The organism is Shimia gijangensis, from assembly GCF_900142085.1.
Taxonomy (GTDB): Bacteria; Pseudomonadota; Alphaproteobacteria; order Rhodobacterales; family Rhodobacteraceae; genus Shimia; species Shimia gijangensis.
In genome coordinates this window covers 171681-212833 of the sequence record NZ_FQZQ01000005.1, presented here as the reverse complement: position 1 = coordinate 212833, position 41153 = coordinate 171681, and the positions used below count along the sequence as shown (strand labels likewise).

Annotated in this window: 39 protein-coding genes, 1 tRNA gene and 1 riboswitch (1 of these 41 only partly in view); of the genes, 24 read left to right on the top strand and 16 right to left on the bottom strand. The window is 55.9% G+C overall.

Annotated elements, in window-relative coordinates:
* Positions 1–679 precede the first annotated feature (679 nt).
* Positions 680–1096, top strand: a complete 417-nt coding sequence (locus BUC32_RS06650; RefSeq protein WP_073250880.1) for an Hsp20/alpha crystallin family protein — start codon at positions 680–682, stop codon at positions 1094–1096.
* A 525-nt stretch (positions 1097–1621) separates the two neighbouring features.
* Here BUC32_RS06650 and BUC32_RS06645 read toward each other — a convergent pair.
* A tRNA-Cys gene (locus BUC32_RS06645) sits at positions 1622–1695 on the bottom strand.
* A 145-nt stretch (positions 1696–1840) separates the two neighbouring features.
* Here BUC32_RS06645 and BUC32_RS06640 point away from each other — a divergent pair.
* The 3 genes from BUC32_RS06640 (at position 1841) to BUC32_RS06630 (ending at position 5327) form a co-directional block, all read left to right on the top strand.
* Positions 1841–2494, top strand: coding sequence for a protein-L-isoaspartate O-methyltransferase family protein (locus BUC32_RS06640; RefSeq protein WP_073250878.1), 654 nt, complete (start codon positions 1841–1843; stop codon positions 2492–2494).
* Between the two features lie 51 nt (positions 2495–2545).
* Entirely contained in the window at positions 2546–3964 is a 1419-nt protein-coding gene (locus BUC32_RS06635) for a TolC family outer membrane protein (RefSeq protein WP_073250876.1), read from the top strand.
* Positions 3965–4037: 73 nt separating this feature from the next.
* The gene (locus BUC32_RS06630; RefSeq protein WP_073250875.1) at positions 4038–5327 is read left to right on the top strand and encodes a hypothetical protein; all 1290 of its coding nucleotides are present in this window, start codon (positions 4038–4040) and stop codon (positions 5325–5327) included.
* 85 nt (positions 5328–5412) lie between these two features.
* Here BUC32_RS06630 and BUC32_RS06625 read toward each other — a convergent pair whose 3' ends face one another.
* Entirely contained in the window at positions 5413–5733 is a 321-nt protein-coding gene (locus tag BUC32_RS06625; protein ID WP_073250873.1) for a DUF6280 family protein, read from the bottom strand.
* A 216-nt stretch (positions 5734–5949) separates the two neighbouring features.
* On the opposite strand from BUC32_RS06625, the gene efp reads away from it, so the two are divergent.
* Complete coding sequence (gene efp, locus BUC32_RS06620; RefSeq protein WP_073250919.1) at positions 5950–6513, top strand: elongation factor P; 564 nt, start codon at positions 5950–5952, stop codon at positions 6511–6513.
* 96 nt (positions 6514–6609) lie between these two features.
* On the opposite strand, the gene ygfZ is transcribed toward efp, so the two are convergent.
* Positions 6610–7350: a CAF17-like 4Fe-4S cluster assembly/insertion protein YgfZ gene (ygfZ, locus tag BUC32_RS06615; RefSeq protein WP_073250871.1), complete on the bottom strand. Its 741-nt coding sequence runs from the start codon at positions 7348–7350 to the stop codon at positions 6610–6612.
* A gap of 72 nt (positions 7351–7422) precedes the next feature.
* Here ygfZ and BUC32_RS06610 point away from each other — a divergent pair, with 72 nt between their 5' ends.
* The gene (locus BUC32_RS06610; RefSeq protein ID WP_073250869.1) at positions 7423–8103 is read left to right on the top strand and encodes a TIGR04283 family arsenosugar biosynthesis glycosyltransferase; all 681 of its coding nucleotides are present in this window, start codon (positions 7423–7425) and stop codon (positions 8101–8103) included.
* Between the two features lie 4 nt (positions 8104–8107).
* Here the strand turns inward: BUC32_RS06610 and BUC32_RS06605 are convergent, their stop codons facing one another.
* On the bottom strand, positions 8108–10003 hold the full coding sequence (locus BUC32_RS06605) for an ABC transporter ATP-binding protein (protein ID WP_083599266.1): 1896 nt from the start codon (positions 10001–10003) through the stop codon (positions 8108–8110).
* 192 nt (positions 10004–10195) lie between these two features.
* On the opposite strand from BUC32_RS06605, the gene BUC32_RS06600 reads away from it, so the two are divergent.
* The gene (locus tag BUC32_RS06600) at positions 10196–11392 is read left to right on the top strand and encodes a pyridoxal-phosphate-dependent aminotransferase family protein (protein WP_073250867.1); all 1197 of its coding nucleotides are present in this window, start codon (positions 10196–10198) and stop codon (positions 11390–11392) included.
* Here the strand turns inward: BUC32_RS06600 and BUC32_RS06595 are convergent.
* Positions 11389–11571, bottom strand: coding sequence for a hypothetical protein (locus BUC32_RS06595; RefSeq protein WP_073250865.1), 183 nt, complete (start codon positions 11569–11571; stop codon positions 11389–11391). The two genes, BUC32_RS06600 and BUC32_RS06595, sit on opposite strands and share 4 nt — an antisense overlap.
* Before the next feature lie 73 nt (positions 11572–11644).
* On the bottom strand, positions 11645–12748 hold the full coding sequence (locus BUC32_RS06590; RefSeq protein ID WP_073250863.1) for a pyridoxal phosphate-dependent aminotransferase: 1104 nt from the start codon (positions 12746–12748) through the stop codon (positions 11645–11647).
* 101 nt (positions 12749–12849) lie between these two features.
* On the opposite strand from BUC32_RS06590, the gene BUC32_RS06585 reads away from it, so the two are divergent.
* On the top strand, positions 12850–13014 hold the full coding sequence (locus tag BUC32_RS06585) for a Tat pathway signal protein (RefSeq protein WP_073250861.1): 165 nt from the start codon (positions 12850–12852) through the stop codon (positions 13012–13014).
* A 68-nt stretch (positions 13015–13082) separates the two neighbouring features.
* On the top strand, positions 13083–13877 hold the full coding sequence (locus tag BUC32_RS06580; RefSeq protein ID WP_073250859.1) for a crotonase/enoyl-CoA hydratase family protein: 795 nt from the start codon (positions 13083–13085) through the stop codon (positions 13875–13877).
* Here the strand turns inward: BUC32_RS06580 and BUC32_RS06575 are convergent.
* The 3 genes from BUC32_RS06575 to BUC32_RS06565 form a co-directional block, all read right to left on the bottom strand.
* Entirely contained in the window at positions 13874–14200 is a 327-nt protein-coding gene (locus tag BUC32_RS06575; protein ID WP_073250857.1) for a DnaJ family domain-containing protein, read from the bottom strand. The two genes, BUC32_RS06580 and BUC32_RS06575, sit on opposite strands and share 4 nt — an antisense overlap.
* Positions 14201–14318: 118 nt before the next feature.
* A complete protein-coding gene (locus BUC32_RS06570; RefSeq protein ID WP_073250854.1) occupies positions 14319–17477 on the bottom strand; it encodes a valine--tRNA ligase in 3159 nt (1052 codons plus the stop codon).
* Positions 17478–17564: 87 nt separating this feature from the next.
* A complete protein-coding gene (locus tag BUC32_RS06565) occupies positions 17565–18344 on the bottom strand; it encodes a LytTR family DNA-binding domain-containing protein (protein WP_175556905.1) in 780 nt (259 codons plus the stop codon).
* 94 nt (positions 18345–18438) lie between these two features.
* Here BUC32_RS06565 and BUC32_RS06560 point away from each other — a divergent pair, with 94 nt between their 5' ends.
* Positions 18439–18912, top strand: coding sequence for a hypothetical protein (locus tag BUC32_RS06560; RefSeq protein WP_073250851.1), 474 nt, complete (start codon positions 18439–18441; stop codon positions 18910–18912).
* A gap of 5 nt (positions 18913–18917) precedes the next feature.
* On the opposite strand, the gene BUC32_RS06555 is transcribed toward BUC32_RS06560, so the two are convergent.
* Complete coding sequence (locus BUC32_RS06555) at positions 18918–19805, bottom strand: phytanoyl-CoA dioxygenase family protein (protein WP_073250849.1); 888 nt, start codon at positions 19803–19805, stop codon at positions 18918–18920.
* A gap of 111 nt (positions 19806–19916) precedes the next feature.
* Here BUC32_RS06555 and BUC32_RS06550 point away from each other — a divergent pair, with 111 nt between their 5' ends.
* Complete coding sequence (locus BUC32_RS06550; protein WP_073250847.1) at positions 19917–20810, top strand: LysR substrate-binding domain-containing protein; 894 nt, start codon at positions 19917–19919, stop codon at positions 20808–20810.
* Between the two features lie 78 nt (positions 20811–20888).
* On the opposite strand, the gene BUC32_RS06545 is transcribed toward BUC32_RS06550, so the two are convergent.
* Positions 20889–21824 (bottom strand): MBL fold metallo-hydrolase, encoded by a 936-nt coding sequence (locus BUC32_RS06545; protein WP_073250845.1) that lies wholly within the window; start codon positions 21822–21824, stop codon positions 20889–20891.
* A gap of 204 nt (positions 21825–22028) precedes the next feature.
* Here BUC32_RS06545 and gltX point away from each other — a divergent pair, with 204 nt between their 5' ends.
* Positions 22029–23354 carry a glutamate--tRNA ligase gene (gene gltX, locus BUC32_RS06540; protein WP_073250843.1) on the top strand — a complete coding sequence of 442 codons (1326 nt, stop codon included), beginning with the start codon at positions 22029–22031 and terminating at the stop codon, positions 23352–23354.
* 57 nt (positions 23355–23411) lie between these two features.
* Here gltX and BUC32_RS06535 read toward each other — a convergent pair whose 3' ends face one another.
* Both BUC32_RS06535 and BUC32_RS06530 read right to left on the bottom strand, forming a co-directional pair.
* Entirely contained in the window at positions 23412–24065 is a 654-nt protein-coding gene (locus tag BUC32_RS06535; protein ID WP_073250915.1) for a DUF924 family protein, read from the bottom strand.
* 130 nt (positions 24066–24195) lie between these two features.
* Positions 24196–24810 carry a gamma-glutamylcyclotransferase family protein gene (locus tag BUC32_RS06530; RefSeq protein ID WP_073250840.1) on the bottom strand — a complete coding sequence of 205 codons (615 nt, stop codon included), beginning with the start codon at positions 24808–24810 and terminating at the stop codon, positions 24196–24198.
* 95 nt (positions 24811–24905) lie between these two features.
* Here BUC32_RS06530 and BUC32_RS06525 point away from each other — a divergent pair, with 95 nt between their 5' ends.
* The 6 genes from BUC32_RS06525 to preA all read left to right on the top strand — a co-directional run bounded on the left by BUC32_RS06525 (position 24906) and on the right by preA (position 32964).
* Complete coding sequence (locus tag BUC32_RS06525) at positions 24906–25358, top strand: RrF2 family transcriptional regulator (RefSeq protein WP_073250838.1); 453 nt, start codon at positions 24906–24908, stop codon at positions 25356–25358.
* A gap of 45 nt (positions 25359–25403) precedes the next feature.
* A riboswitch (glycine riboswitch) is annotated at positions 25404–25491 on the top strand.
* Positions 25492–25654: 163 nt separating this feature from the next.
* Positions 25655–26779: a glycine cleavage system aminomethyltransferase GcvT gene (gcvT, locus tag BUC32_RS06520; RefSeq protein WP_073250836.1), complete on the top strand. Its 1125-nt coding sequence runs from the start codon at positions 25655–25657 to the stop codon at positions 26777–26779.
* Positions 26780–26799: 20 nt separating this feature from the next.
* Entirely contained in the window at positions 26800–27159 is a 360-nt protein-coding gene (gene gcvH / locus BUC32_RS06515) for a glycine cleavage system protein GcvH (RefSeq protein ID WP_073250834.1), read from the top strand.
* A gap of 123 nt (positions 27160–27282) precedes the next feature.
* Positions 27283–30108 carry an aminomethyl-transferring glycine dehydrogenase gene (gene gcvP / locus BUC32_RS06510; protein ID WP_073250832.1) on the top strand — a complete coding sequence of 942 codons (2826 nt, stop codon included), beginning with the start codon at positions 27283–27285 and terminating at the stop codon, positions 30106–30108.
* Positions 30109–30319: 211 nt separating this feature from the next.
* Positions 30320–31642, top strand: coding sequence for an NAD(P)-dependent oxidoreductase (locus BUC32_RS06505; RefSeq protein WP_073250830.1), 1323 nt, complete (start codon positions 30320–30322; stop codon positions 31640–31642).
* Between the two features lie 17 nt (positions 31643–31659).
* Positions 31660–32964 carry an NAD-dependent dihydropyrimidine dehydrogenase subunit PreA gene (gene preA / locus BUC32_RS06500; protein WP_073250828.1) on the top strand — a complete coding sequence of 435 codons (1305 nt, stop codon included), beginning with the start codon at positions 31660–31662 and terminating at the stop codon, positions 32962–32964.
* Between the two features lie 64 nt (positions 32965–33028).
* Here the strand turns inward: preA and BUC32_RS06495 are convergent, their stop codons facing one another.
* The 3 genes from BUC32_RS06495 to BUC32_RS06485 all read right to left on the bottom strand — a co-directional run bounded on the left by BUC32_RS06495 (position 33029) and on the right by BUC32_RS06485 (position 35521).
* Positions 33029–34198, bottom strand: coding sequence for an MFS transporter (locus tag BUC32_RS06495; protein ID WP_073250826.1), 1170 nt, complete (start codon positions 34196–34198; stop codon positions 33029–33031).
* 2 nt (positions 34199–34200) lie between these two features.
* Entirely contained in the window at positions 34201–34824 is a 624-nt protein-coding gene (locus tag BUC32_RS06490) for a TetR family transcriptional regulator C-terminal domain-containing protein (RefSeq protein WP_073250824.1), read from the bottom strand.
* A gap of 61 nt (positions 34825–34885) precedes the next feature.
* Entirely contained in the window at positions 34886–35521 is a 636-nt protein-coding gene (locus BUC32_RS06485) for a TetR/AcrR family transcriptional regulator (protein ID WP_073250822.1), read from the bottom strand.
* Positions 35522–35654: 133 nt separating this feature from the next.
* Here BUC32_RS06485 and BUC32_RS06480 point away from each other — a divergent pair, with 133 nt between their 5' ends.
* The 6 genes from BUC32_RS06480 to BUC32_RS06455 all read left to right on the top strand — a co-directional run.
* Positions 35655–36905, top strand: coding sequence for a Zn-dependent hydrolase (locus BUC32_RS06480; protein WP_073250820.1), 1251 nt, complete (start codon positions 35655–35657; stop codon positions 36903–36905).
* A gap of 45 nt (positions 36906–36950) precedes the next feature.
* The gene (locus BUC32_RS06475) at positions 36951–37373 is read left to right on the top strand and encodes a hypothetical protein (RefSeq protein WP_139280658.1); all 423 of its coding nucleotides are present in this window, start codon (positions 36951–36953) and stop codon (positions 37371–37373) included.
* On the top strand, positions 37370–38833 hold the full coding sequence (gene hydA / locus BUC32_RS06470; protein WP_073250817.1) for a dihydropyrimidinase: 1464 nt from the start codon (positions 37370–37372) through the stop codon (positions 38831–38833). Before BUC32_RS06475 ends, hydA begins: the two co-directional genes overlap by 4 nt.
* Before the next feature lie 70 nt (positions 38834–38903).
* The gene (locus BUC32_RS06465) at positions 38904–39689 is read left to right on the top strand and encodes an ABC transporter ATP-binding protein (protein WP_073250815.1); all 786 of its coding nucleotides are present in this window, start codon (positions 38904–38906) and stop codon (positions 39687–39689) included.
* On the top strand, positions 39689–40576 hold the full coding sequence (locus BUC32_RS06460) for an ABC transporter permease (RefSeq protein ID WP_139280657.1): 888 nt from the start codon (positions 39689–39691) through the stop codon (positions 40574–40576). Before BUC32_RS06465 ends, BUC32_RS06460 begins: the two co-directional genes overlap by 1 nt.
* A protein-coding gene (locus BUC32_RS06455; protein WP_073250811.1) for an ABC transporter permease crosses the window boundary here: on the top strand, positions 40573–41153 show its 5' portion. It continues 265 nt past the right edge of the window; only the first 581 of its 846 coding nucleotides appear in the window; its start codon is at positions 40573–40575; its stop codon lies off the right edge, out of view. The genes BUC32_RS06460 and BUC32_RS06455 overlap by 4 nt, the downstream gene beginning before the upstream one ends.

Genomic DNA, 41153 nt, shown 5'->3' with positions numbered 1-41153 from the left:
AGCGCTGCTGACATAAAACATCCTCCCAATCAGGATGAATCACAAATCAAACCAAATGGGAATCCCATGATTCAGCTTTCAAGCTCGCCGCTTTAGCGGATGAAGAGTCCCGCATGGCAGCCATCGGTGCAGTGTGCAGAGAAGGTCTTCTTCAAGCCCAAAAGGTCATCCACATTTTAGGATAGCCTGCCAGTGGCGCGTCTTGCCAGCATTGAAAATGAACAAGTATAATCCCAGCTTCATTGGCCAACTGTAGGGCCGAAACGAACAGATCGAAAGGAGGACCGAGGTCATGTTCGGCCAAATAAAGATCGTCGAGGTTGATCCTGACACCGAGATTGAATGCCCTGAGACCAAGCGAGTATTGGTGGTTACTGACAGTCAGGCAGTAGAAGTCGCGGGAACGTTGTATATTACGCCTATGCACGTTGCTGCGTTCAATTCGATTGCGAACAAAAGAGAACCACACAACTCTTAGGTGGGAAAGGTCATATCTGTCCTTCGCTTCCTGCTCGGTGAACGACTTGAAAGAGCCCGGGGCAGTTCGATAAAATTTGGCTTGGAATACGCACTTACAAGGCCGGACAGATCTGTTTGGCAAAAGTTGATCAGCGTCAAAGATATTCAAAAGGGAATGACATATTCTTGCAGTCGAATATTTAGCAAAAGGAGTTAGGATATGGTTGAAAAATCTCACACTAGTGGCTTTTGGCCGTCTCTCTATGATCCCTTCCGTCAAATGAGTGAGCGGGTAGCGGAATGGTTAGCGCCAGCTTCCGAAGCGGCCGGGAATGACGACGCGTACCGGATTGCAGTAGAGTTGCCCGGAGTGGAGGAAGATGACATCCACCTGAGCGTCGAAGATGGTGTTGTTTTGCTTAAGGGTGAGAAGCGGACCGAGCGCGAGGAGAAGGGAGAAACTTGGTTTTTCTCCGAACGGCAATACGGCTCCTTCAGCCGCTCCTTTCGTTTGCCCCCGGACGCGCAGGGCGAAAAGGTGGACGCCCAACTAAAAGACGGTGTTTTGACCATCACCATCCCAAAGGTGGCACCTAAGAAACAGGAAACCGCCAAGGTGGAAATCCGCAAGGGTTAGCGAACAGGAAGAATAGTCCAAACAAAATCGTGACCTACGGGCCGGCCTTTTTCATTTAGGTCGGTCCATCGCACTTTAACGGTTGCTAGGTCCCGCAGACTGTAAATTCGTGTGCTCTTAGATTTCGCACGCGCAGCGAAAGTCCGGATCGACGGGCCGCACCGCAGCGGCGGGTGGTAGCGATCAATGGCCGCAAAGGGCCGAAATCACTATAAGGGCTGATCGGACGTTTGATCTACAGTGCGCAGCAATGCAGGTCACAATTGTTGGCATGCTACTTCGTGCCGTTCAAAACGAAAGCTTGAGTTTGGAAGCTGTTGGAGGTTCTTGCTGTACGACTTCTTTTCGAATCTCGTGTTCAAACAAAGTCTTGCAAAGCACTGTGTTTGCGCCAGCATCGCAAAACACTGTGTTCAACACAGTGATTCAACCCAGCAAAAAACACAGCAGCACAACGTCAAAAGTGTGTATCAGGTGTGTATGATGATTTTGAGCTGAAAAACTAAGCTAAGTGCTTGTTTTTATTGGAGGCGAGTACCGGAATCGAACCGGTGTACACGGATTTGCAATCCGCTGCGTCACCACTCCGCCAACTCGCCATCCGTGGTGTTGGCAGGGCTTAGCCGATCTGTCGCAGGGCTGCAATAGGGGAAGCAGCGGAAAAGCGCGATTGCAGACGTTGCCGAGGCGCTGGTTCTGTGGCAAGACAGTCCTCAACCCCGAGTCCGAACGAATGAGTTTAGAATGACTGACTATTCAACCCTTCGCACAACCATGGTCGACACCCAGGTGCGTCCCTCGGATGTGACCAAGTTTACTGTGATCGAATCGATGCTGACTATTCCTCGCGAAGCCTATGTGCCTCGCGACAAACGGGATGCGGCTTATGTGGGCGAACATGTGACCCTGGAGGCTGGGCGTGTGATTCTGGATCCACGTACCTTGGCAAAGATGCTGGATGCGGTGGATATTCAGAAAGACGAACTGGTGTTGGATATTGGCTGTGGTCTTGGCTATTCCGCAGCCGTGATTGCCCGCATGGCCGAAGCTGTTGTCGCCGTCGAGGATGATGCGGACCGTGTCACCGAGGCGCAGACAATTCTTTCTGAAAACGGCGCTGACAACGTGATCATGCACGAAGGCCCTTTGGCCGAAGGTGCCGCTGATCACGGCCCTTATGATGTTATCACCATTCAGGGTGCCGTAGGGGTCTTGCCGGAAAAATTGTCGTCCCAGTTGAAAGACGGCGGGCGCATCGTATGTCTTAGTGTCGAAGGCGCTTTGGGGACCGTGAGAATCGGCTATATGATCGACGGCGAGCTGAACTGGAGATTTGCCTTTAACGGCGGCGCTCCGATTCTTCCCGGCTTTGAAAAGCGTAGCGCCTTTTCGTTGTAAGGTAAGTACCGGCCAGTTGCTGGGCCAACTTGGTGTGAGGGAGAAATCTAGATGGCTCTGCGAATGTTGAAATCCTTACGGTCAGGTGCCTTGGCCCTTTCGCTGTCGTTTGCAATGCCTGTTGCCGCAGTCGCGGAAAACTTGGCGGATGCCATGGCCAGCGCCTATGAACACAGCGGTCTCTTAGAGCAAAATCGTGCTTTGTTGCGGGCGGCAGACGAAGGTGTGGCTCAGACCTATGCATCGCTAAGGCCCATTTTGAATTGGTACGGGTCCATCAGCAATTCATTTGGCACAAGTGCGTCGCTGGCCAGCGCTGGCTTGGGCACAACCATTGATACCAGCACCGCCAGTATTGGAATCACTCTTCAAATTCTGCTGTATGACAACGGGCAGTCGCGCAACCTGATTGCCGCCGCAAAAGAAACGGTATTGTCGACGCGACAATCTTTGATCGTCGTCGAGCAAAGTGTCCTGCTGGATGCCGTTCAGGCGTTTATGAATGTTGTTCGTGACACCCAAATTGTCGAACTGCGTCAAAACAATCTGCGCTTGGTCGAACGCGAGTTACAAGCTGCCAAGGATCGATTTGAAGTGGGGGAAGTCACCCGAACGGATGTGGCGCAAGCAGAAGCGAGTCTGGCCGGCGGGCGCGCGGATTTGGCGCGTGCGCAAGGTGATCTCATGCAATCGCAAGAGTTCTACTCAGCGGCGATCGGCCACCGTCCTGGGCGTCTTGTGGCGCCACGCACGCTTCCTCGTGGCCCAACTTCTATGGAAAATGCCAAAGCCGTGGCGATCCGGTCGCATCCATCGATGACCCGCGCTAAATATGATATCTCGACGGCCGAGTACAATGTAGACGCGGCAGAATCCGCGCTGGGCCCGAGGGTTACATTGGACGGCAACTATGCTGTGCAAGAAGATCTAAATCATAGTTACTACAACCACGCTGGCACCATTGGCCTTACTCTTGGTGGCCCGATTTATCGCGGTGGGCAACTAAGTTCGATTCTGCGTCAGGCAATGGCACAGCGAGACGCTCAGCGCGCCAATTTGCATGTTGTGCGCCATACAACCCGACAGAACGCAGGTAATGCCTGGGCCGCGTTGGCGTCAGCCAAAGCCCAGCTCTCAGCAACCGGGCGTCAGGTCGAAGCTGCCCGAATCGCATTTGAAGGTGTCCGCGAAGAAGCGAAGCTGGGCGCGCGGACCACATTGGATGTTCTGATCGCAGAGCAGGCGCTGCTTGATGCCGAAGCCAGCCGGATTACAGCGCAGACGTCGCAGTTTACGGCCGCCTTTGCATTGTTGGCCTCAATGGGGCTTTTGACCACCGAGCACCTGAATTTGAAGGTCGAACGATATGATCCGTTGGCCTACTACGATGCGGTCAAAGATGCGCCGGCGCTGCTCAGTGAACGCGGCAAAAAACTGGACAAGGTTTTGCGTGCACTCGGTAAAGAGTGACAATTTTCGCTATCTGTTGTGCGAAATTTCCCGAACGGGTAGACTCTGGGCGAGGCTGGAGTAGTATTTTATCATGTCTGATCCTGTGACCAATGTAGAAATTGAAGATGTTTTGACATCAATCCGACGGCTGGTTTCTGAAAACAGCCGTGCGGGGCATGTGAATCCTGTGCCTGTCGAGCAACCTGATGCCGAGCCCGCACACGAGCCTGCTGATCGTTTGATGCTGACACCCGCGTTGCGCGTATCCGAAGTCAAAGATGAGTCTGAGTTGGACGAGGCACATTTTGATGAAGATGTTGAAGAAGCCGCAGAAGAAAACTCCGAATCCTGGCAACATGACGACGCCTCCTTTGAAGGTACAGCTGAAGACGAAGCTGACCACGAAGTAGAGGACAACGAGACCCACTATCAGGCGGACACTTCCGTCGAGGAAACATGGGAAGACACAGACGAGCGTGAAGATATGTTATCTGCCGAGGCCGTCGTTTTCTTTGATGACGATTCTGGCGATCCTGATGAGGCTACTGAGGTTGAGAGCATTGAAGCGGTGGAGGCTGTTGAAGACTCTGCCGAAGAGGCCTTGGAAGATTTTGACGATGACGAGGGTATAGCCCTGTCTGACGCACAGGTACTCGATTCCCGCATTGTTCAGTGGGGGCACATCGGAGCGGTGGACCAGCCCCCTTACGAGCCGGACGCCGCTGGCGACAGCGACTATGCCGGTACCGATGTAAGCGCTTTGAGTTGGGGGGCGTCTGCAACGTCAGATGACGACGAAACGCCTCTCACCCTTGAGGCCGAGATTGAGCCTCTTGAAGAGTTCGACGCGCCGTTTATCGAGATCAGTGAAGAAGACACGCCTGAGTTTGAGGAAAACCTTGAGCTTTCAGCCGCTGAAGACGAAGAGACAATGTGGGAGAGCGACAGCTCTGCTGCGATTGAAGAGAGCGCAGTTGCCGAAGACTTGCCCGAGGACGGTCATACGGAAGAGGCGGAACAAGTTATCCCGATGTTTATTCCGGGCAGCTTTCGACATGCAACTGATGTAAATCTGCATGACCGGGGTGATCGCGAGATGGACGTCGGTGCGACCGACTTGCCCGGCGAGCACTCTGTTCAAGGCGACACAGAGACCAATGATTTTACAGAAGAATCCTTTGAAGAGGCGATTGCCCCCGAAATGGAAGGCTTTGACCCTGATGATACGGCGTTTCTAGACGAGGCGATGATGCGCGATCTTGTCGGGGAAATTGTTCGCCAGGAATTGCAGGGTGCTTTGGGTGAACGCATCACACGAAATGTGCGCAAACTTGTACGACGTGAAATTCATCGTGCGCTGGCCGCCCACGAGCTAGAATAAGGGCCGGTTCGCCGGACTTTGATTGAAAACGAAAAGGCGCGCCATTGCGGCGCGCCTTTTTCACGTTTGGATCGGGCTTAACCGTTCAGGCAGCTTCAGCCTGTTGTGCAGCATTGCGTCGTTCGCTTTCTTCGCGAGACAGCGCAACAGAGGTGCGCACACCTTTGCCGACAAAATCCATCAGCCCCTCGACAACACGTTCGTTGGGGTCAATTCCAGCACAGCTCAGCACTTCGCGGCCATCGCGCGAACGGGCCCAGCGGGCAATTTGTTCCGGCCCATTGCCGTATTTTTTATCATCGGCAATAGCGTCATCCAAGGCAGCCAGCACCACTGCAGCAAAAAGCTTGCGAGCGCGGTTGCCCTGTTCGTTATTAAAAGCCGTTCCATCAACGAAATCTCGCATCTCGTCGTCCTTGTATTATTGCTCTTGTCTTTTCGGCGTGGCGCCCGTTATGACGCCTAAAAGATGATTCGGATAGGGCGTAAATGCATAGCATCTATGCAAAATGCGCATATCTTTCTGCAGTTGCAGCACGAAATAGGCGATCTTGCCACCCGTCAATGGGCCAGATATAGGGTTGCTCAATCTCATATCAACCTTTTGTCAGGGTTTTGTCACATGTCAAAAATCAACGGAAACGAAATTCGCCCCGGCAATGTGCTGGAGCATAACGGGGGCCTTTGGGCTGCCGTCAAAGTCGACCACGTCAAGCCAGGCAAGGGCGGCGCTTTTGCTCAGGTCGAAATGCGCAATCTGCGCAATGGGTCAAAGCTGAACGAACGCTTTCGCAGTGCCGATAAAGTTGAGCGTGTGCGTCTGGAGCAAAAGGATCAGCAGTTCCTTTATGAAGACGACGGCATGTTGATCTTTATGGACACCGAAACCTATGAGCAGATTCAACTTCCGTCCGAACTTTTGGGGGATCGCCGCCCATTTCTGCAGGACGGCATGACCATTGTCGTTGAATTCCACGAAAGCGAAGCGCTGAATGCAACGGTGCCGCAAAAAGTGACCTGCAAAATTGTTGAAACCGAGCCCGTGGTCAAAGGTCAAACTGCTGCAAACTCATTCAAGCCAGCGTTGCTGGACAATGGTGTACGCGTGATGGTGCCGCCATTTGTGGGGCAGGACGAAGACATCGTGGTCAACACAGAGTCCATGGAGTATTCTGAGCGCGCCTGAAGGTTGCGAAACTGTTGAAAGGGCTTGCCGTTTGGCGGGCCCTTTTTTCTTGAGGGGTTCTGCCACTAGCCCCGGGATATTCTCCCATTTGGAAGCCTAAGGCGCCCAGACAATTTCGGCATCGTCAGCCGACATGTCTTTCCCGGCCCGATCAAAACGCAAATAGGCAATTCCGCGGCCTTCGGCTTGGGTGAACAAGGTGCCCACCTCTCGTCCGTCCCGCAAAATGGCAGTGCCAACCGGGGCATTACCGGACACCGCAACGGTCACGAGACCTTTGCGTAGCTCAGTTTTGTGTTTCATCCGGGCGGTGACTTCTTGTCCAACATAGCACCCTTTGCGGAAATCCACGCCGTGCAAGGTCTCAAATCCCGCTTCAAGGATGTAACTGTCCGGGGTGAGTTCAATGCTGGTTTCAGGGATGCAATGCAACACACGTAGCGCGTCCCAATCCGTGGTGTCATTGTCTTGCGGCGCCTCACGATAGGCGCGCCAACCCAAATCCGCGTGCCGCGGGTCGATCATGCCGTCTTCAGGCACGGCATCGACGCCACGGTGCATGTGCAGGGGGCTGGGAGTGATTGTGACATCTGCACGCAATTTATACATGCCAAGCCGTGCAACGAGGCCCGGCGCTATGTCTGCGGCGACGTCCATCAGGATGACGTCCCGGTGGCGGGAAAGAAAGAAGTCGGCCAGATACTTGCCCTGAGGCGTCAAAATAGCGGCATAGACCATCCCGTTGGCAAGGCCCGCTATGTCATTGGTGATCAAACCTTGCAGGAAATGCGCAGCATCAGCGCCGGATATTTCGAAAAGACTACGTGCCTGGGTCATGTCTTGGTCCTGTTCCTGTCTCTGACAGTCATATAGACAGTAAAGGACCATGCAACAGGGCTGAGGTGAGAAATGCGTGCGCCGATGTCGGTTGTGATCCCAACATTGAATGCCGAAGCCGCGCTTGCGGTCTGCCTGCCAGGCCTGTTTGAAGGCGTTCAGGCCGGCATGATCCGGGAACTTATTGTGGTGGATGGTGGATCAGATGACGGAACGGTTGTTTTGGCCCAGGACGCCGGGGCTACAGTGATCGAAACCAAGCCATCGCGTGGCGCGCAATTGCGCAGAGGATGCGATGTTGCCAAAGGCGAATGGCTGCTGGTGTTGCACGCGGATTCATGTCTGCAAGATGGATGGACAAACATCGTTCAAGCGCATCTTGGGCAACACCGGGCAGGATTTTTTAAGCTGAGATTTGAGGGAGGCGGTGTGATGGCTGCAATGGTTTCCGGATGGGCCAACTTAAGGTCGAGGGTGTTTGGATTGCCCTTTGGAGATCAGGGATTGCTGATCTCGCGAAAGCTTTATGAGGACGTTGGCGGATACCCTGAATTTGCAGTGATGGAAGACGTGGCGATGGCGCGGGCGCTTTCTGGGTGCCTTGTTGCCTTAGATTGCCGGATCACCACCAGCGCCGAGAGGTATCACGAGCAGGGTTGGTTGCGACGAGGGGCGCGCAATATGTTGCTGCAGCTGAGGTTTCTCGCCGGGGCGTCACCTGAAAAGTTGGCGCGGGTCTACCGCAAACGGTGAACGATTAAATCCGGGGCAGGCGTTTCAACAAGCGACCTAGGAAAGTGCGTTTGGGTTTCATGAGTTTGCCATTTGCCGCCACAACCGCACCCTCAAGAGCGCGCTTTTCAGCCGTTTCGCCTTTGGCGCTAAACTGCAATCTGTGCAATTCAGCATAGATCCCGTCGCGGCCCAGAAGCTCGTCGTGGCGCCCTTGATCGACAACCTTGCCCTTATCCATGACAACGATCCTGTCGGCCTCTCGCACGGTGCTTAGCCGGTGGGCAATGACCAGGGTTGTGCGTCCCTTAGACAGTTTTTCTAGGGCTTCCTGCACAACGGTCTCCGATTGCGCGTCAAGCGCGCTGGTGGCCTCGTCTAACAACAGAATGGGCGTATCGCGCAGCAACGCACGGGCAATCACCACACGCTGACGCTGTCCCCCAGACAGGTTGGTGCCGCGAGGGCCAACTTGAGTATCCAGACCGTCGGGTAGTTTATCGACAAAGTCTGACACATGCGCGGCATCCATGATTTCTTTCAGACGTTCCGGGCTGATGTCTTCTCGCCCCAGCAGAATGTTTTCCCGCAGGCTTTCATCGAACAGCAACGCCTCTTGCGAGACCACCGAAAACAAGTCGCGCAGGTCTTCGAGTGCCATTTGTTGAACGGCGACGCCATTGATCGTGACCTTACCGGACTGCGGGTCGACAAGACGGGTCAACAGGTTGAACACAGTTGACTTACCAGCACCCGAGGCGCCGACAATGGCGGTGGTTTCTCCGGCTTTGGCGACAAAGGACGCACCGCGCAAAACCTTTGCATCACCATAAGACAGCTTTACGTCTTGCAGTTTGACTTCGGGCACGCCTTTGGGCGAGGCCTTGGGTTTGGGAGGAGATTTCAGAGTCGGTTCGGCCTCAACGATTTCCTTAATACGTTCGATGGCCGATGCAGCTACCTGCCAGACACCACTGAGCGCTCCAAGTCGGCGCAATGGTTCAAAGGCAATCGACAGAGCCGTGAAAAAGCTCATGAACTGACCAATGGTTTTCTCCCCAGAGATGATCTCGCCCCCGCCATAGACCAGAACGGCCAGAAACCCGAGCCCGGCCATGATATCGACCAGCCCAGTTAACGATGCAGAGCCAATCCGCACCCGCACTTCGGTGCGCACCAACTGATCTGCCAGAGATCGAAATTTTGAAGATTGGTAGTCTTCTAAACGGTTGAGTTTCACCGGAATAATACCATGAAACACTTCGTCCAGGCGGGTGGAAACACCGGCGCCAATATCGCGGGCTTCGCGGGCGCGTCGGCGTACAAAGCGTTGCGCGACAAGCGACGGCAGGACCAAAACGGGAATGCCTATGAAGGCCACCACAGTCCACCGCCAATCGACATTGATCGCTACTGCCAAAAGAGCAATCAGGGCAAAGGTATCACGCCCGGCACCGGTAATCATTGCGGTCCACATGCCATTGATAGACTGCACATCGGATTGAACGCGTTGGATCAGATATCCCGGCGGATGTGTCTGGTGATAGGCACTGTCTTGCTGCATGAGGCGATCCAGCATGCGTACCCGCAAATCTGCCGAAGAATTTTGCTGAATATAAGTCAGCGTTACTTTTTGTACGACGCTTGTGACACCCCGAATTATGAAGATCGCCAGTATGGTTATGCCGACTGTCCACAAGGCGGTATCGCTGCCCGCACTGAACACATCGTCGAACATCGGTTGCATCATATAGCTGACGGCACCCAGCATGGACCCTTCCACAGCCATAAAGACGATGGCCAGAAGGAGGTACCATTTATATTTTCCCAGGAAATTCTGCCAAAGCCAAAGAAAGAGGCCGTTATTATCCGGCGAAGACTTGGATGCGCTGTCGCTCACGATTTGGGACACCTTTTCCATTTTGCCCAAGGCTCGGGCGTGGTTGCCAGCAAGGATACCGGTAGCGGCAACTGTATGCATTTTGACTGCGGAATGTCCAGTTTTCCGCCGCGAAAGCCTGAGCCTGGGAAACGGAATTTTTTGCGGCTTTGACAATGATTGACGACGGCCTGAATGCGAGTAGTGTTTGGCATAAGAACGAGGAAAAATTCTATGCGGTTGTCCAACGGTCGTCCTTATCTGGCAATTCCCGGCCCGTCGGTCATTCCCGAGGCCGTTTTGCGCGCCATGCATCGGTCTTCGCCAAACATTTACGAAGGTGAGCTGATCGAGATGACCCACGGTCTGATCCCGGACCTTAAAGCTTTGGCAGGCACACAGCATCAGGCCACAATCTATATAGGTAATGGGCATGCGGTGTGGGAAGCATCCCTGTCTAATGTGATTGCACCGGGAGACAGGGTTCTTGTGCCCGCAACCGGGCGGTTTGCGACAGGTTGGGCCGAAGTGGCCGAAGGGTTGGGTGCCGAAGTTCAGCTGATTGATTTTGGTCTGCGCAGCCCGATGGACTTTGACCGAATTACTGACACTCTCAGAGCAGATTCTGATCACCGCATCAAGGCCGTGTTAGGGGTGCATGTGGACACCTCTACCTCGATCAAAACAGATATGGGGCAACTGCGTGCGGCGTTGGACGCAGCCGGGCATCCGGCGCTGTTGATGGCCGACTGTATCGCTTCTTTGGGGTGTGACCCGTTTCACATGGACGCCATGGGCGTTGATGTGATGATTGCAGCTTCGCAAAAAGGCGTCATGGTGCCGCCCGGATTGGGTTTTGTGTTTTTTAATGACAAAGCCGCCAACGTCCGCGCGAACATGCCTCGCGTCAGTCGCTATTGGGATTGGGTACCGCGCGCCAACCCGGATCTTTACTATCAGTTCTTTGCGGGTACGGCCCCAACCCACCATCTTTATGGGCTTCGCGTCGCGCTGGATATGATTGCCGAAGAAGGGCTCAACAACGTATTTGCCCGCCACGAACGATTGGCACAGGCGATTTGGGCTGCGGTTATTGCCTGGGGCAAGGGTGGACCAGTTGAGCTGAATGTGCGCGACGCTGTCCACCGCAGCAATGCGGTAACCGCGCTTCGGATCGGCGCACCGCATGGCACCAATCTGCGGCGCTGGACGCAGGACAATGCCGGGGTCACGCTGGGTATCGGGTTGGGGATGTCGACCAGGGACGACCCCAATGGCGATGGATTTTTCCGGTTCGGCCACATGGGGCACGTGAATGCGCATATGGTGCTCGGATTGCTGAGCACGGTTCAGGCCGGCATGCAGGCGTGTCATATTCCTTTTGGACCGGGCGCACTGGATGCCGCAACCAAAGTGATTTCTGGCCCCTAGTGTGGCCGTGTTCGGGCCTCAAGCTGCGAGATTGCTCGGTTGATGACCCAGACCGCCAACAATGCGGCGGCGAAACCAAATACCACCCAAATCAAAGTCAGCAATCCAAAAAGGTTGACCCACGCCATAACAAGTGCCGGTGTCGTATAGTTTTCAACAGACTTAATCGGGCGAGCCATAGCGATCCTTTCAGCTCAAAAGAATAGAGCGCTGGAGCCGATTGTCAGGTGAAAGCTTTGAGAGGCTCCTTAATCAGCCGAGATCCGCCAAAACTTTGGGCATCTCATCGGCTAGAATTTGCAAGAACTCTGACGGTCCACAGCTGACCCTGATACAGCGGTTTTGGGGGGCAACAAATGGCATGCGCACAAATACGCCACGTTGTACCAAACCATCCAGAACGGCCTTGGCATAGGCGCCGTCGCGCCCACAGTCGATGGCCACGAAATTGGTGGCCGAAGGCAGGGTGGTGAGCCCATTGGCATGCGCGATCCCATCTATTTCTGCCCGCGCCTGAACAACTTTTTCGTTGGTGTCCGCCAGCCAGTTCGCATCAGCCAAAGCTGCAAGGGCTGCCGTCTGGGCCGCGCGGTTCATGCCAAAATGGTTACGGATTTTTTCAAAGTTTCGGATCAGATCGCGCGCACCCAGCGCATATCCAACCCGCGCACCCGCCATGCCATAGGCCTTAGAAAAGGTACGCATACGGATCAGACGCGGGTCTTCGATGTCGACCTCTGCAGCTGTGCCTTCTGGTGCAAATTCAACATAGGCCTCATCCAGAACCAACAACGTGTCTTCTGGCAGGTTGTCCAGAGCCGCAACTATGCTGTCGCCGGAAACCCAGGTGCCCATCGGATTGTCCGGATTGGCGAAATAGACCAGTTTGGCATCCACATCGGCGGCTTTGCGCATGAGGGCGTCTAGGTCCTCGTGATCGTTCTTGTACGGCACCATATGCAGCACCCCGCCAAAACCTGCCACGTGGTAGTTGAAGGTCGGGTAGGCACCTTGAGAGGTAACAACGGTATCGCCGGGTTCAATCACCAAACGAGCAAGATAGCCCAACAGACCGTCAATGCCTTCGCCCACGACGATGTTCTGTGGCGGGATTTCGTGAAACTCTGCCAGCGCGTGGCGCAGATCATAGCTTTCCGGGTCGCCATACATCCAGATCCCGTCCGAGGCGTCTTGCATGGCAGCAATGGCTTTGGGGGACGGACCAAAGATGTTCTCATTGGCTCCCAGGCGTGCGCGAAAGTCCTTGCCCATGGCGCGTTCCTGCGCTTCGGGGCCTACAAATGGCACGGTTGCGGGCAGGGTCTGGGCGAGGGCGGTAAAGCGAGTGTTTGTCATAAGGGGAAATTGGCTGAATAGGGCTAAAACGGCAAGGGTTGAATTTTCTCAATAAAGTTATACTTGAGAATCGTTCTCAATGCTTCAGAAAGGGGAACATTATGGTCACAATGTCACGCAGAGGATTTATTGCGGCAACTCTGGCAACCGGCGTGGCCCGGTCCGTACCAACAATCGTTACGCGCACAAGCGGACGTCGTATTCTCACATTGGTCTATGACAAATCGCTTGGCATGATGCGGGCGGTTGAGCGACTTGTGCCCTGACGTCAGGGTTTACGCAGACGTCGGGTTTGACGACACTGTGCGTAATCTGACCCACAGGAGATTGCCTAATGGCTCGTGTATCCGTAGAAATTGCCGATCACATTGCGACTGTCACTTTGACCCGCGGTGATAAAATGAACGCTCTGGACCCTGCCATGATTGATGCGATCATCGAAGCTGGCGAAGGATTGATCGACAATTCGGATGTGCGCGTCGTTGTTTTGCAAGGCGAAGGCAAGGCGTTTTGCGCAGGGCTCGACGTGATGAGCTTTGCCGCCATGGCAGGCAGTGATCCCGAAGAAATTGCCATGCCGCGCACCCATGGTGACAGCAATCGGTTTCAACAAGTCGCCATGGTCTGGCAGAAAATTCCGGTTCCGGTGATCGCAGCGCTGAAAGGCGTGGCCTTTGGTGGCGGATTCCAGATCGCCATGGGCGCCGATATCCGCATTGCGGCGCCGGACACCAAAATGGCGATCATGGAAATGAAATGGGGTTTGATTCCCGATATGGGCGGTATGGCGATCCTGCCCATGCTGGCGCGCTCAGATGTCATTCGCAAGCTGACTTACACGGCCACACAGATTACGGCTGTGCAGGCTGAGGTATGGGGATTGGTAACCGAATTGGCCGATGATCCCGAGGCAGCCGCTATGGAGCTGGCACGTGAAATCGCAGGCAAAAGCCCCTCTGCTATTCGCACAGCCAAGCGGCTGATCGGCTATGCCGAGGCCAACGCAGGTCAGGTTGCCGATGTCTTGCTGGAAGAAAGCCGCGAACAGGTCACGCTGATTGGCAAGGCCCATCAAATGGAAGTGATCGCTGCCAATTTGCAAAAACGCCCGCCTGTCTTCAAAGACTAGCCCAAGAATTTGCGATAAGCTTCTCGTTCCATTTCATAACGCATTTGCAAGTCTGCAAGTTTGGCCATCAGTTGCTTGCGCTCTGTCTCATCCGTGCAGGATTGATAAACCTTGCGAGATTTATCTAACTGATATTTAAGGGAAAATTCGCGTAGAAGCACACCTGCCTGCGCCATGATCCTTTGGCCAGCTGCTGTGGCTGGATCCTCCAATGCATGGCGCTGGGGAAGGGGGCTCCCCGCGCCCTCAAGATTTGAAAGCTGGCCTTCGGCCTCGGCTTTTTTGATCTGTCTTTCCAGAAGGTTTTTGAAAGAACGTCGCATAAGGCAAGTGTATCGAAGGAAAGCCACCTTGCCGAGTAAAGCCCGACAAGGTGCACCTATTTGGGTGGCAAAGAAAAAGGGCGCCAGTGAGGCGCCCTAATCTGTTTGGAATTTGGAATTAGCCGATTTCCGCAAGTCGCTCTAATGCGGCTTTGAGCTTAGCTTCTTCTTCTTCCCGGGCAGCAAGATTTCCACGAGCTTCTTCAACCACTTCGTCCGGGGCGGAGGCCACGAATTTGGGGTTGTTGAGGCGCCCGCGCAGGCCGCCGAGTTCTTTGGCGAGTTTGCCTAAGGTCTTTTCAAGACGGGATTTTTCGGCGTCCACGTCGATGATGTCGGCCAGTGGCAGGCCGAAAGTTCCACCATCCACAGCCACGGTGGCGCAGCCTTTGGGAAATTCAGTGACCTCGGTCAGGCTGTCGAGGCGTGCGAGCTTCATGATGAGGGCCTCATTTCGGGCCCACGCACCTTTGCCAGTGTCATCCAATTCGCTGACCAAAACAGGAACTTTCAGACCCGCAGGCACATGCATTTGCTGACGGGCAGAACGGATGTTTTCGATCACTGAAATCACCCAATTCATTTCTCGGTCGGCATTTTCATCAACAAGATCAGCAACTTGAATGGTTGGCCAGTCCTGATGCACAAGCATGTTGTCGCGCTTTGCGGTTTCGCCCCAAAGCTCTTCGGTGATGAAGGGCATAATCGGGTGCAACAGGGTCAGACATTGATCCAGAACCCAACCCATAGTCGCGCGGGTTTCGGCTTTGATGGCCTCATCTTCGCTGCCAAATAAGGGCTTGGAGAACTCAACGTACCAGTCACAAACCTGACCCCAAACAAAGGCATAAAGAGCGTTTGCGGCGTCGTTAAAGCGGTAGGCTTCAAGGGCGGCATCAACTTCTTCGCGCACCTTGGCGGTTTCACCGATGATCCACTTGTTGACTGTGGCTTTTGCGGGGTTTTGTCCGTTTTGTACAAAACTCTGAGCCCCGTTTGACCGTTTTGTACCATCGTAAACGCCGTTCATTTCGGCAAAACGCACGGCGTTCCAGATTTTGGTGCCAAAGTTTCGATAGCCCGCGATGCGCTGCATATCGAGTTTCAGCACGCCGCCCAAAGCTGCCATCGCAGCAGATGAAAACCGCAGCGCGTCGGCACCGTATTCGTCAATGATGTCGAGCGGGTCCATGACGTTGCCGGTGGATTTCGACATCTTCTTGCCCTTGGCGTCGCGCACGAGGCCATGCAGATAGACGGTGTCGAACGGAATTTCATCGACCACGGCCAGCTGCATCATCATCATGCGCGCGACCCAGAAGAACAGGATGTCCTGCCCGGTCACAAGGTCCGAGGTTGGGAAGTATTTCTTCAGCGCGTCAGTGTCCTCGGGCCAGCCAAGCGTGCCGATGGGCCAGAGACCTGAGGAGAACCAAGTGTCCAGCACATCAGGGTCGCGCCAGACCGGATACACCAATTTGGTCGGGTCCTGAGACACTTCATACGCAGCCAGAGACGCCGCAAACTGGCGAACCGCTTCGTTGCGGTCGGCCACTTCAATCACGGTCGCATGGTTCAGCGGCGTTGGCAGGCGCGCTTCGTCATCTGCAAACTGTGTTTTCACATCGTCAAAAGACGCCGCACAGTGGTGGGTCTCGTCGCCAATCACTAGCTGCTGGTCTGACAGCAGGCGCCCCATTTCCACGAGATCAAGTACGCCGTCACCTTCATCGTCATAAACGCCATCAGCCTTAAGGTTGAGACCATACCAAACCGGTATCTGATGTCCCCACCACAGCTGGCGAGAGATACACCACGGTTCGATGTTTTCCAGCCAGTGAAAATATACCTTCTCGCCGCTTTCGGGCAGGATTTTCACGGTGCCATCACGCACCGCATCCAGCGCCGGGCCAACGATTTTGTCCGCATCAACAAACCACTGGTCTGTCAACATCGGTTCGATCACCACCTTAGAGCGGTCGCCAAAGGGCTGCATGACGGGTTTGTTTTCGACAAAAGGCACGGAAACATCGATCTCGTTGCCGTCTTCGTCCTTTTGGGTCTGGGTGGTCATGACCGCCAGACCTTCGGAGCTGATCTGGTCAACAACCAGTTTACGTGCCTCGAACCGGTCCAGCCCGCGCAAATCATCAGGGATCAGGTTCACAGCGTCGGCTTCGTTCTCAGACAGGGTCCGCTCGCCTTTGGCGACAGACATGGCGAGGCTGGCTGCGTGGGCGTAGTCTTCGCCATCGCTGCGCATGTGGCCCCTGGTGTCCATCAGGCGGTACATCGGAATGCCGCCACGCTTGGCAACCTGATAGTCGTTGAAGTCGTGCGCGCCGGTGATTTTCACCGCACCCGAGCCAAAATCCTTGTCCGGGTACTCATCCGTGATGATCGGGATCAGGCGGCGATGTTCTTTCGGGCCCACCGGGATTTCGCACAACTTGCCAACGATCGGCGCGTAACGCTCGTCTGATGGGTGCACAGCCACCGCGCCATCACCCAGCATGGTTTCAGGGCGGGTGGTGGCGATCGAGATATAGTCACGGGTCTCTTGAAGCGTGATGTTCCCGTCTTCGTCCTTCTCGACGTATTCATAGGTGGCCCCCCCTGCGAGAGGGTATTTGAAGTGCCACATGTGGCCTGCGACTTCGATGTTTTCGACCTCAAGATCGGAAATCGCGGTTTCAAAATGCGGGTCCCAGTTCACCAGACGCTTGCCGCGATAGATGAAGCCTTTGTTGTACATGTCGACAAAAACTTTGAGCACTGCGTCGTGGAAATTGCCGCCTGCCACATCTTCGGGCGCACCGGGCGCGCCTGACATGGTGAACGCTTCGCGCGACCAGTCGCAGGACGCACCTAGGCGTTTGAGCTGATTGACAATGGTGCCGCCGCTTTCGGCTTTCCATTCCCAGACTTTCTCAAGGAATTTTTCGCGGCCCAGTTCATTGCGCGAAGGCTGTTGGGTTTCGGCCAGCTTGCGTTCTACCACCATCTGCGTGGCGATGCCTGCGTGGTCGGTGCCGGGTTGCCAAAGCGTGTCAAAGCCCTGCATCCGCTTCCAGCGCATCAGGATGTCCTGCAGTGTGTTGTTGAACGCGTGTCCCATGTGCAAAACGCCTGTCACATTGGGCGGGGGGATCATGATGCAATAGGTGCTGGCACCGGGTTTTGCGTTTGCGCCTGCGGTAAAGCAGCCTGCTTTTTCCCAAGCCGCGTAGAGGCGGCTTTCGGCCTTGGCTGCATCAAAGGTTTTTTCCATCGCCATGCGTTCGATCCTGAGTGTATTCGTGGTTTCGGGATCATCTATCGAATGGGGGGACAAAGGGAAAGGCGGAGGGGCGAGAATTTGGGTTTATTGTGCGGATTTGGGGGCCGGTGGGGTCATATCGCGCGCTGCAGCGGTGAAACTGCGTGAAACTGTCAGAGTGCGCCCATCGCTGAGATGGGCCAACACCTTGCCGTTTTCCCGCGTCAGCCCCTGAAAGGCACGGGCCGCAATCCAGTGCGACCTGTGGATTTGCTGACCGGGATAATCGCGCAATTCCGTCAAAGCATCGGCAAAGCGCATATGGATCAACTCGCGCCCTTTTTCGGTGGTCACTTCGACATAGTGATCTTGCGAGGTGAGCGAAATCAGCTCGGTGCCCAGTTGAGGCGGCAGGCGTTTAAGGAACGTCATGTAGGTTGGAATGCGCAGTGGCGCGTTCAGACGGGGGCGGATGTAAATGATCATCGCCCCGCCGATAATCAGGCAGACCAGCAGTACATAAAGGAGTATTTTTAGCTGCCAAATACCCCCTGGTTTAGGGCGCAAAAAGGCTTCTATTGCCATGACCGAGAGGGCTGTTGGAATGGCAGCCAAAGCAATGGCCATCGCAAAGTTCAAGGCCGGCGCGTTGACGTGAATGAACCCCGGGCGGCGCAGCAACAACAAGGAAGCGCTGACAAAAACCCAACCGGCCGCCAAGCACAGCGCCCAATAGGCGGCTCTTAGGAAAAACGGCATTTCAAATGTGCCGAAAGGGCCCAAAGTCGTGAATATGCCAGTGGCCATAACATATGCGGCCGCTTGCTCGGGCACATGCCAAACAGGGCGGTCGTGCAATTGGGGTTCTTCTTTTTTGTCGTTCACGAAGTCTGGGCCTCTGTCCACGAAAACACTGTTGTTCTGGCGCGACATCGCCTTGATGGCAAGGGTGACGTTATCGCAATTGAAGAGAGATCGGATGGTGTTTTCTATTCTCGCAGGCGCCCCTGTTTGGGTGTGGCCTGTATTGATGTGCCTCGTGTGGCTCGGACTGAAGGCCACCAAAGAGCGCACAGTGTCGACCTGGCCGATTTACATCATGCCAATGGTCGGGGTTTTGTCTCTGAATGCGGTCAGAGGATTGGACGGCGGAGGCGGCATCTGGGTTGCCTTTGTCTTTGCCTATCTGGTTGGCATGAGGCTAGGGCGCCGGTTTCAGCCGGGTGTAGTCCTGTCCAAATCACAAGGTCAGGTCACACTGTCCGGGGAATGGGCTACGTTCCTCGTGCTGATGGTGGTGTTCTGGATGAATTTTGCCGGGGGCATTGCACAGGCAATTGCGCCCGAGGTTTACACGTCCTTTGGCTTTCACGCTGTCTTTGCGGTGATTGCCGGGTTAGCGGCTGGGTCTTTTGCGGGACGGGCGATCGGTGTCTATCGCGCGTGCGGGTGAACGAGCTACTTGTTTCGCGCGGCGTACAGACCTTTTTCGGCGGCGCCCGCCATTGTGACTTTGGCCTGATGGGCGCGGATTTCGTCATGTCGGGCCAGATCGTCGGGTGTAAACCAGTCGGTGGCGGGTTGATAATGGATGAAATTGCCTTTGGTGTCCGATCCGCGCACCGGGATGGCGTAGTCACCGCCGCCGTGTTCCTGAGCCACATCCGGGGTGAGGTAGCGGATCACGGCTGCAATCCGGCGGTCATCGGAAACGTTTGGCCCGGACCCATGAACCGTGAGCCCATGATGCAAAGACATCTGACCGGGATGCAGTTCGATGGCGACCTTGTCCTCGTCAGCAATATCAACGGCGACCTCCTGACCACGCGACAAAAGGTTGTTGGCGTCGTCACGGTCTTCGTGGGGCAGGATCGCCTGTTTATGACTACCTGCAACAAAATCCATACAGCCCGAAGCCGGTGTCGCAGGCGACAAAGGCACCCATGCGGTCAGCAGGCCGTCAATCGCCCCCATGCCCCAATACGTGAGGTCCTGATGCATGGCGACCAGGGCCTTGGTGTGCGGTTCCTTTACAAAGAACTCCACGCCGTAAATCAGGATGTCCGGGCCCAAAATGGCCTCAACCGCATCCAGAATGGCCGGGTGTGTACCGATTTGCGAGGCCAGCGGCATCACACATTGCGCGTTGATCCGTTTGTAAATGTTAAGAGGCAGCGGCAAGTCTGCGGTCAGCCAGTCGGCTTCCATCTGTTCGAACTCGGTGCGCCAGCGTGCGGCGAGTGCTTGCGGGATCACCGGAAGTGGAAACAAAAAGCCATCGTTCCAATACTGGGCGATCTGCGTGGCCGTTGGCCGACCATTTTCAAGAGGAAGTGAGGGGATCATGCGCGTGGTCCTGTGTGTTCGCGTGGCGTGCCGCAGAGGTTAGCCGAAATGCGCCTGAGGCCAGCACGCGAACTCTTGCAGGGAAGGCTAAGTTTTACTTATTCTGCAACTATGAAAAGTCGCATTCCTTCCCTGAACTGGCTGCGTGTGTTCGAGGCCGCCGCTCGCACCGAAAGCTTTGCGCGCGCGGCAGCACAGCTCAATATGTCACCCGCTGCAGTCAGTCAGCAGATCAAAGCGCTGGAAGACCGTCTGGGGACGCCGCTGTTTGAGCGTCGCGCGCAGGCCGTGGCGCTGACCGAAGCCGGGCGGGCCTATTTGCCGCCGGTACAACAATCTTTGATGACCTTGGAAAGCGCGACAGAAGCCTTGTTTGGCCAAAGCCGCGCGCAGGGGCTTTATGTACAATCGGTCCTGATCTTTGCGCATGGGATCTTGGCGCGTGGCCTTGCGGAATTTGAAAAGACCCATCCCGGCACTTCGGTGTTCCTGTCCACGGGCAATTCGGCGACTGATTTTCATCAGGGGTTCAGTGACCTGAAGATCATCTTTGGCAACCCGCATTCCTTTGGCGCAGAAAGCGATAAGGTGCTGGAAGAGCGTTTGTTTCCCGTGGCTTTGCCGGGCTGCGCCGAGGTGATCCTGCAGCCTTCGGACCTTTTGGATCATCCTTTGATTGAGGTCAGCACGCATCGATCCGGGTGGACGCAGTTTCTGGACGAAGCGCGGGTACAGCGGGGCAAACGGCGCATGGTTTATGCCGACAGTACGGTTATGGCCATGGCGATGGCGCGGGAAGGGCAGGGTGTGGCGCTGGCCCGAGCCCCTGCAAGTGACGCGACAATGCGCGGGTCTGGTTTGGTGCCCTGTTTGCCCGGAATGAGCGTCGCAGGATCAGAAGCCTATCATCTGGTCTATGACGATCGCGCGGCCTTGCGTCCGCCCGCGCGCCGGTTCCGGGAGTGGCTGTTGGATTGGGTGGCGCATGAAGGATGGGCGGGGTAGGGGCGCTGCCCCTCGCGTTGCTTTTGCAAGCAAAAACAAAGCTCACCCCGGGATATCTATAGGCCAAAAGAGGGCCGATCAGAGCATCAGTTGATAGCTTGCGGGTACATAGTGATAGCCATCGCCATGTGTGGCGACATAGCCCACGGCGGGCCACGGCATATGATAGCCGACGAAGGGGGTTTTGTCGGCGGCCAGCATATCCAGCATCTTTTTGCGGGTTGCGGCGGCGGCTGATTTGTCCATGTCAAACTTGACCTCCCAATCGGGATGCGCCAGCGACCAGACATAGTGGTTGGCAAAATCGGCAGCGATCATCAGCTGTTTTCCCTGGCTTTCCAGCCGATAGCCCATGTGGCCGGGTGTATGGCCAAAGGCCGCCGTGGCCGTGATGCCCGGGGCGACACTTGCGCCGTCGTCCAGCATTTCGAAACGCTCTATGTTCGGTCGCACCTTGGCTTCAAACGCCTTGTTTTTGCCCTCGGTTCCCTTCCAGAAGTTCATCTCGGCCGACCCGGTCACGTGGCGTGCATTGGCAAACGTCACGCCTGCGTCACCCGCCACACCGCCGATGTGATCGCCGTGCATGTGGGTGATGACCACCGTATCGATTTGATCGGGGCTGTAGTCTGCGGCCTGCAAGGCGCCGGTCATGGCATCGGGGTTCAGTCCGGTGTCAAACAGAACCAGCTCGCTGCCGGTGTTAACCACGGTTGGTGTGAAAAAGAACTGCGCCTTGTCGGTCGGGATATTGGCGGCCTGGGAGGCGGCGGCAAAGTCTTCGGCGCTGGCATTCATGCCAAAGATGTTTTGCGGGCCTTCCACGGTGCGGGTGCCCACCAGCAAGGTTGTCACTTCGAAACCACCCAGCTTCATGCGGTTGAACCGGGTGGCACCGATCCCCATCATGTCGGCCGCCGCCAAAGCCGGAGAGGCGCTGGCCATCACAAAAGGGGTTGCCGCGGCCCCCAGCAAAAGATTGCGGCGATTGATATGGGGTGTTTTCAGGGACATGAGGGGGCTCCTTTTGCTGCGGCGTATCTGACCAGATAGGACGCATCGGCTGAAAGCAATTTTACTCACCTTGTTGTGAAGGCCCCCAAACAGAGGGCGCGGCAGGCCGACAACAGAGTTGCCCGGCAAATATGCGCCAATTCGCCTGCTTTTCTGGACAAGCGCGCGATTGTGTGGGATGGCAGGCCGCAACAGGAGACTCCTATGACCACGACTCGTTTTGCGCCCTCTCCCACGGGCTTTATCCATGTTGGCAACCTTCGCACCGCGTTGATGAACTATCTCATCGCGCGCAAGGCTGGCGGCACTTTTATTCTGCGGATCGACGACACCGATCCTGAGCGTTCCAAGCAGGAATATGTGGATGCGATCCAGCAGGATCTGGAATGGCTGGGCCTGACGTGGGACCGGATGGAGCGTCAGTCGGACCGTCTGGATCGTTATGAAGAAGCGGCGCAACAGCTGCGTGACAATGGCCGTCTGTATGAATGCTTTGAGACCCCGACCGAGTTGGACCTGAAGCGCAAAAAGCAGCTTAATATGGGCAACCCGCCGGTCTATGACCGCGCGGCGCTGAACCTGTCGGAGGCCGAAAAAGAGGCACTGCGGGCCGACCGTGGCAATGGTCACTGGCGGTTCAAGCTGGACCAGAAGCGCATTGAATGGACGGATGGTATCCTGGGGGATTTGTCGCTTGATGCCGCGTCGGTTTCGGACCCGGTGCTGATCCGTGGCGATGGGCAGTTTCTCTATACGCCTGCGTCCGTGTGTGATGATATCGACTTTGGCGTCACCCATGTTGTGCGTGGATCAGACCATGTGACCAATACGGCCACACAGATTCAAATCATCGAAGCTTTGGGCGGCACGGTGCCGACCTTTGCGCACCACTCATTGCTGACCGGACCACAAGGCGAAGCATTGTCGAAACGTCTGGGCACCCTGTCGTTGCGCGATCTGCGCGAAGCCGGGGTTGAGCCGATGGCGTTGCTGTCGTTGATGGCTGGTTTGGGGTCAAGCGACGCAGTTGAGTTGCGCGGTTCGGTTGCAGAGGTTGCTGAACACTTTGAACTCAGCCATTTCGGCTCGGCTCCGACCAAGTTTGATGAGCAGGATCTGTACCCCCTGACCGCGCGCATACTGCACGAATTGCCGCTTGCGGATGTGGCGGATGATGTCGCTGCCGCTGGCGTGCCTGCGGCGTTGGCGGAACAGTTCTGGAACGTCACCCGTGAAAACATCACCACCCGCAAAGATCTTGCCAAATGGTGGGACCTTTTCGCCAACGGTGCTGATCCGGTGATCGACGACGAAGACAAAGAGTTTGTCGCCGAAGCCATGGCCCTGTTGCCCGAAGGGCCGTTTGACGGGGATACCTGGGGAATCTGGACCAAAGCCGTGAAAGAGGCCACTGGTCGCAAAGGGCGTGGTCTGTTCATGCCGCTGCGCAAAGCGTTGACCGGCCAAAGCCAGGGGCCGGACATGTCGGCCGTTTTGCCGCTGTTGCAAGTCATCAAAGCACGCAGCTAAAGCATGTGCACCTAAATCGTTTCCGTGGGATTGGGACTGGTGGAGCCGTTGCTCCACCTAAGTCGATGCACTGATATCCTCAATGCTGCGAACGTGCGGGAAATCACCCGTTGCGATGTAGGCTTCTTCTTCGGGGGTCGAAGGGCGGCCCAAAATCGGGTTGCGGTGTGGGTGTCGGCCAAATCGTTTGAGGACTTCAAAGACAGTGTTGTGCTGATCCTTGAAGCCTGAACGCATTTGTTCCAAAGGCCCGGTGAGACGTTTTGCAATCCGGTCTACGACGCTGCAAAGCATCTCCATACGTTGCAGGTGATCTGGCCCTTCACAATGTGAAATGGAAATCACAAAAAAGGCCTGCTCCCATGGCTCAAGCTGCTCAAAATCTCCGTTTTTCAGTCCTTCTATGGCCAACCGGGCAGCTTTGATATCCTGGGCAAATGCAGCAGGCGTATCGCGCCAGAGAGACCGGGGAAATTGATCCAGCGCGATCAAGAGCGCCAGCCGGCCCTTTGCAGTTTTCGCCCAATGATCCAGCTGACCTGTGGCCGCCGCAAGAGTGAGGTCTGAAAAGTCAGCAACAATCCTGGCATCCATTCCGCCTTGCATGCGCTCGTCCCAAAACGCGCCATGAGTCTCGAGGCTGTTTTGGTGTCCGTTATCCGGAAACCAAAGGTCGAGAACGTCTTGTGGTTCGAATGAGGTGGTTGGCATGGCGTAGTTTCCCGTGTGGCGCATCTTTTGCACAGAGTACTCGGGACAGTCGTTTTACCAAATGAAAATATTACAACGGTGGGAGAGTGCTTAAGGGCGGGCAATAGACAACAGCCAAGCCCGCACCGAACTACTTCTGTTCGGTTGGATTGCCTAGCCAGGCCTTTGGATCATTTGCGGGTACGTTCAGAAACTCGACATTGATACGCATCAGATTGTCATCCACCAGTTGCCTTTCGTCACTGCTCAGGCGTTGGTGACGCGGGTAGATCGGATTTTCGCGGTCGTTCAGCACTGGAGCGGACCAGCCGCTGGTTGTCGCGAAGAAATCCGCAACACCGGCTTCTCCGAATTGCCGTAGGTACCCCTGAACCACCACGTCTATATAAGACAAAAGAACGGGGTGTTCTTCGGTCGGAAGCCCGTGTTTGCCATGCGGCACCGTATAGACGGCAACGGAAATTGGATCATCCTTGGGGTGGTTGATCTGGTCGCACACTGGCAATCGGTCATAGGCACGTTCGCGGTAATCCAACGCCGCCCAGTCGTCATTTGGCACATGTGCGATCAGCCCGTCGATCTCGGCCGAGGGATCAGGCACGGCTGTCAGATAAGCCACCGGGCGCAGATTTGTATGCCGCCAGATTCGCCGCCAGCCGCGCAACCGGGCCGGGTGTGCATCCTCAAAATCATGGGTTTTTTGGTTCACCAGGCTGCCATAGCCAAAGAAATAAGGTCTTTTCATGCCCCTACACTGCAATTTGATTGATCCATGTCAATTATTAACGTCATGCTAGTCTCCATAGTGTTGTGATTGTCTCGTGAGTATGGGAACCGGACGTGCGTATAACCAAACGAACTAATATTGCGATTAGGGTGCTGATGTTTTGCACCGCGCATCGCGGACGTCTTGTGACTAAATCGGAGATTGCCGAAGTCTGTAAGGCGTCGGAAAACCACCTTGCGCAAGTCATTAATCAACTGGGCCAGATGGGCGTGATCAACACGCAACGTGGTCGCAATGGTGGGTTGGAACTGGCCCGCGATCCCAAAGACATCGAGATTGGCCAGATTTTTCGCGTTATGGAAGCACCTGTGCCCGTAGCAGAATGTTTTGCCGATGCAGACAGTTCCTGTCCTTTGGTCGAGGCTTGCCGGTTGCGGGATGCGTTACAAGAAGCGGTCGAGTCCTTTTATCACCGGCTGGATGGCGTCACTTTGGATGCGCTGGTCTGTGACAACCCGGCTTTGACCAGTATTCTGGCACCTGAGCCCTGCTTGCGGGCCACCTGATCCAAAGCCTCTTGTCAGCGAGAATTCAGCACACTACGGTATACGGCAAGTGAGTCGGGAGAACCGGAGCTATCCGGTGCCGAAGGAGCAACCGCCCCGGAAACTCTCAGGCCTCAGGGACCGACGCACTTAACAAGGAACTCTGGAGAGAGGCGCAAATATTGCGTCCGCCGAAGGGATAACGATCTCAGGCGAAAGGACAGAGGGGGCATCGCCCGCGCGAGCAAATCGCGCGTCAGAGTGATGCCGGACGTATTCTCAGAATTGAGCGTTCCGGAAAGTTAGGAGCGAAGTTTATGGGTGAGCTGTTGCGCACGCCACTGTTCGATCTGCACGTGGAGCTGGGGGCCAAGATGGTGCCATTTGCGGGCTATGAGATGTCGGTACAATATCCGCTGGGTGTGATGAAAGAACATCTGCATACCCGCGCCTCGGCCGGATTGTTTGATGTCAGCCACATGGGGCAGGTGATCCTGCGCGGTGAAAGCTATGAGGCCGTGGCCACGGCATTTGAAACTTTGGTGCCGATGGATGTTCTGGGCCTTGGGGCCGAGCGTCAGCGCTATGGGCTGTTCACCAATGACGCTGGTGGGATCGATGACGACCTGATGTTTGCCAATCGTGGGGATCATTTGTTTGTTGTGGTCAATGCCGCCTGCAAAGACGCAGATATTGCCCGTATGAAAACCGCACTTGAGCCCGACGTCTCGGTAGAGGTGATCGAGGATCGCGCGCTGGTGGCGTTGCAGGGGCCTGCGGCAGAAACCGCCCTGGCGCGGCTCAACCCTGTGGTCGCAGAAATGAGTTTCATGGATGTCGCCACGGTCACTTTGAATGGGGCGGAATGCTGGGTGTCAAGGTCGGGATACACCGGCGAAGATGGATACGAGATCTCCGTTCCCGCTGCCGAAGCCGATGCCTTGTGCCGGGCCTTGCTGGGTATGGATGAAGTTGAGGCCATTGGCCTGGGCGCGCGCGACAGTCTGCGTCTTGAAGGCGGCCTTTGCCTATATGGCAATGACATTGATGCCACCACGTCACCGATTGAAGCGGGTTTGATCTGGGCCATTCAAAAGGTGCGCCGTGCAGGCGGTGATCGGGCCGGGGGATTTCCGGGCGCGTCCCGCGTTTTCGGCGATCTGGCCGAAGGTGTGGCACGCAAACGGGTTGGGCTGGCGCCGCAGGGGCGTGCTCCAATGCGGGCTGGCACGCAATTGTTTGCGGCAGCCGAAGGTGGCGACCCAATTGGCGAAGTTACGTCGGGCGGGTTTGGCCCCACGTTGGAGGGGCCAGTGGCCATGGGATATGTCGGCAGCGCGCAAGCCGCTGTCGGGACGGAAGTATTTGGCGAGGTGCGGGGCAAACGGTTGCCCGTTATGGTGGCCAAGATGCCGCTGGTACCGGCCAATTTCAAACGATGATCTAACAGGAGATACAAGACATGAAATTCACTGAAGAGCACGAATGGCTGCGCGTTGAAGATGACCTCGTTGTGGTGGGTATCACTGCACATGCGTCAGAGCAGCTTGGCGATGTGGTGTTTATCGAACTGCCAGAGGCTGGCACTGAAGTGACCAAAGACGAAGAGGTTTGCGTGATTGAATCGGTCAAAGCGGCCTCGGACATTCTGGCGCCGATTGACGGCGAGATTGTCGAAGTGAACGAGCCGCTGGTCGAAGATCCGGGCAAGGTCAACGAAGACCCGACAGGCGATGCGTGGTTCTTCAAGATCAAAGCTGCTGATCCGTCTCAGATGGACGATTACATGGACGAAGCCGCCTATAACAAGTTTATCGGCTGATCCGCGACCTTTTGGGGGCCGTCGGATGGCGGCCCTCCGGAGGACGCGTTTTTGAAATATTGAAGCCCGAAGGGCGGGGTGCGACCAAAGCGGCGCGCCAGATAATCACTGTTGGAGTATGACATGCCATTCAAGCCGACCGAATACCTGCCATATGATTTTGCAAACCGTCGCCACATCGGGCCGTCGCCTGAAGAAATGGCTGAGATGCTGGAGGTCGTTGACGCCTCTGATCTGGACGCGTTGATCGAAGACACCGTGCCGAAAAGCATTCGTCAGGCCGCGCCGCTGGAGTTTGGCAAGCCGATGTCCGAGCGTGAGTTGTTACACTATATGCGCGTTACGGGTGCGAAAAATAAAGTTCTGAACAGCCTGATTGGTCAAGGTTATCACGGGACGGTCACACCGCCCGCGATCCAGCGCAATATTCTGGAAAACCCGGCCTGGTACACAGCCTATACGCCCTATCAGCCCGAGATTTCGCAAGGTCGCCTTGAAGCGCTGCTAAACTTTCAGACCATGGTGTCTGACCTGACCGGGCTGGAAATTGCCAACGCGTCCTTGCTGGACGAAGCCACGGCCTGCGCCGAAGCCATGACCATGGCCGAGCGGGTGTCGAAATCCAAATCCAAGGCGTTTTTTGTGGATCGCGATTGTCATCCACAAAACATCGAAGTGATCCAGACCCGTGCCAAACCTTTGGGCATTGAGGTGATTGTCGGCAATCCCGACAAGATGGACGCCAGCGCGGTGTTTGGGGCCTTGTTCCAATATCCCGGCACCTATGGCCACGTGCGCGATTTCACCGATCACATCGCCGCGCTGCATGAGAACAAAGCCATTGGTATTGTCTCGGCAGATCCACTGGCGTTGACAGTGTTGAAAGAACCCGGCGCGATGGGGGCCGATATCGCGGTGGGCAGTACTCAGCGGTTTGGTGTGCCGATCGGATACGGTGGGCCACACGCGGCTTATATGGCGACCAAAGACGCCTATAAGCGCAATATGCCGGGGCGTATTGTAGGTGTGTCCATCGACTCGCGTGGCAACAAGGCCTATCGCCTTTCGCTGCAAACCCGCGAGCAGCATATCCGCCGCGAGAAAGCCACCTCCAACGTCTGCACGGCGCAGGCTTTGCTGGCGGTTATGGCCTCGATGTATGCGGTGTTTCACGGGCCCAAAGGTTTGCAAGCCATCGCTCAACGCATTCATCGCAAAACTGTGCGAATGGCCCGAGGACTGGAAGAAGCCGGGTTCAAAGTGGATCCCAAGGTGTTTTTCGACACCATAACGGTTGATGTTGGGCCACTTCAGGCCGCGGTGATCAAATCTGCACTGGATGAAGGCATTAACCTGCGTATCGTCGGAGAGCATCGTGTTGGCATCACGCTTGATGAAGCGACACGTCCGAAAGTGGTTGAAAAAGTTTGGCGCGCTTTTGGCATCGAACGCAAAGACAATGATTTCAAGCCCGAGTACCGTGTGCCCGAAGGTATGCACCGCAAGAGCGATTACCTCACGCACCCGATTTTCCACATGAACCGGGCGGAAACCGAGATGATGCGCTATATGCGGCGTTTGTCGGACCGTGATCTGGCGTTGGATCGCGCGATGATCCCGCTTGGGTCCTGCACAATGAAGCTGAATTCGGCGGCGGAAATGATGCCGCTCAGCTCACGCGATTTTTCGCGGTTGCATCCGTTCTGCCCCAAAGATCAGGCGGAAGGCTATTCAGTATTGCTCAGTGATCTGTCGGACAAACTGTGTCAGATCACCGGCTATGATGATTTCTCGATGCAGCCCAATTCCGGCGCGCAGGGCGAATACGCAGGTCTTCTGACCATTTCGGATTACCATGCCGCGCGCGGCGAAGGGCATCGCAACGTCTGTCTGATCCCAACCAGCGCACATGGCACCAACCCGGCTTCTGCGCAGATGGTGGGATGGAAAGTTGTGCCGGTAAAATCGGCGGAGAATGGCGATATCGACCTTGAGGACTTCCGCGCCAAGGCCGAGAAATACGCAGATGATCTGGCAGGCTGCATGATCACCTATCCGTCAACCCACGGTGTGTTCGAAGAAACGGTGATTGATGTCTGCAAGATCACCCACGAGCGCGGTGGTCAGGTCTATATCGATGGTGCCAACATGAACGCCATGGTGGGCCTGTCGCGTCCGGGCGATCTTGGCGGTGATGTCAGTCACCTCAACCTGCACAAAACCTTTGCCATCCCGCATGGCGGGGGTGGCCCCGGCATGGGACCGATTGGTGTCAAAGCCCATCTGGTGCCGCATCTGCCGGAAAAAGCCGGTGCCGTGAGTGCCGCGCCATTCGGGTCGCCTTCGGTTTTGACCATCAGCTGGGCATATATCCTGCTGATGGGCGGCGAGGGGCTGACCCAAGCCACACGGGCGGCGATCCTGAATGCCAACTATATCGCCAAGCGTCTCGAAGGGGCCTATGACGTGCTGTACAAGGGGCCAACGGGTCGGGTGGCGCATGAATGCATCATCGACACGCGCCCCTTTGAAGAAAGCGCTAACGTCACGGTTGAGGATATCGCCAAGCGCCTGATGGACAGTGGTTTCCACGCGCCCACCATGAGCTGGCCTGTAGCGGGCACGCTGATGATTGAGCCGACTGAGTCCGAGACCAAGGCCGAGCTGGATCGGTTCTGTGATGCAATGCTGTCGATCCGCGCCGAAATTCGCGACATCGAAGAAGGTCGCATCGACGGTGAAAACAACCCGCTGAAAAATGCACCGCACACCACCGAGGATCTGGTTGGCAAATGGGACAGACCCTATAGCCGCGAACAGGGTTGCTTCCCTCCCGGCGCCTTCCGAGTCGACAAATACTGGCCTCCGGTCAACCGGGTGGACAACGCGTATGGGGATCGCAATCTGATTTGCACCTGTCCACCGATGGAAGATTACATCGAAGAATGAACAACTAGGAAAGGCGCCCATTGGGCGCCTTTTTCTATCCAGATACGCGTCTGGGAATTGTACGGGCAATCGAAAAGCACGAGATCAGATTTGATTTCAAGGTATTGGGAGTTTGCGGATAATCTGCCTGTTGTTTTAAAAATTTTACCAGTTGATAAAAAAATTAAGATGTGTCAGCCTGTCAGAAAGAAACTGACAACAGAGAGACATCATGACCAACTCTCCTTTTAGCGAAGGTATCGTGGCGGGGCGGCTGGCGACAGCTGATCTGGCTGACAACTTTGCCGACTTGCATCCACGCCTGGACGATCACGAGGCTTTGGTGGCGGCGGACCGCTGTTACTTTTGCCATGATGCGCCTTGTATGGACGCCTGCCCAACGGATATCGATATTCCGTTGTTCATTCGCCAGATTTCAACCGGTACACCTGAAGCGGCGGCAACCACAATCTTTAGCCAGAATATTCTGGGTGGCATGTGCGCGCGGGTTTGCCCGACGGAAACGCTGTGTGAAGAGGTTTGCGTGCGCGAAGCCGCCGAAGGCAAACCGGTCGAGATTGGCCGTTTGCAACGTTATGCGACAGACGTTTTGATGGAACGCGGTGTGCATCCGTTTGTGCGGGCGCCGGAAACTGGCAAAAAGATTGCGGTCGTCGGCGCTGGGCCTGCGGGCCTGTCTTGTGCGCATCGTCTGGCCATGAGCGGCCACGACGTGACCGTGTTTGACGGAAAGGCCAAGGCTGGCGGGTTGAACGAATTTGGCATTGCATCCTACAAGTCTGTGGATGGGTTTGCGGCGCGCGAAGTCGATTGGCTGTTGCAGATTGGCGGCATCACCATTGAGACCGGAAAGACGCTTGGCAATGACGTGACACTGGATGGTCTGAGAGCAGAATATGATGCTGTTTTCCTCGGGGTTGGTCTCGGTGGTGTCAATGCCATGGGGGTTGATGGAGAAGACAAAGACGGCGTTTTGGACGCTGTCGATTTCATCTCGGACCTGCGTCAGGCTTCGGATTTAAGCGACGTGGCGATTGGCCGGGATGTAGTGGTGATTGGAGGCGGTATGACCGCCGTGGACGCTGCGGTTCAGGCCAAGCTGCTGGGGGCTTTGAACGTCAGCCTGGTGTATCGCCGGGGCACAGAGCGGATGAATGCCAGCGTGTTTGAACAGAACCTTGCCACATCCAAAGGGGTGCGCATCATCACCAATGCCTCGCCCAAAGCGATGATCGGCAATGGAGCGGTGCGTGAGATCGAGTTTGAATACACCGACAATGATCTCAAACCGACCGGACAGACCGTTCGTCTGGCCGCGGATCAGGTGTTCAAAGCGATTGGTCAAAGTCTGGACGGCAATGATCTGCCTGACCTTGAGGGCGGTAAGATTGCTGTCGACGACACGGGCCGCACGAGCATTGGCGGTGTCTGGGCCGGGGGCGATTGTGCGACGGGTGGAGACGACCTTACCGTGACCGCCGTTGCCGAGGGCCGTGACGCGGCCGAAGATATTCACGCCACATTGTCGGCGTAAGAAAGGGAGACACGCAAATGGCTGATCTCACAAGTGATTTCATTGGGATCAAATCCCCAAACCCGTTCTGGCTGGCCTCAGCGCCGCCGACGGACAAAGAATACAACGTGCGCCGCGCCTTTGAGGCGGGCTGGGGCGGAGTGGTCTGGAAGACGCTCGGCGAAGAAGGTCCGCCTGTCGTCAACGTCAATGGCCCGCGCTATGGCGCGATCCACGGGGCAGACCGGCGTTTGTTGGGACTCAACAATATTGAGCTGATCACCGATCGTCCGCTTGAGGTAAACCTTGAGGAAATGACGCGGGTGAAGCGGGATTATCCGGACCACGCTGTGATCGCGTCTGTGATGGTGCCTTGCGAAGAGGATGCCTGGAAAAAGATTCTGCCGATGATTGCAGAGACAGGATGCGATGGGTTTGAACTCAACTTTGGCTGCCCGCATGGCATGGCCGAACGCGGCATGGGGTCCGCTGTGGGGCAGGTGCCGGAATATATCGAAATGGTGGCGCGCTGGTGCAAAGAGGCGACTGATTTGCCGGTGATTGTCAAACTGACCCCGAATATCACCAACGTGCTTTACCCTGCCGAAGCGGCCTTGCGCGGTGGCGCGGATGCGGTGTCCCTGATCAATACGATCAACTCGATCACTTCGGTCAATCTGGACGCGATGAGCCCCGAGCCGATGATTGATGGCAAGGGCACCCATGGCGGATATTGCGGTCCGGCCGTGAAACCAATTGCGATGAACATGGTGGCGGAAATCGCCCGCAATCCGGAAACGGCCAAGCTGCCGATCTCTGGTATTGGGGGCATCACCACGTGGCGCGATGCGGCTGAGTTTATGGCGCTGGGTGCAGGCAACGTACAGGTCTGTACCGCCGTCATGACCTATGGCTTTAAAATCGTTCAGGAAATGATCACCGGCCTCAGCCAGTGGATGGATGAAAAAGGCTATGAAAGCACGGCAGACTTTGTCGGCATGGCGACGCCAAATGTGACCGATTGGCAGTACCTGAACCTCAATCACATCACCAAGGCCGTCATCAACGAAGACGATTGCATCAAATGCGGCCGTTGTTATGCGGCTTGCGAAGACACCAGTCACCAGGCCATCGAGATGTCCGAGGATCGCGTGTTCACAGTGAAAGACGACGAATGCGTCGCCTGTAACCTTTGTGTCAATGTGTGCCCGGTTGAGGGCTGCATCACCATGCGCACGCTGGAACCTGGCGAGTTGGACGAACGCACCGGCCAGCCTGTGTCTGCGGACTATGGCAACTGGACCGCGCACCCCAACAACCCATCGGCGCAGGCTGCCGAATAGCGGTTTCGTTGATCTTCAAAACTTAATGCATCAGGCCCTCGGAATGACCGGGGGCCTTTTCATTTCAGGACTTTGGTGGCCGCAGGACCGTGGCCAGCATGATCGTGCCCAAGGCCAAAACACCTAGCAGTCCAAAGGACATGCGCAGGCTTGTGGTTGCCGCCAGAAACCCAATGGTCGGCGGCCCCAGAAGCATACCGCCATAGCTAAGTGTCGCCACGCGCGCGATGGCTTGGGCCTGTGGCAGCTCGGGATCATTGGCGGCGCGTGAAAAGGCCAGCGGTACAACCAGACCATAGCCACGGCCGAGAAATCCAAGCCCAATCAGCGTTGCCTGCGGTGTGGCCAGTCCAACAATCAACAAAACGCCGATCAAAGCCACCGCCCCGCTGGTTTGGGTTGCACGAATTGGCCCAAGGGCGCGTGTCAAAGCGGCGCCGGACAGGCGCACACAAACCATGGCAGCGGAGAAAACCGCGTATCCAGCCGCTGCGAGGCCCTCGGTCGCCCCCGCGGCATCTCTGAGATAGATCGCGCTCCAGTCTGCCATGGCCCCTTCGCCAAGGGTCGAGCACAGGGCCAACAATCCTACCAAAAGCAGAGGGCCCTTGGGCAGTGGAAACAAGGGTCCGCCGTGGTCCTGACCAGTTTGGGATTGCCAGGGGATGTTGGCCAGCCAAAGGGTCAGACTTGTTAAGATGACGCCCACAATACCGAACTGAGCCAAGGGGAGCCAATCCATAGCAATCGCACCTACACCGCTTAGGGCGCCCATACCTGCGCCAAAGCTCCAGACAGCGTGAAATACCGGCATCAAAGCTTTGCCCGACGCCCGATCGGATTCGGCAGCCCAGGCGTTCATCGATACGTCCATCGCGCCATGTGTTGCCCCGAACAGAAACAATGCGACCGCAATCGTCGCTATGCCCGGCGAGAAAGCAATTAGAATGAGCGCGGCGCAATTGGCGAACCCCAACAACCGTGTCACAAGGGCCGCACCGTGTTTGTCGGTCATCCGGCCGGCAATTGGAAAAGACAGAATTGCACCTGCAGCAAGCAGCAACAACAGCAGACCAAGTGTTGCGTGATCCAACTGCAGAGCATCGGTGAATGCGGGAATGCGCGATGCCCACATGCCAAACAGAGCCCCGTTCAGCGTGAACATTGCAGCCACGGCGGTTGCGGAAGATGGGTGCCCGCTTTTAGCGGCGGCCCCTGAATCTTTCGTCTTCATTTTCAGGGTGTCAGCAGTTTTCGGAACATCGTAATCAGGAATACACCCGCTCCGTCCAAAACACCTTTTTCCGGGGCCATCAGAACCCGTACCTGTGCGTCAAAGTCGGCGTAGTGCTGCGTTGTCGACCAGATTGAAAAAATCAGATGACGTGGATCGGACGGAGATAATTTGCCGTCGTCCATCCAACGCTGAATAAGAGCGCATTTTTCATCAAAAAGGGGCTTCAGCCCGCTTTCAAGGTGCGGGCCCATGCGCGGTGCACCCTGTAGAATTTCATTGGCAAACAGCCGGCCTTCACGTGGAAATTCTCGGGTCATTTCCACTTTGCGGCTGACGTAACCCAGAATTTCATCCAAGGGCTCACCATTGGGATCAAGCTGTTCCAGCGGCTCAAGCCAGCTTTCCATCAGTTGATTCAACAAAGTGACGTGAATGTCTTCCTTGCCATCGAAATAATAGAGGATATTGGGCTTGGACAGGCCGGATTGCTCGGCAATTTGATCCAGCGTCGCCCCTCGGTAACCATTGCGGGAAAACACGTCGAGCGCTGCATCCAGTATCCGCAATCGATTGCGCTGTTGAATGCGGCTGGGTTTTTTCTGGGTTTGTGCGATGCTCGCCATTTGACCGTCTTGCCGTTTGTTGGAAACAAGACCTTACGGGGTCAATTGGTGCAGGTCCAGACTAGCCAGTAGCGCCAATGCCGCGCAGGATGATTTGCTTGACCGAGGTCTTGGCCTCTTCCCATTGTGCATCACTGAGCGGCATGCCGTTGTTGAGCGTGTCAATCTGGTGACCAAAGTCGGCATAATGCTGCGTCGTGGCCCAAAGCATATAGAGGAGATGGCGTGGGTCGATGGCGTCCATGCGTCCCTCTTCGATCCAGCGTTCGATGACCGCGATACGGCCTTGGGTCCATTCGGCCAGTGTGGTTTCAAGATAGTCCTGAATGACCGGCGCGCGATGCATCACCTCGCTGGCCCAGACCTTGGATCCCGCAGGGTGGTGACGCGAGATTTCCATCTTGGCGTCAATATAGGCCCCGATTCCCTCTTCGGGGCCATCTGCGGCGTCAAAGACATCAGCGGCCTGTAACCAGATCTGAAAGATGTTCTGAACGACCTGCCTGTACAAGGCTTCTTTGGTGGGGAAATAATAGTGCAGATTGGCTTTGGGAAGGCCCGCAACATCGGCAATCAACTGCATCGTAGCCCCGCCAAACCCCGCTTCTGCAAAGACTTTTTCGGCTGCCGCCAAAATAAGCTTTTCATTCTCTTGGCGGCGTTCTTTTTTGCTGTTGGGGCGTGCGGCGTATGGCATGCAGTTTCGGGTCCGAGAATTTTCTTGACCGATTGGTCAGGTTGTGGTGCTCTGATCTTGACCATACGGTCAGGAAGCGCGCGATTGCAAGAGGCCTCAAGGTCCGACGCGTGAAACGGCAAGGGAGAGAACAATGGCGGCACCCGGTGAAAACCTGAAAATCAACAGCGACCGTTTGTGGGACAGTTTGATGGAGATGGCCAAGATTGGCCCCGGTGTTGCTGGCGGCAACAATCGCCAGACCGTGACGGACGAAGATGGTGAAGGACGTGCGTTGTTCCAAACATGGTGCGAGGCCGTGGGCTGTACCATGGGGCTTGATACGATGGGCAACATGTTTGCCGAATACCCCGGCACCGACCCCGACGCACTGCCAGTTTATGTGGGCTCTCATTTGGACACGCAGCCAACCGGTGGCAAGTATGACGGTGTCCTTGGCGTTCTGGGCGGCTTGGAAATTCTGCGCACGATGAAGGATCTTGGGATCAAGACCAAGCACCCGATTGTGGTGACCAACTGGACCAACGAAGAAGGCACGCGCTATGCGCCGGCGATGTTGTCGTCAGGTGTGTTTGCGGGCATTCACACGCAGGACTGGGCCTATGATCGCGAAGACGCCGAAGGGATGAAATTTGGCGATGAGTTAAAGCGCATCGGCTGGTGCGGCGATGAAGAGGTTGGCGCGCGTAAGATGCATGCCATGTTCGAGTTGCACATTGAACAGGGCCCCATTCTGGAGGCCGAAGGCAAAGATATTGGCGTGGTCACGCACGGGCAGGGTCTGTCGTGGACCCAAGTCACCATCGAAGGCAAAGATTCTCATACCGGCTCAACCCCGATGCCTATGCGTAAAAATGCAGGCCTTGGTATGGCGCGGGTTCTGGAAGCCGTGGATGAAATCGCATGGAGCCATGCGCCACATGCTGTGGGCGCTGCGGGGCATATCGATGTCTATCCAAATTCCCGCAATGTGATCCCCGGCAAAGTGGTTTTCACGGTGGATTTCCGTTCGCCAAACCTGTCTGTGATCGAAGACATGGAGGCGCGGTTGCGCGTCGAAGGTCAGAAAGTCGCGGATGACATGGGTCTGAGCATTGCATTTGAAAAAGTCGGCGGGTTTGACCCCGTAGAATTTGATGAAGGCTGTGTGACGGCTGTGCGCAATGCCGCTGAGCGTCTCGGATATTCCCACCGCGACCTGATTTCAGGTGCCGGGCATGATGCCTGCTGGATCAACCAAGTGGCCCCGACGGCAATGGTGATGTGTCCTTGCGTAGATGGATTGTCTCACAATGAGGCCGAAGATATTTCACGCGAGTGGGCCGCTGCAGGCACAGATGTGTTGATGCATGCGGTGCTGGAAACGGCGGAGATTGTGGAGTGAACATACGAAACACCATAGATGGCTGGTGCAGAGAGCTTGGTATTTATGAATAGCCTCGCAGAAAGGTTCTCGGTCTACTTTGTCTTGGGCGTGTTTGGCCTTACGGCTTATGTTCTGTGGGCCAGGGCCGACAACGAGCTGCATTTTTTCGTTCTGAAAGTCTATGAGACGATGACCGAAAACTGGTTCCTGATCTTTACGGCGGTTGGGGCCTTTCTGCTGTACTATATCAACACGTTTATCGTGTTTGTGTTTACCTCGGTCGGTTACATTTTTTATCTGGCTTGGCCGAATATAGAACAAGATCAATTGCTTGGGCGTATATCCAATCATTTGGGTGAAGTGACAGTTGAAAGTGTGGCGCTGTCTGATGATGCGTTTCGAGTCTACGCGATGTTGGTCATGATTGCGTTTTGGGACGTTTTCAACATGGCCTTTGCACGGGTTAAAGAGGGGAGAATTCAATGACAACTAAGGTAATCAAAGGCGGCACCGTTTGTACGGCTGATCGCACATGGAAAGCGGATGTCCTGATCGAGGGCGAAGTCATCAAGCAGATCGGCGAGGACCTTAAGGGCGATGAATACATTGATGCCGAAGGCGCCTATGTGATCCCCGGCGGGATTGACCCGCATACCCATCTGGAAATGCCGTTCATGGGCACGACCGCCGCCGAGACGTTTGAGAGCGGCACCTGGGCTGCGGCGGTGGGTGGCACCACGATGGTGGTGGATTTTTGTCTGCCGGGCGAAGATGGCTCGATTAAGAACGCGATCAACGAATGGCACCGGAAATCTGCGCCGCAGATTTGCTCGGACGTTGGCTATCACATGGCGATCACCGGCTGGAACGAGAACGTGTTCACCGAAATGAAAGATGCCGTCGACATGGGCGTCAATTCGTTCAAGCATTTCATGGCCTACAAAGGCGCCTTGATGATTGAGGACGACGAGATGTTTGCCTCGTTCAAGCGCTGTAAAGAGCTGGGTGCACTGCCAATGGTGCATGCGGAAAACGGCGATCTGGTGGCGGACATGCAGCAACAGATGCTGGATCAGGGCATCACCGGTCCCGAGGGGCATGCCTATAGCCGCCCGCCCGAGTTTGAAGGCGAGGCCGCCAATCGTGCGATCACCATTGCCGATGCTGCGGGCGTGCCGCTTTACATCGTGCATGTGTCCTGTGAGCAGGCGCATGAGGCGATCCGGCGGGCGCGTCAAAAGGGCATGCGGGTTTATGGCGAGCCATTGATCCAGTTCCTGACACTAGACGACAGCGTCTATTACACCGGCGACTGGATGCATTCGGCGCGCCGCGTGATGTCGCCTCCGTTCCGCAACAAAGAGCATCAGCAAAGCCTGTGGGCTGGATTGCAGTCGGGTTCGCTGCAGGTGGTCGCGACTGACCATGCGGCGTTCACGTCCGAGCAAAAGCTGATGGGCAAAGACAATTTCTGCCTGATCCCCAACGGGTCTAACGGGCTTGAGGAACGTCTGGCCGTGCTGTGGACCGAAGGGGTTGAGACGGGGCGTTTGACGCCAAATGAGTTTGTTGCGGCGACCTCGACCAATGTGGCGAAAATCCTCAATATCTATCCCAAGAAAGGGGCGATTGTGGAAGGGGCTGATGCCGACATCGTGGTGTGGGATCCGAAGATTTCCAAAACCATCAGTCAGGCCAATCACCACTCGGTTCTGGATTACAACGTGTTCGAAGGCTTCGATGTCAAAGCGCAGTCGCGTTACACGCTCAGCCGTGGTGAAGTGATCTGGGCCTGGGGGCAAAATTCGCAACCGCAACCCGGTCGGGGCCGGTTTGTACCACGTCCAGCCTTCCCGTCGGCCCACACGGCCCTTTCAAAGTGGAAAGAGCTGACCTCGCCCAAGCAGATCATGCGTGATCCGATGAATATCCCGGCGGGTATCTAAACATTGATGGCCTCGCCAAAGGGCGGGGCCGATCCCTAGCAAGCCATTTGGCCAGCGGAGCAAGAATACAGTGACAACTGACCCGGTTATCAGCGCGAAAAACCTTTCGCTGACCTTTCAGACCAACGATGGCCCTGTGCATGCGTTGCAGGATATCAACCTAGATATCAACAAAGGCGATTTCGTGAGCTTCATCGGCCCGTCGGGCTGTGGCAAAACCACGTTCCTGCGGGTGATGGCGGACCTTGAGAAACCCACAGCCGGGGATATCACGGTCAATGGTGTATCGGCAGAAGAAGCCCGCATGGCGCGTGCCTATGGCTATGTGTTCCAACACGCGGGACTCTATCCGTGGCGCACGATTGGCGGCAACATTCGCCTGCCGCTTGAAATCATGGGCGTGAGCAAAGCCGAACAGGATGCCGCCGTTAATGAGGTGCTGGACCTTGTGCATCTGGACGGGTTCGAAAAGAAATTCCCGTGGCAGCTTTCGGGCGGCATGCAGCAACGTGCGTCGATTGCACGGGCGTTGGCGTTTCACGCGGATATTCTGTTGATGGATGAACCCTTTGGTGCGCTGGATGAGATCGTGCGTGACCATCTGAACGAACAGCTTTTGGAGCTGTGGGCACGCACCAACAAGACCATTGGTTTCGTCACCCACTCGATCCCCGAGGCGGTGTATCTGTCGACCAAGATCGTGGTGATGAGCCCCCGTCCGGGCCGTATTGCCGATGTGATTGAAAGCACCCTGCCCAAAGAGCGCCCGTTGGACATCCGTGACAGCGAAGAGTTTATCAAGATTGCACACCGCGTGCGCGATGGCTTGAGGGCTGGCCACGAGGATGACGTATAATGCGCGGACTTTGGTTTAGAATTGGCCCTATCATCACGGTTGTGATTGCCATCTTTGTGCTTTGGTATGCAGGGTCCGTGGCGCTGAATTCTGCCTGGGCCCATGACAAAGCGAAACGCGCCGGGGTGGAATTGTCGACCTCGGAGTTGATTGCCGACACCATGAACCAGAAGAAGCCCAAACTGCCACCGCCGCATCAGGTTGGGGCCGAGATTTGGAAAACCACGGGCGACATGGTTTTGCGCGGCAAGGCGTTTTCCAAACGGTCACTCATTTATCATAGCTGGATTACGCTGAGTTCAACGTTGCTGGGCTTTGTGCTGGGAACGGCGCTGGGCATCGCATTGGCGGTGGGGATTGTTTACAACCGCACCATGGACATGAGCATCATGCCGTGGGTGATTGCCAGCCAGACCATTCCTATCCTCGCGATTGCCCCGATGATTATCGTGGTGCTGAATGCGATTGGCATTTCCGGTCTGCTGCCCAAAGCGGTGATCTCGATGTATCTGTCGTTCTTCCCGGTGGTCGTGGGCATGGTCAAAGGGCTGCGCAGTCCGGATCATATGCAACTGGATCAGATGAAAACCTGGAATGCCTCGGGCAACCAGGAGTTCTGGAAGCTGCGTCTTCCTTCCTCCATGCCGTATTTGTTTACCTCGCTCAAAGTGGCGATGGCAGCCTCGTTGGTTGGGGCCATTGTGGGTGAATTGCCCACCGGGGCTGTGGCCGGATTGGGTGCACGCCTGCTGGGCGGGAGCTATTACGGTCAAACCATTCAAATCTGGAGCGCGTTGCTGACGGCTGCGGCCCTTGCGGCAGCGTTGGTTGGGATCATCGGGGTGATCCAGAAACATGTTCTCAAACGGATGGGGATGGCACAATGAGCTGGCTGATTGCAGGGATCGTTGTGTGGCTGGTCGGCTGGGGTCTCAATGTCTGGCTGGCCAACCTGCCCAAAACGCGGCTCACACGACTGGTCGTGCCCGTTCTGTTTGGCGTGACTTTGATCGCTATTTGGGAATGTGTCGTGCAGGGGTTCAATATCAACCCGGTTCTTTTGCCGCCGCCGTCAATGATCGCGGTTCGGTTCGCGAGCTCGACGAGTATCCTATGGCAGGATTTTGTGCAGACGGTCATCAAGGGTGCACTGAGCGGCTATATCATCGGGTGTGGCGCTGCGTTTCTGATCGCTGTTGTCATTGATCGCTTTCCGTTTCTGCAGAGGGGCCTTTTGCCAATTGGGAATTTCGTGGCAGCCCTACCCGTCATTGGCATGGCGCCCATTCTGGTGATGTGGTTCGGATTTGACTGGCAATCCAAAGCGGCGGTTGTGGTCATTATGGTGTTCTTCCCAATGCTGGTGAACACGGTCCAGGGTCTGCAAGCGACAGACCACATGCAGCGTGACCTGATGCGCACCTATGCGGCAAGCTATCCGCAAACCCTGCTGAAGTTACGCCT

Coding starts and splice junctions, on each gene's coding strand:
- BUC32_RS06650 (WP_073250880.1), top strand. CDS start 680: ATGGTTGAAAAATCTCACACTAGTGGCTTTTGGCCGTCTCTCTATGAT.
- BUC32_RS06640 (WP_073250878.1), top strand. CDS start 1,841: ATGACTGACTATTCAACCCTTCGCACAACCATGGTCGACACCCAGGTG.
- BUC32_RS06635 (WP_073250876.1), top strand. CDS start 2,546: ATGGCTCTGCGAATGTTGAAATCCTTACGGTCAGGTGCCTTGGCCCTT.
- BUC32_RS06630 (WP_073250875.1), top strand. CDS start 4,038: ATGTCTGATCCTGTGACCAATGTAGAAATTGAAGATGTTTTGACATCA.
- BUC32_RS06625 (WP_073250873.1), bottom strand. CDS start 5,733: ATGCGAGATTTCGTTGATGGAACGGCTTTTAATAACGAACAGGGCAAC.
- efp (WP_073250919.1), top strand. CDS start 5,950: ATGTCAAAAATCAACGGAAACGAAATTCGCCCCGGCAATGTGCTGGAG.
- ygfZ (WP_073250871.1), bottom strand. CDS start 7,350: ATGACCCAGGCACGTAGTCTTTTCGAAATATCCGGCGCTGATGCTGCG.
- BUC32_RS06610 (WP_073250869.1), top strand. CDS start 7,423: ATGCGTGCGCCGATGTCGGTTGTGATCCCAACATTGAATGCCGAAGCC.
- BUC32_RS06605 (WP_083599266.1), bottom strand. CDS start 10,003: ATGGAAAAGGTGTCCCAAATCGTGAGCGACAGCGCATCCAAGTCTTCG.
- BUC32_RS06600 (WP_073250867.1), top strand. CDS start 10,196: ATGCGGTTGTCCAACGGTCGTCCTTATCTGGCAATTCCCGGCCCGTCG.
- BUC32_RS06595 (WP_073250865.1), bottom strand. CDS start 11,571: ATGGCTCGCCCGATTAAGTCTGTTGAAAACTATACGACACCGGCACTT.
- BUC32_RS06590 (WP_073250863.1), bottom strand. CDS start 12,748: ATGACAAACACTCGCTTTACCGCCCTCGCCCAGACCCTGCCCGCAACC.
- BUC32_RS06585 (WP_073250861.1), top strand. CDS start 12,850: ATGGTCACAATGTCACGCAGAGGATTTATTGCGGCAACTCTGGCAACC.
- BUC32_RS06580 (WP_073250859.1), top strand. CDS start 13,083: ATGGCTCGTGTATCCGTAGAAATTGCCGATCACATTGCGACTGTCACT.
- BUC32_RS06575 (WP_073250857.1), bottom strand. CDS start 14,200: ATGCGACGTTCTTTCAAAAACCTTCTGGAAAGACAGATCAAAAAAGCC.
- BUC32_RS06570 (WP_073250854.1), bottom strand. CDS start 17,477: ATGGCGATGGAAAAAACCTTTGATGCAGCCAAGGCCGAAAGCCGCCTC.
- BUC32_RS06560 (WP_073250851.1), top strand. CDS start 18,439: ATGGTGTTTTCTATTCTCGCAGGCGCCCCTGTTTGGGTGTGGCCTGTA.
- BUC32_RS06555 (WP_073250849.1), bottom strand. CDS start 19,805: ATGATCCCCTCACTTCCTCTTGAAAATGGTCGGCCAACGGCCACGCAG.
- BUC32_RS06550 (WP_073250847.1), top strand. CDS start 19,917: ATGAAAAGTCGCATTCCTTCCCTGAACTGGCTGCGTGTGTTCGAGGCC.
- BUC32_RS06545 (WP_073250845.1), bottom strand. CDS start 21,824: ATGTCCCTGAAAACACCCCATATCAATCGCCGCAATCTTTTGCTGGGG.
- gltX (WP_073250843.1), top strand. CDS start 22,029: ATGACCACGACTCGTTTTGCGCCCTCTCCCACGGGCTTTATCCATGTT.
- BUC32_RS06535 (WP_073250915.1), bottom strand. CDS start 24,065: ATGCCAACCACCTCATTCGAACCACAAGACGTTCTCGACCTTTGGTTT.
- BUC32_RS06530 (WP_073250840.1), bottom strand. CDS start 24,810: ATGAAAAGACCTTATTTCTTTGGCTATGGCAGCCTGGTGAACCAAAAA.
- gcvT (WP_073250836.1), top strand. CDS start 25,655: ATGGGTGAGCTGTTGCGCACGCCACTGTTCGATCTGCACGTGGAGCTG.
- gcvH (WP_073250834.1), top strand. CDS start 26,800: ATGAAATTCACTGAAGAGCACGAATGGCTGCGCGTTGAAGATGACCTC.
- gcvP (WP_073250832.1), top strand. CDS start 27,283: ATGCCATTCAAGCCGACCGAATACCTGCCATATGATTTTGCAAACCGT.
- BUC32_RS06505 (WP_073250830.1), top strand. CDS start 30,320: ATGACCAACTCTCCTTTTAGCGAAGGTATCGTGGCGGGGCGGCTGGCG.
- preA (WP_073250828.1), top strand. CDS start 31,660: ATGGCTGATCTCACAAGTGATTTCATTGGGATCAAATCCCCAAACCCG.
- BUC32_RS06495 (WP_073250826.1), bottom strand. CDS start 34,198: ATGAAGACGAAAGATTCAGGGGCCGCCGCTAAAAGCGGGCACCCATCT.
- BUC32_RS06490 (WP_073250824.1), bottom strand. CDS start 34,824: ATGGCGAGCATCGCACAAACCCAGAAAAAACCCAGCCGCATTCAACAG.
- BUC32_RS06485 (WP_073250822.1), bottom strand. CDS start 35,521: ATGCCATACGCCGCACGCCCCAACAGCAAAAAAGAACGCCGCCAAGAG.
- BUC32_RS06480 (WP_073250820.1), top strand. CDS start 35,655: ATGGCGGCACCCGGTGAAAACCTGAAAATCAACAGCGACCGTTTGTGG.
- BUC32_RS06475 (WP_139280658.1), top strand. CDS start 36,951: ATGAATAGCCTCGCAGAAAGGTTCTCGGTCTACTTTGTCTTGGGCGTG.
- hydA (WP_073250817.1), top strand. CDS start 37,370: ATGACAACTAAGGTAATCAAAGGCGGCACCGTTTGTACGGCTGATCGC.
- BUC32_RS06460 (WP_139280657.1), top strand. CDS start 39,689: ATGCGCGGACTTTGGTTTAGAATTGGCCCTATCATCACGGTTGTGATT.